This window comes from Metallibacterium scheffleri, assembly GCF_002077135.1.
GTDB lineage: Bacteria > Pseudomonadota > Gammaproteobacteria > Xanthomonadales > Rhodanobacteraceae > Metallibacterium > Metallibacterium scheffleri.
The window spans coordinates 902,541-959,657 of sequence record NZ_LDOS01000001.1 but is presented as its reverse complement, the minus strand read 5'-3'; the positions used below and the strand labels follow the sequence as shown (position 1 = coordinate 959,657).

Sequence of the window (57,117 nt, the reverse complement as noted above, 5' to 3'; positions counted from 1 at the left end):
GGAGCAGAACCTCGCCGAGCATCTCGCCGGGCACACGCCGTTCTACGAATCCGAGCACCGCCTGCGCGGCGCCGACGGTCAATGGATATGGATTCGCGCGCGCGGCAAGATCAGTGAATCCGATGCCGAAGGCCACCCGCTGCGTGTCATCGGCACCTCGCGCGACATCAGCAGTGAGCTGGCGCGCGCGCGCGAACTCTCGATCTCGGATCTGGTGGTGCGTTCGATGGGTGAGGCGGTCGCGGTCACCGACGCAACGATGCACTTCGTTGCGGTCAACCCGGCGTTCACGCGCATGACCGGATACACCGCGCAGGATATCCTCGGGCGACCATCCAGCCTGCTCGACAGCCCGGACCAACCCGAGGCATTTCTGCAGGTACGCGCCAAACTCGAAAGCAGCGGCCACTTTCACGGCGAACTCTGGCAGCGCAAACGCGATGGCGAGCCCATCCTGTGCCGCATCGAGATCAACGAGATCCGCGATGGTCATGGTCAGCGCACGCACTTTGTCGCCGTGCTCACCGATGTCACCGCGCGCCGCCGCGCCGAGCAGGAATTGCACTATCTCGCCAACTACGATCCGTTGACCGGCCTGCCCAATCGCACCCTGCTCACCGAACGTCTCGGCGATGCCATTCTGCGCGCACGTCAGATGGGGCGCCTGGTGGCAGTGCTGTTCGTCGATCTGGACCGCTTCAAGCACGTCAATGACGCCCACGGTCACAACGTCGGCGACCGCGCGCTGCAGGCGGCCGGGCGCCGCCTGCGCGCGGGAGTGCGCGACGATGACACCGTGGCGCGTCTCGGCGGCGACGAGTTCACCGTGGTGCTGGAGCGCGTGGCGCAAACCAGCGATGCCGAGGATATCGCGCAAAAACTGCTGGAGATGTTCACCGAACCGATGGACCTCGGCGACGGGCGCGAAGCGCAGATTTCGCTGTCGATCGGCATCGCGCTTTATCCGACGCACGGCCAGGCGCCCACCGATCTGCTCAAGTACGCCGATATCGCCATGTACCGCGCCAAGGAACGCGGCCGCAATACGTTCGCTGTCTACACCGAGGCGCTGGACACCGAGGTGCGCCAGCGCGCCGATCTGATCGCGGCGCTGCAACGCGCGCTCAAACGCGAGGAACTGCACCTGGTCTATCAGCCCAAGCTGAGCCTGGCCGAAGATCGCATCACCGGCGTCGAGGCACTGCTGCGCTGGCACAGCGAGGAGTTCGGCAGCATCCCGCCGTCGCTGTTCATTCCGCTGGCCGAGGAAATCGGCCTGATCAGCACCATCGGCGAGTTCGTGATCGAACGCGCCTGCGCCGAACTGGCCACATGGTGCGCAACTGGACTCAAGGACGTGACCATGGCGGTCAATCTGTCCGCGGCACAGCTCGCGCGCGGTGACATCAGCAATTACCTGTTCGAGACACTGGCGCGCCACGCCATCGCCCCGGAACTACTGGAACTGGAGTTGACCGAGAGCATGCTGATGCAGGATCCGGAACGCGCGCGCGCGATTCTGGAGGCCATCAACAATGTCGGCGTCACCCTGGCCATCGACGACTTCGGTACCGGCTATTCATCACTGGCCTACCTGCAGCGCCTGCCGCTGGATACCCTCAAGATCGATCAGACCTTCGTCTCCAAACTCACCCTCAGTGTTGATGACGAAACCATCCTCAGCACCATCGTGCTGATGGCGCATGCGCTGGGACTGAACGTGGTGGCCGAGGGCGTGGAAACAACCGAGCAGCTCGAATACTTGCGCGAGAAGGATTGCGACGAAGTGCAGGGTTATCTGCTCGCGCAACCGATGCCCGGGCCGGCGTGCCTGGCGTTCATCCAGCAGCATCGCGCCCAGCGCGCGCTCGCGCACGATTGAGCGTCCCATCCGCCCGCGGTCAACCTGCTAAAGTCGCGCCATGCCACCCGCCGATCCGATCCGCGCCGAACTGGAATCCCTGCACGCGCTGGTTGAGCGCGCGTTGCGGCAACAACAGCGTCTGGCCGAGGAAAATCGCAGCCTGCGCCACAGCCAGGAACAACTCGCCAGCGACCGCGCCAATCTGGTCGCGCGCAACGATACGGCGCGCACGCGCATCGAAGCCATGATCCAGCGCCTGCGCGCGCTGGAACAGCCGCCGCAGGCCTGAAGCATGAGGACCGTTCGATGAGCATTGTCCCGGTCACCGTCCGCCTGCTCGACCGCGAGTTTCTGGTCAGCTGCACTGAGGAAGAACGCACCGGCCTTGCCGCCGCGGCCAATTTGCTCGATCTGAAAATGCGCGAACTGCGTGGTGCGACGCGCACCGTCGGTTTTGATCGCATCGCGGTGCTCGCGGCATTGAGCCTGACGCACGAGTTGGTTCAGTTGCGCGAGCGCCACGCCGAGCGCGAGCGCGAGCTGACCCACAGCCTCGGATTGCTGCGGCGCAAACTCGAAGCAGCATTGCCGGATAGCTGAATACGACGCGGCAAAACACCCAATTCCTGCCGGCACGGCCAGCAGCCTGCCGGACTTTGTTTGGCCGGACTGCTAGAATGCCGACCGCGTTCCCTGCGGTGTCCGACAGCACGCTATTAGCATTTGCCTTGCTCCTGTTGAACGACCCCGGGTCGGCAAAATGGCTTCCCTATGTGCATGTCCGCCACGCGCGGAAAGCCTGAACGGTCGCCTGAGCCCTCCCACCTGATCCCTGGGATCAAGGTCGCCTGGCGGGCACCGGCACCGCGGAGAACGCACCCTTGCCTTCCATCCCCACCGAAAATCCCGACGCGCGCCAGGCCCTGCGCAATCTCATGCGCGCACGCCGCGCCGCGCTACCCGCGCGCCAACGCCTGGATGCCGGCAACGCGCTCGCGCAGCAGCTCGCGTTGCTGCCGATCCTGGAATCCACGCAAACGCTGGCCGGCTATTTTGCCTGTACCGGCGAGCTGCCTTTGCACGAAGTGCCGGGGCTGTGCCGCGCGCGCGGTATCGACTATCTGCTGCCGGTGCTGGGACGTGGCCGCAGCCTGCGCTTCGCGCGTTGGCAGACCGGCGCCAGCCTGCTCGGCAATCGCTACGGAATCCCCGAACCCGATGTCGCCGAGAGCGAATTGTTGTCGCCCGCACACCTCGACCTCGTGCTGGTACCACTGCTGGCCTTCGCGCGCAGCGGCATGCGCCTCGGCAGCGGTGGTGGCTTTTACGATGCCAGTTTTGCCATGCTGCAGCGTGTGCGGCGCCCGGCACGTCCGTGGTTGTGCGGCGTGGCCTATGCTTTCCAGGAAGTCGACCATGCTCATCCGGCCCTGCAGGCGCAGCCCTGGGACGTGCGCCTCGATGCCGTGCTGACCGATCGCGAAACCATCCTCTGTGCGCAGGATCCGGCATGCACTACTGGCTGATGAAATCCGAACCCGGGACGTTTTCGATCGACGCTCTCGCGCGCAAAGGCAGCGAGCCTTGGGACGGCGTGCGCAATTATCAGGCGCGCAACTTCATGCGCGACGGCATGCGCGTCGGTGACGGCGTGCTGTTCTACCACTCCAACTGCGCCGTACCCGGCGTGGCCGGGCTGGCCGAGGTCGCCAGCGCCGCCTATCCCGATCCCAGCCAGTTCCAGCCGCGCAATCCACACTACGACCCCGACAGCCCGCGCGATGCGCCGCGTTGGTGGCTGGTGGACGTACGCTTCGTGCGCAAGCTTGACCAGATCATCGCGCTGGACACCTTGAAGGCCGACGCACGTCTGGGCGATTTCGCCCTCACCCGCCGCGGCAACCGCCTGTCGGTGCTGCCGGTCAGCGCCGCGCAATGGCGCATCATCCTCAGCCACGAGAAGGACTCCGCATGACGACTGCCGCCACCGATCCCAACGCAGGCAAGCGCGCCGCCGCCGAGGCCGCGCTCAAGGAAGTGCAGGACGACAGCGTCGTCGGCGTCGGCACCGGCTCGACGGTGCGCTTTTTCATCGAGGGTCTGGCGCGCATGCGCGCGCGCATCGAGGGCGCGGTATCCAGCTCCGAACAGTCCAGCGCGCTGCTGCGCGCGGCCGGCATCCCGGTGCTGGACCTGAACGCGGTCGGTCCGATTCCGCTGTACGTGGATGGCGCCGACGAGTGCGACCCCTGGCGACGCCTGATCAAGGGCGGCGGCGCAGCGCTGACGCGCGAGAAGATCGTCGCCGAGGCCGCGCAGCGTTTCGTGTGCATCATCGATCCGAGCAAGCGCGTCGAGGTGCTGGGCCGCTTCCCATTGCCGGTCGAGGTGATCCCGATGGCGCGCAGTCTGGTGGCGCGCGCGCTGGTGCAACTGGGCGGTCAGCCGGTGTGGCGCGATGGCACCACCACCGACAACGGCAACTGGATTCTGGATGTGCACGGGCTGCGCATCACCGATCCCGTGGGGCTGGAGCGCGAGATCAACCAGATCCCCGGCGTGGTCAGCGTCGGCCTGTTCGCGCGGCGTCCGGCCGACGTGGTGCTGATCGGTGCCACGCCGATGGCCGATCCGCCGCGCTGAGCGGCGGCGGGCGGCACGATCAAGTCAGCGCGGCGGCGGCGCCTCGGCCAGCAAAGGCGGGACATGCCCGCCGGGCGGTAGCGCGGTGGCCGCCAGCTTGGCGTTGCCTTGCAGCAGATTGATTTCGTCACCGAGGATGTGCGCGGCTTCGATCAGCATGGTGTCGGGTATGTCGCGCTTGCGCTCGCGCGCCAGATCGACGTGCAGCGGACGCTCGTTGGGCTGCAAGCCATCATCGCGGGTGCTGGCCGCGTGCGCAGGCTCGGCAACCGCAGCCGATGCCGCATGCACCGGTGCACTGACCGTGCCCGCATGCGCCGGCCCCTTGGTGGCAGCTTCGATGGCCTTATCGCGCGCGCGGAACTGATCCTGCAGCGCATCCTGCGCCTTGCGTTCGCGCTCGCGCACGGCGTAGTTCAGCGAGATGGTCTTTTCCGCCTGAAGCTTGCGCACCGCGGCCAGCTCCTCAAGCATCAACTGCCACGCGGGAGACTTGGCCACGCGCGCGTCGTGTTCCGTGAGCAAGGTCGGAATCAGCGGCTGCAAATCGGCGACCGGCTTGTAGTCGGCCGGCTTGATCTGGCTCCAAGGCAACGGGTTGGGGTTGCTGGACTCGCCGAAATCCTTGGGGTTGATGGTCTGCGGGAACACGATGTTCGGGGTCACGCCCTTGAGCTGCGTGGAACCACCGTCGACGCGAAAGAACTCGGCGATGGTCATGTGCAGATCGCCGAGCTTGGCCTTGGGCTGGTCGGCCATGCGATCGAGATTGACCAGGTTCTGCACCGTGCCCTTGCCGTAGGTATTCTCGCCGATGATCAGCGCGCGGCCATAGTCCTGCATCGCCGCGGCGAAGATTTCCGAGGCCGAGGCAGAAGCGCGGTTGACCAGCACCGCCAGCGGTCCGTTCCACAGTCGCGTTTCTTTGCTGTCCTGCTCCTCGATCTGGCCGTTGCTGTCGCGCACCTGCACGATCGGACCCTTGCCGACAAACAAACCGGACAACTCGATGGCCTCGGTCAGCGAGCCGCCGCCGTTGTTGCGCAGGTCCATGACCACGCCATCGACCTTGTCCTTTTTCAGCTCGACCAGCAACTTGGCCACATCGCGCGTGGCGCTGCGGTAGTCGGGATCGCCGCGGCGGCGCGCGGCGAAGTCCTCGTAGAACGCAGGCAGCGAGATCACGCCGATGCGATACGCGTGACCGCGATCGTGCACGGTGATGATGGATTTCTTGGCAGCCTGTTCCTTCAGGGTCACCTTCTTGCGCACCAGGCTGAGAATCTCGTGCCTGGCATCAGGGCCCGCGTCGCCTGGAATGATCTCGAGGCGCACGGTGGTGTCCTTCTTGCCGCGGATCAGCGCGACCACGTCGTCCAGGCGCCAGCCGACCACATCGACCATCGGGCACGCGCTGCCCTGCCCGACACCGACAATGCGGTCACCCACCTGCAGGGGTGAACGCGAAGCCGGACCGCCGGGCAGAACCTGACGGATGGTGGTGTAGTCGCCTCGCCGCTCCAATTCGGCGCCGATGCCATCCAGCGACAGGTTCATGGAGATGTCGAAGTTTTCGCTGGCACGCGGACCGAAATAATTGGTGTGCGGATCGTTGGCCATCGCGTAGGCGTTGAGGAACATCGAGAACACATCCTCGCTGTCCAGCTCGCGCAGGCTGTCGAGGTAGTTCTGGTAGCGCTTGTCCAGCACCGTGCGGATGTCGGCGTCGTTCTTGCCGGCCAGCTTCAGGCGCAGCCAGTCGTTCATCACGCGCTCGCGCCAGATCGTATCCAGCGCGGCGGTATCGGCGGCCCAGGGTGCGTGCTCGCGGTCGATTTCGTAGCTGGCATGGGTGTTGAAATCGAAGCCGCCTTTCTTGATCAGCGCCTCGGCGTAGGCCACACGCGCGGCGACGCTCTTCTCGTAGACATTGAACATGGTGAACGGGCCGCTGAGGTCGCCGCTCCAGATGGCAGCGTCGAGGTGGCCCTCGATCGGCTTGAAGCTGGCCAGATCCTGCGCGGTGTAGAACAGCTTGTCCGGATCGAGCGCGTCGATATAGCCCTTGAACACGCGCTGCGCCATGCTGGCATCCAGCGGCAGCGCTTCATACGAGTAGCGCGTGAGCAGGCGCGCGGTGAGCTGGGTGACCTCGCTCTGCGTCGCGTTGGGCCGCAGCGGGCGCAATGCGCCCATGCCCTGATGCGCGCGCACAGGCAACTTGCATGCCGTGGACGTGACCGCCGCCGGAATGGGTGCAGCGCTGCTGGCGGGCACGGGAACGGCCAGGGCCGGTACCGCCGCGAACAGGGTGAAACTCAGGCCCAGCAGGGTGGGCAGCAAGCGCCGGATGCTCGGCATGGGTCAGTCGGCCTCGTGATAGCCGGCGGCATGGGCCTGCGCGTCGGCGTGATAGGAAGAACGCACCAGCGGCCCGCTGGCGACATGTTTGAAGCCCAGCGCCATGCCGGCTTCGTGCAAATCGTTGAACTCGTCCGGCGTCCAGTAGCGCAGCACCGGGTGATGGTGCGGCGATGGCTGCAGGTACTGGCCAATGGTGACCATGTCCACGTCATGCAGGCGTAAATCCGCCAGCGTGCCGAGCACCTGCGCGCGGGTTTCACCCAGTCCCAGCATGATCCCGCTCTTGGTCGGGATGTCCGGATGCTGCGCCTTGAACTGCCTGAGCAGGTCCAGCGACCACGGGTAATCGGCGCCCGGACGCACCTCGCGGTACAGATCGGGCACGGTCTCGAGGTTGTGGTTGAACACGTCCGGCGGCGCCTCGGCCAATGCCGCCAGCGCGCGTTGCATGCGCCCCTTGCCACGGAAATCCGGGGTCAGGATCTCGATCTGCAGGCTCGGGCTGGCCGCGCGCGCAGCGCGGATGCAGGCGGCGAAGTGCGCGGCGCCACCATCCGGCAGGTCATCGCGATCGACCGAGGTGATCACCACGTAGCGCAGACCCATGTCGGCGATGCTGGCGGCCAGACGCGCCGGCTCCTGTGCGTCCGGCGGTTTCGGGCGGCCGTGGGCGACATCGCAGAACGAGCAGCGTCGCGTACACACCTCGCCGAGAACCATGAAGGTGGCCGTGCCCTTGTTGAAGCACTCGTGGATGTTGGGGCACGAGGCTTCCTCGCACACCGTCACCAGCGCGCTCGCGCGCAGGCGCGACTTGAGCCGCTGCACGGCGTTGCCTTGCGGCAGGCGCACGCGGATCCACGCCGGTTTGCGCAGCGTCTGCGCGGGCGCGAACGCGGCACGGTTGGCGGCGATCTTGTCCGCGCCGATCAGGGCCTGGCCTTCGACCAGGCCGGATTCGACGCGCACGGGGATGATTTTTTCGTTCATGGCTCGACAGATTCCGGCGCGATGGCCGGCTCGGGCAGGATGGGGGAGGCCGCGCACGGACGCAAGCCAAACTGGTGGCCTAGTTGCTCGATCAATACATCCTCGACTGCTTCGATCGAACCGGGACCGCCCAGATCGGCTACCTGGGTCACCGCCAGGCCGGCATAACCGCAGGGGTTGATGCGCCGGAACGGTTCCAGGTCCATGGCGACGTTGAACGCCAGGCCGTGAAACGTGCAGCCGCGGCGCACGCGCAGGCCCAGCGCGCCGATTTTGGCATCGGCCACGTACACCCCGGGCGCGCCGGCGCGGCGCGCGGCGTAGATGTTCCAGGTGTCCAGGGTATCGATGATGGCTTGCTCGATGCGCTGCACCAGCTCGCGCACGCCGATGCCGAGACGGCGCAGATCCAGCAGCGGATAAGCGACGATTTGTCCGGGGCCGTGGTAAGTCACCTGGCCGCCGCGTTCGACCGCGATCACCGGGATCTCGCCCGGTGCCAGCACATGCTCCATGCGCCCGGCCTGCCCGAGGGTGAACACCGGCTCGTGCTGCAACACCCACAGTTCGTCCGTGCTGGCGGGCCCGCGTGCATCGGTGAACGCGCGCATGGCATGCCACACCGGCGCATAGGGACGGCGTCCGAGACGGCGGACAAGAAGGTTTTGCTCACTCATGGGCTGATTCGCCCCGCTGCGGCCGCGGCGAATTCATCATTGTAATGGCTGCCGGTCATCACCGCGCGTGCAGGGCGTCATAGCGTGTAGCGGATGTCCGGATCGGCGCGCAGCACCGCGTGCGCGCGCTCGTAGTCGTCGCGCGCGGCGGCCACGAAACGCACGCGCACGGCCACATACCGCCCACCGCCAGAGACGCGCACGTCGAGCGAATCATCGATCACCCGCAGACCGGCCTCGTGGCGCAGCAGGCTGGGCACGCGCGCCTCCAGTCCCAGACCGGCGCGGCCCATGGCGGCGATCTCGAACTCGCCGGGAAAGCTGAAACCCGTGCCCGGCAGCAGCGCGCAGTCTGGCGGCAGGCTCATGGCTTGGCTGCGGATGGCGGCAACGCCGGCACGGCGGGCCTAGCCTTGTCGCCCGCCCACCACAGCCGCAAGCTGTCCCAGGTGCGGCCGAAGAAACCGGCCTCGGGCACCGCTTTCAAGGCCACCAGCGGCGCCTGCGCCAGCACCTTGCCATCCAGACTGACGCTGAGCGTGCCGATGCGCTGACCCTGCTTGAACGGCGCGATCAGCGTCGCCGGAATGTCCATGCTGGCCTTCAGGTCCGCGTAGTGCCCGCGCGGAAGGGTCACCGCGACTGCCTGCGTCACGCCCACCGGCAGCGTGCCGCTGGCACCCTTCCATACCACCGGAGTGGCCAGCGCCTGGTTGGGCTTGTACAGCGTACGCGTGGTGAAAAAGCGGAAACCGTAATTGAACAGCGCCTCGTCCTGGTTGGCCGCGTCGCTGAGGCTTTTGGTTTTCATCACCACACCGATCAGACGCTGGCCGTTGCGCTCGGCCGAGGCCACCAGACAAAACCCCGCCTCGGCGGTGCTGCCGGTCTTCAATCCGTCCACCGACGGATCGCGCCACAGCAGCATGTTGCGGTTCCACTGCTTGATGCCGTCGATGGTGACGTGTGGAATCTTGTACACGTAGTAATACTGCGGAAAATCGTGGATCAGCGCGCGCGCCAGCAAGGCCAGATCGTAAGCCGTGACGTACAGATCCGGCTTCGGGTAACCATCAGCGTCGGAGTAGTGCGTATTCTTCATGCCCAGGCGCTGCGCATAGGCATTCATCAACTGCACGAACGCGCCTTCGGTGCCGGCGACATGCTCGGCCAGGGCGATGGCGGCATCATTGCCGGACTGCACGATCATGCCCTTGTACACCTCGGACAAGGGGTAATAGTGATGCAGCTTGAGGAAGCTGGTGGAGCCGTCGGTACCGGCGCCGCCCTTGGCCCAAGCGTGATCGCTGATGTAGACCTTGTCGTTCCAGTGCACCTTGCCCGAAGCCAGCGCGGCGTCGACCACGTAGGCGGTCATCAGCTTGGTCAGCGAGGCCGGCGGCAGGCGCATGTGCATGTCGTGGTGCGCGATCAACTGCCCGGTCTGATAGTCCATCAGCACGTAGGAAATGGCATCCAGTGCCGGCGGCGGCGGAGTGGGCATCTGCGGCATGGCCACGGTGGGCCGCGGCGGCATCGGCAGCGCCGCGCCGGGCACAGGCTGCTGCGCCTGCGTGGCGGTGACCATGACCAGCAGGACAGCGGCCAGCAGGGCGGGAACGGCGCGTTTGCATTTCATCGACATGGGAACTCAGTGGGAAGGCAGCGGTTCATCGATACGCAGCACGGGCAGACCGAGCAGGATCAGACGGGGGGTCACGGCGGCGGCGGCGGCACTGTGCAGCGGGCCGACGCGCACGAACCACAGCGATTGTCCATCGAATGTGATGGTGCGTATGTTCGCATCGTTCAGTTGATTGTCGCGCAGAAGCTGAAGAACGCGTTCAGCGTCTGCTTGAACGGTGAACACGCCAACCTGCAGATAGATCACCTGCGCACTACGCGGCGCTTGCATTGCCGGCAGGGACGCCGCGGGCGCGGGACCCGGCATCGGCAGGGGCGGCGCGGGTACTGATGCAGGCGGCGTGGGGGCAGGCGCGACCGATGCCGGCGACGCAGGTGGCGGAGGCGGCGCGGTCGCGGCCCATCCCGCTGCGGGGCAGCTCAATGCGCGCACCTGCGCCGGATCGTTGGCGTCGATGGCCTGCACGCGCACCGGCGCGGTGCCGCTGCACCAGACCCCGAGCCGCAGCGCCGCGAGGTAGGACAGGTCGATGATGCGCCCGTGCACGAACGGCCCGCGATCGTTGACGCGCACGATGACGCACTTGCCATTGTCCAGATTGGTCACGCGCACGAAGGTCGGCAGCGGCAGCACCTTGCTGGCCGCGGTGTACTTGTACAAATCGTAGTGCTCCAGATTCGAGGTCAGCTTGCCCTGCGAGCGCTGGCCGTACCACGACGCGATCCCGGTCTGATCGTAGCCGCGCGCACTGGACAGCACGTGATAGGTACGCCCGAACACCTGGTAGCTGGAGCGGTTGCCGTAACGTGACGGCGGCTCGGGCACCGGCGTCGGCATCGGGATGGCAGCCAGATTCGCCGGCATCGCACCCCCCACGCAGTGCGTCGGCAGCGGCGGCGGCCGCGATGGCGCTGAAGCGCAACCGGCCAGCAGCAGCACGCCGGCCAGCAGCGCGACCGCAGCGACCACGTGGCGCCTCATTGCGTGGCCGCACCCTGCGCGATGTCATCGGCCAATTGCGTTACCGCCAGCGCATACATCGCGCTGGTGTTGTAGCGCGTGATCACCTGGAAATTGGTGAAGGTGATCCAGTATTCGGGGCCATCCCGACCCTGCAGGGTGAGCAGCGTGGCCGGCGTTCGCTGCGCGATGCCGGCGGCGCCGGTGTAGCCGCGCGCGGCCAGCCCGGCGACCGTGTGGATCGGCGCGCTGCCCTCGATCGGTGGCGCCTGCGCGGCGGCCGCGGCCCGCGCGCGCACGGCGATGGGCGCATCGCGCTGCCAGCCGTGTTGCGCCAGATAATTCGCGGTGCTGGCGAGGATGTCGGGCAGCGAGCCCCACAGGTCCACGGGGCCGCCGGCATCGACGCTGACGCCATAGCGCGCGAAGCTCGATGGCATGAACTGGCACCAGCCCATCGCACCCGCGTAAGAGCCGCGCAGTTCGGCGCGCGGACCGGGGAGCGCGCCGCGCGGCAGGCTCAGGAACACGCCCAGTTCCTTCTGGAAAAAGGCCGCGCGCGGCGGATAGTGGAAGGCCAGCGTATACAGCGCGTCGAGTACACGGTAACCGCCGGTCTGACGGCCGTAGTAGGTCTCCACGCCGAGGATCGCCACCAGGATCTGCGGCGGCACGCCGTAGCGGTCGGCGATGCGATCGACCCGCTCGCGGTGCGCCCGGTAAAACGCGATGCCGGCATCGATACGCGCCTGGCCGAGAAAAATCGGCCGGTAGTCCTTCCAGGGCTTCGCCTCGGCCGGGCGCTGCATCGCCGCGATGATCGAGGGCTGCACGCGCGCCTCGGCCAGCAGTTGCTCGATGTGCGTACGCTCCAGATCGGGGTGCTGACGCAGCAATTGCGCGACGAAATCCTGCACGTCGGGTGCGACGGCCGGAACGACACCAGCGACCGCCGCGGGCATCACGCTGGCGGCGCGCGCGGCAGCAGCAGCCGGCGCTGCTTGTGCAGGGGGCGTGGGCGCTGGCCGCGGCTGCGCCACGCAACCCGCACACAGCACGGCACAGGCCAGCAGGAAAACACGAGTCGGCATCAGCATCAGCGGCGCGTCGCAGGCGTGGCGGCAGCGGTCAGCGTAGCATGCGCGCATGGCCTGCCCGCAGGCGCGGCGCGTGCCTGCCGGCGGCGCCATGCCCGGTTATTGGTTGAGTTTGCGATGCGCATGGATCGACATCAGCACGCCGAATCCGGTCAGCAGACTCACCGCCGAAGTGCCGCCGTAGCTGACCAGCGGCAAAGGTACGCCGACCACGGGCAACAGCCCGGTGATCATGCCGCCGTTGACCATCACGTACACGAAAAAGCTCATCGCCAACGCGCCGCTCAGCAGTCGCGCATAGGTATCGCGCGCATTGACCGCGATCCACAGACTGCGGCCGATGATGAACAGGTATAGCGCCAGCAGCAGGAGCACGCCGACCAGGCCGAACTCCTCGCCCACCACGGCGTAGATGAAATCGGTGGTGTGCTCGGGCAGAAACTGCAACTGCGCCTGGGTACCGCGCATGAAACCCTTGCCGAGCACGCCACCGGAACCTACCGCGATCTCGGACTGAATGACGTGCCAGCCGGTACCCAGTGGATCGGACTCGGGATTGAACAAGGTCAGCACGCGCTCGCGCTGGTAGTCGTGCATGAAATGCCAGGCCACCGGCAGCATCAGCAGGACGACGCCCAGGATCAGGCCGATGCGACGCAGCGACAGCCCGGCCAGGAACAGCACGAAAGCACCCGCCGCCACGACCAGCAGCGCGGTACCCAGATCGGGCTGCAGGGCGATCAATCCTGCCGGCAGCGCGATCAGCAGCAGCACCACGCCCAGATCGCGCCAACTCGGCGGCAGCGGACGCTGTGCCAGATACCAGGCCGCCATCATCGGCGTGGTCAGCTTGAGCAACTCCGAGGGTTGAAAGCGGACGATGCCCAGGTTGAGCCAGCGATCGGCGCCGCGGCCCTCGCCCAGCAGCAGCACCAGCACCAGCAGGACAACGCTCAACACGTACAGCGCCGGCGACCAGTGCCGGAACTGCGTCGGCGAAATGCGCGAAACCACGTACAGCAGCATGAAGCCCAGCACGAAACGCGCCGCCTGCGCGCCGATCGTGCGCCAAGCCAGATCCGCGGCGCTGGACAGGAAGAACAAGCCCATGCCGGCCAGCAACAGCAACGCGATCAGCAGCGGCACATCCAGCCGCGGCCGCGTCAGCAGACGGCGCAGGAAAACCTCGATGCGCAGCACGCTATGGTTCATGGCGCCCCGCCCACCACGGTCGCTGCGGCGCGGTTGAGCACGCTGCCGGCGTGGGGCAGATCCGCCGCCGGTGGCACCGGCGCGCTGCTGGCCGCGCTCGCAGGCGCGCTCAACGGCGCCCACGGCGGCAGGATGTCCCCCGGCAACGGCGTATCCGGCAAATGGCGCAAGCGCGCCCAGGCATCGAACATGTCGCGCACGATGGGCGCGGCATCGCGACCGCCCCAGGCGGCGCGTTCCAGAATCGCCACCCCGGCCACGCGCGGATCACTGGCCGGAGTAAACCCGATGAACAAGGCGCGATGGCGCAACGCCAACTGGTGGTTGGTGCGCGTGGTATCCCAAACATGCGAGGTGCGCGAAAAGATCTCGGCGGTACCGGTCTTGCCGGCGATGCGATAGGGGAAACCCACGTCCAGACCGCGCGCCGTGCCGCGTGCGCCTTCGACCACCTTGACCATGCCCTCCATCACCGCTTGCCAGTCGGCGCGGCGCGCGATCACTGGCGGGCCAGGCGGCGGCAGCACGACCGGTTTGATTGGCGCGCCGCTGCCATCCTGCGTGGCCAGAAGCAAGTGCAGGCGATGGGGCTGGCCGAAATCGGCCAGCGTCGACAACGCGTTGGCCAACTGCAGCGGCGTGACTTGCCAGTAACCCTGGCCGATCCCCGAGATGACCGTATCGCCCAGATACCAGGGTCGGTGCAGCGTCTTTGCCTTCCATGCGCGCGAGGGCAGCACGCCACTGGCCTCGTGCGGCAGGTCGATGCCGCTGGGCTGGCCGAAGCCGAACTTGGCCATGAAGGCAGTCAAACGGTTGATGCCCATGTCATAGGCGAGTTTGTAAAAGTAGGTGTTGACCGACATCTCGATGGCCTGCGTCAGATCCACCACGCCGAAACCGCCGGGTACATCATCGCGATAACCACGCGTCCCGGGTGGCAACCCGGGGATGTACCACTCACCAACCGAGTCCACGGTGTACTGCGGCGTGCGCAGCCCCAGCTCCAGCCCGGCCACGGCCAGGAATGGCTTGACCGTCGAGCCCGGCAGGTAGGTGCCATCGGTGACACGGTTGAGCAGCGGATGATGCGGGTCATCCAGCAGCGCCTGGTAATTGGCTTCGCTGATGCCACCGACGAACAGGTTGGGGTCGTAGCTGGGCGAACTGGCCAGCGCCAGCACCTGGCCATTGCGCGGGTCCACCGCCACCGCCGCGCCCGCGCGCCCGCGCAACCCCGCATAGGCGGCATTTTGCAGTTGCATGTCCAGGGTCAGGTAGAGATTCTGCCCCGGCCGCGGCGGCACACGCTCGAGCACGCGCACCGGGCGCTGATCGGCGTTGACTTCGACCAGCTCGTAGCCGGGCACACCACGCAGCAGCTTCTCGTACTCGCGCTCGATGCCGGACTTGCCGATCTGGCTCATGTCGGCGTAGGGCGTGCCCTGCAGTTTTTCCGCCTCGCGCTGATCGATGCTGCCGACATAGCCCACCACCGAGGCGGTCAACGCGCCCTCGGGATAGTAGCGGCGCAGGTAAGGCGCGATCTCGACCCCGGGGAAACGCCAGCGATTGATGGCGAAGCGCGCGATCTCGTCCTCGCTGAGGCGATTGCGCAATGGCACGCTTTGAAAACTGCGCCGCTCCTTCAACGCCTGCCCGAAGCGGCGCAGATCATCGCCGGACAATGGCACCACCGTGGCCAGCGACTTGAGCAGCGCCTGCATGTCGTGCACCTGATCGGGTACGACCTCGAGTCGGAAAGCAGGCACGTTTTCGGCCAGCACCACGCCATTGCGGTCGAAGATCATGCCGCGCGGAGGCGACAGGAAACGCACGTGGATGCTGTTGTCGTTGGCGCGCGTCACGAACTCATCGTGACGCACCACCTGCAGCCAGAAAAAGCGCACGCCCAGTCCGACCAGCGCCAGCAGGATCAGGGCCATACTGAACCACGCGCGCCGGGTGAACTGGCGCTGCTCCTCGCCACTGTTGCGCAATGCTGGACGCGGCTTGCGCTTCATGACTCACGTGTGCGCGATCGCGCGCGCAGGGCATCCAGCAGCAGAAACACGAACGGCCACAGCGCGGCACCGACCAGTGGCGCGGCCCAGGTCAGCAGCGGCAGCATCGGCAAACCGGCGAACGCGCGGATCAGCCAGCGCAGCAAACTGTCGTTGAGCAGCAGCAACAGCACCGCCGCCGACTGCTGCACCACCGGGAAAAAACGCAATCGCGCGCGAAAGCGCTGCGCCAGAAACACGATGATCACCAGGCGCAGCGCCTGATCACCGAGCAGCGCCCCAGCCAGAACATCGGCCGCCAGGCCCGTGATGAATGCCGTGCCCAGTCCCACCCGATCCGGCGCCTCCAGCACCCAGTAAATCAGTACCAGCGCCGGCCACCACGGCCGCAGCGGCAGCAACGCCACGGGCAACGGCAGCAACATCAGCAACAGGCTCAACACCAGGCTGAGGTAACAGATCCAGCGCTGCCAATCGTTGCGCATCATCGCCGTGTCCCTGCATGCGCGGTCTTCCGCGGCGGTGCCGCGCCAACCTGGCCGGCAGATGCCGGCCCGATCAGGCTGGAGGGCGGCCCGGCGTCGCTGGCCGGCGCCGGCGGACCCATTGGCTCGGCGAGATCACGCAGCAGCAATACCTGATCGCTGCGATTCAGTCGCGCCGCCGGTCGCGCCTCGGCGCGCAGATAACTGCCCGAGCGATCCGCCGCGATCGACACCACGGTGGCCGCCGGAAATCCCGCCGGGAAACGTCCGCCGAGGCCCGACGTCAGCAGACTGTCGCCGACCTTGATGTCGGCATTGATCGGCAAGTCGGGCAGACTGAGCCCATCGCCCGAACCGCTGCCATACGCCACCGCGCGCACGCCACTGCGTGCATCGATCACCGGCAGTGCGCTGCTGGGATCGGTCACCAGCATCAGCACCGCAGTATTCGGCAACACCTCGATCACCTGGCCCATCACGCCATGCGCATCGACCGCGGCCTGCCCCACCCGTACTCCTTCCCGTGCACCGCGATTGAGCACCAGACGCCGTCGATAAGGATCAAGATCGATATCGATCACACGCGCCAACTGGCCTTGCATGCGCAGGGAATCGGCGGCATCCAGCAAACGCTTGAGCTGATCGTTCTGCCGCACCAGCGCCTGCATGCGCGCGATGCGCACGTTGGCCAGCAGCAACGCGTCGCGCAATTTGCGGTTTTCGCTGCGCAGGCTGGACTGCGCGGCGAGGTTCTCGCGCAGGTCGCCCAGCCAGCGCGCCGGCGCGCCGGCCAGGCGCCAGGCCGGTTCCACCGCCAGCGCCGCCGCATTGCGCACACGCGGCAGCCAGTCGTTGCGGTGATCGAGCATCATCAGCGCCACCGCCAGCAGCAGATAGCCGGCCAGACGCAGCGTGCCGCCTGGCGAAGCCGCAAACAAACTGGTCGAACCGTCGCGCGACAGCGCCATGAGCCGCGCCGCCTCCGCGCTTATTCGTAGGTGAAGAAGTCGCTGCCGTGCTGGTCGATCAACTCCAACGCGCGTCCGCCGCCACGGGCGACGCAGGTCAGCGGATCGTCGGCCACATGCACATGCAGGCCGGTTTCCTTGGCGATGAGTTTGTCCAGATCACGCAGCAGCGCACCGCCACCGGTGAGCACGATGCCGCGTTCGGCCACGTCCGAACACAACTCGGGCGGGGTTTGTTCCAGCGCCGATTTGACCGCTGCGACGATGCCCTGCAACGGCTCGTGCAATGCGTCCAGCACGTCGTTGGAGTTGAGCGTGAACATGCGCGGCACACCCTCGGCCAGGTTGCGTCCGGACACCTCGAGCTCCTTGATCTCGGACTGCGGATAGGCGCAGCCCAGCTCGAACTTGATGCGCTCGGCGGTGGCATCGCCGATCAGCGTGCCGCGCGTGCGGCGCACGAAATTGACGATGGCCTCGTCGAAGCGATCGCCGCCGATGCGCACCGACTGCGAGTAGACGATGCCATTGAGCGCGATCACCGCCACCTCGGAAGTGCCGCCGCCGACGTCCAACACCATCGAGCCGCGCGCCTCGTGTACCGGCAGGCCGGCGCCGATCGCCGCGGCCATCGGCTCCTCGATCAGGAACACATCGCGTGCACCGGCGCCCTCGGCCGATTCCTTGATCGCGCGGCGTTCGACCTGGGTCGAACCACAGGGCACGCAGACCAGCACGCGCGGGCTGGGACGCAGGAACCGGGTGCGGTGCACCTGCTTGATGAAGTGCTGCAGCATCGCCTCGGTCATGGTGAAGTCGGCGATCACGCCGTCCTTCATCGGGCGCACGGTGATGATGTTGCCAGGCGTGCGCCCGAGCATGTGCTTGGCCTCGGAACCCACCGCCGCGACCGTACGCGGGCCACCGCGTGCACGATCCTGGCGCATGGCAACGACCGAAGGCTCGTTGAGCACGATGCCCTCGCCGCGCACGTAGATCAGGGTATTGGCGGTGCCCAGGTCGATCGAGAGGTCGTTGGAAAAGAACCCGCGGAATTTCTTGAACATGCGCGCGTTTCCGGCCGATAGCGGAAAGGGAAGCCCTGCAGTTTAGGCCCACGCCCCACCTCCGGCAAGGACAAAGGCGTTAAAAAACCCTTTGCGGACGCGGTATTGCCAGCGTCCTCGTCGCATGGTCGCGCGGCCGCGTTACCATCGCCGGCTGTTATGACTTGCCGGAATCCCGATGCCTGCGCTGATCTGCGGTTCGCTTGCCTATGACACCATCATGGTGTTCCAGGACCAGTTCAAGAACCACATCCTGCCGGACAAAGTGCATATCCTGAATGTGTCATTTCTGGTGCCGCGCATGCGGCGCGAATTCGGCGGCTGCGCCGGCAACATTGCCTACAACCTCAAATTGCTTGGCGGTGAGCCGATCCCGATGGCCGCGGTCGGCCAGGATTTCGGCCCCTATCGCAAGCATTTCGAGGCCTGCGGCATCCGTCTCGACCAGGTGCGCGAGATCGATGATCTGTTCACCGCGCAGGCGTTCATCACCACTGATCTGGACGACAACCAGATCACCGCGTTTCATCCGGGCGCGATGATGCGCTCGGTCGAAGCCCACGTGCGCGACGTGCCCGGGGTGAGTTTCGGCATCGTCGCGCCGGACACGCGCGAGGCCATGCTGCAGCATGCGCGCGAATTCGCCGAGCGCGATGTGCCTTTCATCTTTGATCCCGGCCAGGCGCTGCCGCTGTTCAACGGTGCCGAGTTCCGCGCTTTCATCGAACAGGCGCAGTACGTCACCGTCAACGACTACGAGTCGCAACTGTTGCAGCAGCACACCGGCTGGAACGAGCAGCAGATCGCCACGCGCGTGCGCGCCTACATCGTGACGCACGGGCCGCGCGGCTCGCTCATCCACACGCGCAAGGGCAGTGTCGAGATTCCGCCGGCGCACGAGCGTCGCATCACCGACCCCACCGGCTGCGGCGATGCCTATCGCGCCGGGCTGATTTTCGGCCTCATGCGCGACTGCGATTGGGCCACTGCCGGACGCATGGCTTCGCTGATGGGCGCGCTGAAGATCGAATACCCGGGCACGCAAAACCAGCGTTTCGGCTACGCCGAGTTCGCCGAGCAGTTCCGGCAGCAGTTCGGCTACGCGCTGGATTGATGATGCCGCGCGGCCTGCGCGAAGGAATCCGGATGCTGACGTCAAGGCACGCCGTTGCTGCTGTGCACGTGCGTCAATACAGCACGCGGAAACGCAGGGTGTGCGGCACGGCGCGGATCGCATCCAGCAGTGACGGTGAGTAGTCGCGGTCGACGTCGGTGATTACATAGCCGACCTCGGCATCGGTCTTCAGATACTGGCCGAGGATATTGGCGCCGTGCGCGCTCAGCGCTTCGTTGATGCGCGCCAGCACGCCGGGCTGGTTGGCGTGCAGATGCACGAAGCGGTGCGCCTGTTCCTGTGGCGGCAGACGCAGCGGCGGCAGGTTGACCACGCCCTCGGTACTACCGCTGTCGATGTAGTCGATCAGGCGCTGGCCGACATAGCGGCCGATGTCGGCCTGCGCCTCCAGCGTGCTGCCGCCGATGTGCGGGGTCAGCAGCAAGCGCGGGTTCTCGCGCAGCGGATGGGCGAAGGCATCGCCGTTGCGCACGGGTTCCTCGGGGAACACATCCAGCGCCGCGCCGCGCAAGTGGCCCGAATCCAGCGCGGCCTTGAGCGCATCGAGGTCGACCACGTGCCCGCGCGCGAGGTTGAGGAACACGCTGCCCGCGCGCATGGCGGCGAACTCGGCGGCGCCGAACAGGTTGCGGTTGGATGCGCGCCCGTCCACGTGCACGCTGACCGCATCGCACTCGGCCAGCAGCGCGTGCAGGCCGGGCATGCGCTGCGCAGTGCCCAGCGCCAGACGCTCGGCCAGGTCGTGGTAGAGCACGCGCATGCCGCAGGCTTCGGCCAACACCGATAGCTGCATGCCGATGTTGCCGTAGCCGACGATGCCGAGTGTCTTGCCGCGCACTTCGCGCGCCGCGCCCACGGATTTGTCCCACACGCCCTGATCCATCTGCCGCAACTTCTCCGGCAGGCCGCGCAGCAGCAGGATGATCTCGGCGATGGCCAGCTCCACCACCGAGCGCGTGTTGCTGTAGGGCGCGTTGAACACGGCGATGCCGCGCCCGCGCGCGGCATCCAGATCGATCTGGTTGGTGCCGATGCAGAATGCGCCCACCGCGACCAGGCGCCTGGCCTGTGCCAAGGCCTTGGCGGTGAGCCGCGTCTTCGAGCGCAGGCCGAGCACGGCCACCTCGCCGATGCGCGCACACAGCGCCGCCTCATCCAGCGCGCCAGCCACGGTCTCGACGCTGTAGCCGGCGCGGGTGAACGCCTCCACCGCACTGGCGTGGATGTTTTCCAGCAACAGCACCTTGAGCCGGTTCTTGGGATAGGAATGCGCGCCACGCAGGCCAAGGTCGAACAGTACCTCGTCGAAATTCGGTGCCTCGTGTGCGGCGCGCGCCAGCACCGGTGCGCGGCGCACGTGCTCGGTATAGGCGTAGAAACGCTGCGCGAGGCCGGCCTCGGCCACTTCCAGATCGCTCCAGCCATCGCCGACCAGCACCACGGGCGCAGGCAGAGCGAGCGCGCGCACCAGCGCAACCTTGCCGCCGGCGTGCGCCAGCGGATTGCCTTCGACGCAACCCAGCAGCTGGCCTTGCGCATCGAATCGCAAACAATTGGCGTGCACATGGTCAGCGCGCAGACCGAGGCCTTCGATCACCGGCACAATGAGTTCCTCGAAGCCGCCGCTGAGCACGTGGATGCGTCCGGCGTTGGCCGCGAGAAATGCGCGATTGGCCAGGAACGAGGCGCTGAGCGCCTGCCGCAACCGTGCCACGATGGCCGGCAATTGCTCGCGGCGCAGGTCCAGCAGCCCCAGGCGCTCGCGCAGTCCAGCGCCGAAATCCATGCGCCCCTCCATCGCCGCGAGGGTGATCTCGCGGATGCGCGCGCGCTTGGCCACAGCATCCGCATCGTTGGCCAGACACTCCGCGGCCATCACCTCCAGCGACTCGGCACTGATCAGGGTACTGTCGAAGTCGAGCAGAAAAGTGTAGGACATGGCGGGGCTCCGGCAGGCAAAGCCCGCACCCTAGCGCAACCGATGTCGCGGCGCAGCATGAGATACGGAAGGCGTTTCCGCCCGCGGTTACCAAGCGTTACATCCCGCAACGCCGCGCGCCGCGCGCACCGGGCCATGGCGCCTAGAGTGAATGCCTGCCGCCGACGCCACCCCTGTGTCGCGTCCTCCCCCCTCCGGCCGCACACCGTCGGCGGCATCTTTTCCCGCTTCCTACTGGAGACACATCATGCAACTGCGCACATCGAAACTCACACTCGCATTGAGCGCGCTGCTGGCACTGGGCCTGGTCAGCGCCGGCGGTTATGCCCTCGCGGCGCCGCCAGCACCGGGCATGCAAGGTCCTGGCATGGCCGCCGCTCAAGGCCAATGGGGCCATGGCGCCTGGGCCCACGGCAAGCCCGGCCACGGCCGCGGCATGCAGGGCTGGATGCATCGGCCCGGCCCCGGCATGCAGGCGCGCTTTGCGGCCATGCGCGACATGCGCGTGCTGCAGCATTTGTATCTGGCGCAAGGACGACGTGGCGACGCCGAAGCCATGTATCACGACGTGCTGGCGCACACCCGGGACCCCGGCCTGCGCAATTTCGCCTATGGGCAACTGGCGCGTCTGCAGATGATGCCGACCGATACCGGAGCGGCCATCGCCACACTGCGCAAAGCACTCGACGAGAACCTGCAGCAGATCAAGCCGCCAGCGGCACCGGCATCCTGAGCCACATCCGCGCGACACGCGGCTGGCGCAGCAGCGTGCCGCGCGGCACCATCCACGACTTCCGCTGATTGAGTCCAGTCCGCCATGGCCGCCGCCCGCATCCTGCTCGCTGACGACGACCGCGAACTGTCAGAACTGCTGACGCGTTTTCTGGTGCGCGAGGGTTTCAGCGTCGAACCCGTGTTCGACGGCGAAGCCGCGCTGCGGCGCGCGCTCAGCGAGCCCTATGACGCGCTGGTACTGGACATCATGATGCCGGTTCGCTCCGGACTGGACGTACTGCGTGATCTGCGTGCCGCCACCACCCTGCCGGTGCTGATGCTGACCGCGCTGGGCGATGATGTGGACCGCATCCTCGGCCTGGAAATCGGTGCCGACGATTACCTCACCAAGCCCTGTAATCCGCACGAGCTGGCGGCACGCATTCGCGCCGTGCTGCGCCGCGCGCGGCGCGACGAGGGCGACAGTCCGCGCTTCGCCGACATGCATATCGGCGCGGTAGAGTTGCGCGTCGGACCGCGCACCGCGCTGCTGCATGGTCAAGCGCTCAATCTGACCACGTCCGAGTTCAACATCCTCGCGGTACTGATGCGCGAGGCCGGACGCGGCGTCAGCAAGGAGATGCTGGCCGAGGCTGCGCTGGGGCGCGCGCTGTCACCGTTCGATCGCAGCATCGACGTGCATATCTCGCGCCTGCGCCGCAAGCTGGGCAGCGCTGCGGACGGGCAATCGCGCGTCGCCACGCTGCATGGCTCGGGCTATCTGTTCCGACGCGTGAGCGAGTGACGTGGGCGGTCTTTACTGGCGCGTGTTCGGATTGTTCTGGCTGGCCCTGGTCATGGTCATGGTGGCCAGCGTCTGGATCACCTCGCGCGTGGTCGAGCGCGATCGCGAGATGCTGCCCAGCGCACACCAGCGCGCGCTGGCCGAGGATATCGCCGCGTCCGCCGCGCGCATGATCGGCAGCCACTCGATGCCCGAGGTGCAGCGCTGGCTGCGCACGCAAAGTGGTGGCCCGATCCGCGTGCGGATTCGCCCGCTGGCCGCCACGGCAACGCCGCATGCGCTGGCACTGCCGTCACCCATTCCGGGCTATGCCGCGCAGCGCACCGCCAGCGCCAGCGACGGTCGACGCTTTCTGGTAGACGTGCGCTGGGTGCGCCCGCCGCATCCACCCAGGCCGCCATTTCGCGCGTTCTGGCTCAGCTTCGTGCTGCTGGGTTTGCTGGTGAGCACCGTGGTGGCGCTGCTGCTGGCGCGGTACGTTGCGCTACCGCTCAAGCAGATCCGCGCCAGCGCGCGCCAATTCGCCGATGGCGATCTGGGCGCGCGTGTGGGCACGCTGCGCATGGGCCGCAGCCAGGAAATGGTGGCGCTGGGACGCGAGTTCGATCTGATGGCGGCGCGCATCGAACGCCTGATCCTGGACCACCGCCGCCTGATCGGCGATGTCGCCCACGAGCTGCGTTCGCCACTGGCGCGCATGGGCGTGGCGCTGGAACTGGGCCGTGGTGAAACCGAGGCCGATGAACGCGAGGCCAGCGCGGCACGCATCGCGCGCGAATTGGGGCGCATGGACCGGCTGATCGGCCAGGCACTGGATCTGTCGCGCCTGGAAAGCGGTGCGCACGGCGCGGCGGAAACCGGCGACTTCGGCGCGATCGTGACGGCACGGGTAGGCGACGCGCGCTTTGAAGCCAGCCAGCGCAAGCTGGATATCTCCCTGAACACACCGCCACCGCTGCCCGTCCACGGCGAGTTGGACCTGATCGCCAGCGCGGTGGAAAACGTGCTGCGCAATGCGCTGCGCTTCGCGCCCGAGGGCAGCACCGTCGAGGTGCAATTGACGCAAAGCGATCATGTTCACGGCCCTGCACGGGCGCTGCTGGCCATTCGCGATCGCGGCCCCGGGGTGCCCGAGTCGGACCTGGCGCATATCTTCGAGCCGTTTTATCGCAGCGCCGATACGCGCCAGCAATCCGGCTCCGGCAGCGGGCTGGGCTTGGCCATCGCGCGCAGCAGCATCTTGCGCGCCGGCGGCAGCATCAGCGCGCGCAACCGCGTCGGTGGCGGGCTGGAGCTGCTCATCGAACTGCCGTTGGCACGGACTTGAATCGACGCGGCAGTGCCCGGGCGACGGCGTGCTGTTGCGCTGGTCAAGACACCACTATCAATGGGCATTCAACAAGATGGATTTCCCAGCGAGCAGTGCTCCGATCGTTTGGCGCGTCTATCCCCGCGCACGCGGCGGGAAGCGCTTCTTATTGACAGCAAGCTGGTCATCCAGTGACTTCAGGCAGCGAAGCTGGCGCGCATTTTCTTCAGTGCACTGGCCTCGATCTGGCGGATGCGCTCGGCGGACACGCCGTATTCATCGGCCAGATCCTGCAGTGTTACCTTGCTGGCGTCATCCAGCCAGCGCCGGCGGATGATGTCCTGCGCGCGCGCATCCAGTTGCGTCATGGCGTTGCGCAAGCTGTCCAGATCACGATCTTCCTGATCGGCCTCGGCCACCGCGCGATAAGGATCGGCGGAGTGGTCTTCCAGATACGCGGCAGGGGACGGTGGTGCGTCGTCATCGGCATCGCCGGGGGCATCGAACGCCACGTCGTAATTGCTCAACCGCGCTTCCATTTCCAGCACGGTGGCCTCGGGCACACCCAGATCCTTGGCCACGGTACGCACTTCCTCGGCGTTCAACCAGCCCAGGCGTTTCTTGCTCTTGCGCAGGTTGAAGAACAGCTTGCGCTGCGCCTTGGTGGTGGCCACCTTGACGATGCGCCAGTTGCGCAGGATGTATTCGTGCATTTCGGCGCGGATCCAGTGCACGGCGAAGCTGACCAGACGCACCCCCATGTCCGGGTCGAAGCGCTTGACCGCCTTCATCAGGCCGATGTTGCCTTCCTGCACCAGATCACCCAGGGGCAGGCCGTAACCGGAATAGCCACGCGCCACGTGCACCACGAAGCGCAGATGCGCCACGACCAGTGCCTTGGCGGCATCGAGATTGCCTTGGTCGCGGAATTCGCGCGCCAATTGCTGCTCGTCCTCGACGCTGAGCATGGGAATGCGATGCACGGCGCCGATATAAGCATCAAGACTGCCCACCGGACTCGGCAAGGTCCAGGAACGCTTCGCCAGAGATTGACTCATGCGCTGATCCTCCATTTGGAAGCAATTTTAGCACTCGTTCATCGAGAGTGCTAAGGACGTAGACGGCTACCCGCAGCACGAGGTTTCCATCTGTTCAAACATGTACTGTACTGAATAGTACAGCAAATCGAGCCAAGGCGCTGTGACGGCACTTGCGGCACGCGGTCGCGGCCCACAGGAGCCGTTCAGGGGCTCAAGGCGGAGCACGCCGGCAGCGTCCAATCCAGCGGCGCAGCGCCGCGGCCGAGCTGATAGGCGTGGCACTGCGAAAAATGCGCGCAGCCAATGAACCCGCGGTGCGCCGACAGCGGCGAGGGATGCGGCGCCTTGAGCACTTTGTGGCGGCGCGCATCCACCAGCGCCCCCTTGGCCTGTGCGTAGCTGCCCCAGAGCATGAACACCAGGCCCTCGCGGCGTTCATTGAGCAGCGCCACAATGCGATCGGTGAATCCCTCCCAGCCCCTGCCCTGATGCGATCCGGCGCGTCCAGCCTCGACCGTCAGCACCGCGTTCAGCAGCAGCACGCCGCGCGCAGCCCAGGGCAGCAGGCACCCGTGATCCGGCGGGACGAAGCCCACATCGCGCTTGAGTTCGGCGTAGATGTTGACCAACGATGGCGGTATCGGCACACCAGGCCGCACCGAAAAACACAGCCCATGCGCCTGGCCGGGGCCGTGGTAAGGATCTTGACCAAGGATCACCACGCGCACGCGCTCGAATGGCGTGTGATCCAGCGCGCTGAAAATCTCCGCGCCGGGCGGATAGATCACTTTCCCGGCAGCCTTTTCGGCACGCAGGAAGGCCGCCAGGGCCAGCATCTCCGGGCGCTGAAAATAATCGCCCAGTTGCGCCTTCCAGCTCGCTTCGAGACGCGGCTCAGGCACGCTCAGGCCACCCCGGTGCGCTGGCGCAAGTGCTGCGACACACGCAACTGGAACAACAACTTGGTGATCAGCAGGCGCTCCTCGATGGGCTTTTGCACCAGATCGTTGGCGCCGGCTTTGAGCAGCGCGGCCTGGTTGCGCGCATTGTCATCGCCGGTCATCACCAGAATGGGCAAACGGCCCTTGCCGTAGCCGAACTCGCCGCGCACCCGCGCGATCAGATCCGCGCCGGACAGCGCACCCTTGAGGTTGACGTCGGTCAGCACGACATCGGCGCCGATGCGACCTTGCGCATGCGCGGTTTCCAGCAGTGCCAGCGCGTCCTCGGCGCTGATCGAGTGCAACACGGTAAGGCCGCATTTTTCCATCATGCGCCGCGTCGCCAGGGCCACCACGCGGCTGTCCTCGACGTAGAGCACCGCGCCGCTGGCCTTCTGCTCGGCGCGCACATAGCCGCGGATGAACGCGGCCAGGGCCGGAAAGCCCAGCGCCTTGTCGAAATAATCGGTGACGTCCTCGCCCAGCGCGCGCGCCTCCAGGCGTTCGGTGACATCGCCGGACACCACCACGATCGGCATGTACGCCTGCTGCACCTGCTGGCGCAGCGCGCGCGCCAGTTCCATGCCGTCCATGTCAGGCAGGCGCAAGGCCGTGGTCACGAAATCCACCGGCGCGCCAAGTACGGCCTGCAGCGCCTCGGCGCCACTGTCGCAGGACACCATGCTGACGCCAGGCAATTCCTTGAGCAGCAGTTGTTCGATCATGCGCCGCACCACGCGCGAGCCATCGACGACCATGACGCGCGGGGTGTCGCTCGGCAGGTGGCGGGCAATGCCGGTATGCATGCGGTTCTCGATCAATTGGGCGCGCCGGCGGCGAGATGACGCGCACTAGCCACCCGCGCGCCGAGCCAGCCCAGCATAGCCGCGCAGGCCAGCAGCACAACCAGCGGGGTCGCACGCAGCGCCGCGAAGCCCAGCCGCCCACCCCAAGAGGCATCGAGCTGCGCCGCCGGCGCTGCCAGCGCCAGCTCCAGCAGCAGCACCACGATCACTGCCACGGCACCGCTGAGCAGCCCCAGCCAGAACCCTGCATACAGATAGGGGCGGCGTACGAACGCCGCGCTGGCGCCGACCAGTTGCAACACGTGGATTTCATCGACACGGCTCTGGATGTCGCTGCGCACGCTGGCGCCGACGACCAGCACCGCGGCCAGCGCCAGTAGCGCACCCAGCACCTGCATCACGCGCCGGCCGAACCCGGTCAGCGCGTCCATGCGCGCACGCAGTGGGCCCTGATCCTGCACCAGCGCCACCGCGCTGTTGCCACGCAAGCGTGTCGCCAGCGCGCGCACCGCGGCGGGCGCAGCGGTAGCACGCGGACGCAGCACTAGCACCCACGGCAAGGGATTGTCCGGCAACGCCGCCAGCGCCGGACCAAAGCCCTGCAGCGCAGCCAGCTCGGACAGACCCGCGGCTGGGGATTTCAGTGTGACCGCGGCCACCGCGGGATCGGCGCGCAGCGTACGCGCCAAAGCCTCGGCCTGCGCCTGGGTTTGATCCTGCTTGAGGAACACGTTGAGTGCCTGCTGCGTGCCGAGTGCCTGACCCAGGCGATCGAGATTGATCTGCACCAGATAAAAACTCAGCGGCAGGGCCAGCGCCAGCCCCATCACCGCCACGGTCAGCGCGGTGCCCAACGGACGCTCGCGCAGGCGCAGCAGGCTTTGCCCCAGTGCCCAGCGGTGCGCGCGCCACCAGCGCGCCGGCGCGCCGCGTCGCGTCGCCGCCTGCTCGCGTGAATTCATGCGGCCACCTCGGTGGCGGGCACATCATCGACCAGGCGCCCGTGATCGAGCACCAGCACGCGCTTGCGGATGCGCTTGATCAGGACCAGATCATGCGTGGCCACCAGCACCGTGGTGCCGATCGCCTGAAACTCGGCGAACAGGCCCATGATCTCCACCGCCAGTTGCGGATCAAGATTGCCGGTGGGCTCGTCCGCCAGCAACACCGCCGGACGCGCGACGATGGCGCGCGCGATGCCGACGCGCTGCTGCTCGCCGGTGGACAAGCGCACCGGCAGGCGCTGTTCCATGCCGCCCAGTCCCACCTTCTCCAGTGCCGCGCGCGCGCGCTTTGCGCGCTCCTCGGCGGGTATGCCGGCTACCACTAGCGGCAACTCGACATTGGCTTGCACGCTGCGATCGAGCAGCAGGTGGTGATCCTGAAACACCATGCCGATCATGCGCCGGTGCTGGGCGATGCCACGCTGGCGCATTTGCGCCAGATTGCGTCCGGCCACGGTGACCGCGCCGTGGCTGGGGCGTTCCAGCAGGCCGATCAGCTTGAGCAGGGTGCTTTTGCCCGCGCCCGAATGGCCGGTGACAAAGGCCATCTCGGCTGGCGCCAGGGCAAAGCTCAGCGCTTCGAGCGCATTGGCGTTCCCCGGGTAGCGCTTGCTGACCTGTTCGAATCGGATCACGGGCTCAACGTCTCGCACGAGGCCGCAAAGCATACGGCATTGCGCGGCGGCGCCTGGCAGCTTGTCGAACTTTGCCCGGCCGCGCTGCGAATCCGTCGGCGCGGTCCCTCTCCGCCGCTTCTTGGCCCATGGAACCACCATGCGCCAGCGCAGCGTCGAAAATCCCGCGCACATCCAAATCCTCGCCGCGACCAGCTAAAGCCAGAAAGGCTGCTAGAGCTGACCGTGCGCAGACCTCGAGGAATGCTCGAGGTAAGCTCAGCGCTTGCGGAACAGCCGTGCGATGCGGCGCAGGAATCCCGGCTTGGGCGCATGCACGTGCGCCGCGCCTGGCTCACCGGAATGCGCAGCGGTGCGCGGCTCGTGGCGACGCATCGCGGGCACATGCGTACTGGCGGCACTGGGTGCGGCGGCAGCAACCGCAGCCTTGCTGGCCTCGACCTCGTGGCGGCGACCGCGACCACCACGGCGGCGGCGCTTGCGCGGCATCGCGTCACCCGCGACTGCGCCCGCTGCGGCCGCAGCCACGGGCGCCGGGGCTACGACAAGGGGCGTGGGCGCGATGGAACTTTCCGGCTTGGCGACACGCGGCGCGGCGCGCTGCTCGACGCTGCGTTCGGCGCGGCGCGGCGTGCTGCTGCGCGGCCCGCGTTGGCGCGTGCGTGGTGTACTGTTCTTGGTTGCGACGCCGACCCCGGCTGCGTCAGCCTCGCCCTCGGCATCGTCGCCGGCATGCGCGGCCATCTGCGCGGCGCTGCGGCGCGGCTTGGGCGCGATCAGCAATTCCGGCGACACCGTGGCGACAGGAATCTTCTGGCCGATGTAGGTCTCGATATCGGGCAGCGACACCGCGTACAAATCGCAGGCGAAGCTGACTGCATCGCCCGCGGCACCCAGACGCGCGGTGCGGCCGATGCGGTGCACATAATCCTCGGCGTCCTGCGGCAGGTCGTAATTGAAGACGTGGCTGACGCCCTCGATGTGCAAACCGCGCGCGGCCACATCGGTGGCAACCAGCGCCTCCAACTGGCCTTGCTGGAAACGCGCCAGCAGCTTTTCGCGCTTCTTCTGCGGCACGTCGCCGGACAGCGTGCCGGCGAGGATGCCCTGGCGCTGCAGACGCTCGGTCACGCGCTCGGCGGCGATCTTGGTGTTGACGAACACGATGCTGCGCGATGTATCGGCCTGCTGCAGCAGGTTCAGCAGCAGCGGGATTTTTTCTTCCTTGGCCGGAAAGTACACGCGCTGGCGCACGCGATCAGCGGTGATATGTTCGCTCTCCACCGCGAGTTTTTCCGGCTCGTTCATGTGCTCGTAGGCCAGTTCCAGCACGCGCTGGCTGAGCGTGGCCGAGAACAGCATGCTCTGGCGCTGCTCGCGCGGCGGCAGGCGGCGGAACAGGAAATAGATATCCTTGATGAAGCCCAGATCGAACATGCGATCGGCTTCGTCGACCACCATCGCATCGACGGCGCGCAGGGTGAATACCTGCTGCTTGAAGTAATCAATCAGACGTCCGGGCGTGGCGATGATCACGTCACAACCCGATTTCAGCAGCTCGCGCTGGCGGTCGTAATCGGTGCCGCCGTAGATCAATGCCAGACGCAGGCCGGTATGGCGGCCAATGGCGCGGGCGTCTTTTTCGATCTGGATGGCCAACTCGCGCGTCGGCGCCAGGATCAGCGCGCGCGGGTCTTCGGGCCGGCGCTCGGCCAGCGCCGGGCGCGTCAGCAGGCGGTTGAACACCGCGACCAGGAATGCCGCGGTCTTGCCAGTACCGGTTTGCGCCTGACCAGCGACATCACGTCCGGTCAACGCCACTGGCAGAGTCAGCGCCTGGATCGGCGTGCAGCGGGTGAAGCCGCAATCGGCCAGACCCTGCGCCAACGTGGGATGCAGATCGAACTGCTCGAAGAATGTATCAGTTAGGACTTGATCGGCCATGATCTGAACAATGAATGCGCGCGGGGACCGCCTTGAATCGCGCCCCGGATTGCGCTGGAATGGCGGCCTTCAGCCGCCTGCTGCTGGCCACGCAGGACGCGCGGCGCGGCGCAGTGTAGCCCAACGGCGGCATGAAAGCCGCTCAGGCATGATAATCCAGACACGCATGCTGTTCGCATGCACGCCGTGCGGGTTGAATTCCGCGCTGGCACCGCCATAGCGGTTGCAACATCTCGACACGCAATTCATCACCGCGCGCGCGCGCTTTTGTTTCATCACCCCTCCGGAGATTCCAGGTGAGCGACAACATCACCCACGTGACCGATAGCGATTTCGACGCCCAGGTCTTGCACGCCGCCACGCCCGTGCTGGTCGACTTCTGGGCGACGTGGTGCGGCCCCTGCCGCGCGATTGCCCCGACGCTCGAAGACATCGCCGCCGAGTATCAAGGCCGCATCAAGGTGGCCAAGGTCGACGTGGACAACAACCAGAAAACCGCCATCGCCTACAACATTCGCAGTATCCCGACGCTGATGCTGTTCAAGGACGGCAAGGTCGCCGGCACGCAGATGGGTGCGGTGCCCAAGTCGGCCATCGCCAAGTTCGTCGAGCAGGCGCTGTAACGCGCATTGGCAACAACGCGGCGGCGGCGGTGCGTGTACGGTATTGCCAATGCCTGGATGGACGCAGCGCGGCATGGGTGCTAGATTGGCTTCGCCTTGCGCGGCGAACCGCTGCGCCTTGCGCCTTGGGCGCACATTCTCCTTTTTCTCTTTCTCCCCGGCCCGCGAGGCCCGTTCGTGTCCGATACTGACGCCAAGACCCCCGACGAGGCCACGCGCCCGTCCGCGACTCCGGTCGCAGCCAATCCTTCCTCACCCGGCCCCGATGCCAGTGCGCCCGACAATGCGTCCGGCGCATCCGGTGCAGCGCCGCGCGAGGCGCGCGACAACAATCGTGATCGCCGCCATCGGCGCAATCGCAACGATCGTGAGCGCACCCGCAACTCGGGCGGCCGTGCACCCGGACCCGGTTTGCCGCGCGATGATTTCGACGAGGACGCCGAAGACAACACGCCGCGCGATCCGTCGCGGCTGATCAACCTCACCGAGCTGAAACGCAAACCCGCCGCCGCGCTGCTGGACTTCGCCGAAACCCTTGGCGTGCACGAGGGCGTGGCCCGCGCGCGCAAGCAGGATGTCATCTTCAACATCCTCAAGGCGCATGCGCGCAGCGGCGGCAGCATCTGGAGCGAAGGCGTGCTGGAGATCATGCAGGACGGCTACGGCTTCCTGCGCTCGGCCGACGAGTCCTACCTGGCCGGCCCCGACGATGTGTACGTGAGCCCCAGCCAGATCCGCCGCTACAACCTGCGCACCGGCGACTACATCACCGGCTTGGTGCGCCACCCGCGCGAAGGCGAGCGCTACTTCGCGCTGTCCAAGGTCGACGACATCAACGGCGAGCCGACCGAGGCGTCGAAGAACAAGTTCCTGTTCGAGAACCTCACCCCGCTGTTCCCGCGCAAGGCGTTCAAGCTCGAACGCGGCAACGGCTCCAGCGAGGACATCACCGGCCGTATCCTTGACCTGATCGCACCCGTCGGCAAGGGCCAGCGCGGCCTGATCGTGTCGCCGCCCAAGGCCGGCAAGACCATGATGCTGCAGAACGTGGCCCAGGCCATCGTGCACAACCACCCCGAGGCGCACCTGATCATCCTGCTGATCGACGAGCGTCCCGAGGAAGTCACCGAGATGCAACGCAGCGTGCGCGCCGAGGTGATCAGCTCGACCTTCGACGAGCCGGCCGTGCGCCACGTACAGGTCGCCGAGATGGTGATTGAGCGCGCCAAGCGCCTGGTCGAACACAAGAAGGACGTGGTCATCCTGCTCGACTCCATCACCCGCCTCGCGCGCGCCTACAACACCGTGGTGCCCAGCTCCGGCAAGGTGCTCACCGGCGGCGTCGATGCCAACGCGCTGCAACGGCCCAAGCGCTTCTTCGGTGCCGCGCGCAACGTCGAGGAGGGCGGCTCGCTGACCATCCTCGCCACCGCGCTGATCGACACCGGCAGCAAGATGGACGAGGTGATCTACGAGGAGTTCAAGGGTACCGGCAACGCCGAGATCCACCTCGACCGCCGCATCGGCGAGAAGCGCGTCTACCCGGCGATCAACATCAACCGCTCCGGCACGCGCCGCGAGGAACTGCTGATCGATGCCGACCTGCTGCAGAAGGTGTGGATCCTGCGCAAGCTGCTGCACCCGATGGACGAACTCGCGGCGATGGAGTTCATGCTCGAGAAGATGAAGAACACCAAGACCAACGACGAGTTCTTCGGCGCGATGAAGCGCGGCTGAGGCCGCGCATCCGCGGCTGCGCACGTCTCATCCCGCGTGCAACTCGGTTGCGACCAGTGGCTCCACTCGGCGAGCTTCTCCCTGTTCCCGCGCCAAACGCTCGGCGCGTCGGCACTCGCGCTGCAGATAATGATGCGCGATGCCGCGCCACTGGTAGGCCTGGCCGGCATTGGCGATGCCGAAGTGCTCGCGGATCGCGGCCACGGTCGGCGGCCCGCTGGGTTGACACGACCAACGGAACGGCGCGGCCTCCCTGGCCACTGCGGCTTGCGCCTGCAATGGCGCCGCACTCAGCGCGATCGCACTGAGCAACAGTGACGGCAGCAGTGTGTTTTTCATGGCGCTTCTCCACAAGCAGGACATGCACAGCGCGGCTGGAGCGCGGCCGGTGCGCCGCGTGCCCAGCCGCAACCACCAGCCAGTCCTGCGCATCAGTTACCCGACATCGCCACGACCGGTGGCGACGGATCGCGCACTGCCGCCATCGCCACCGTCTGTTGATGCGCAGTGCCCAAACGCGCCGCCAACTCGGGACTGATCCAGTCCGGCAGTCGCACGCGGCCTTCCTGCACCGCCTTGCGCAATTTGCGTTCGGACAGCGAATAGGTCATGAATTCGGGGAAGGCTGACGCATGGCCCAGCAGCATCTGCACCTGGCGCACGTGCAATCCCGACGCTTTGGCGATGGCATGCAGATCATCCTGCCCGCCGGCTTGCGCAAACGCGCCACCGCTCAGCAGCAGGGCCAGTGCGCCCGCCAGTACTTTCGCTTGAACTTGCATGATGGTGTCTCCTGTCGTGGGCGCCTGCGGGGCGCTGGCCGTGGAACTCCGCGGTTCCGAACGCCGCTGCGGTCATCTCCGGATGACATGACCTCGCTCGGCGCAGGTACGACCTTAGGCGGGTGCGGCCTGACGTTCTTGGGGATGGACACTCATTTTTGGCGCGCGCGGCACCTATTTTTCAGACGCCGAGGCGCTCGCGCCGGCCGCCTGCAGCAGCCAAGGCTCACCGTGCAGTCGCAGCAGCAACTCGGCGCGGTTGTCGACGCCGTACTTGGCGTAGACGCTGGCGATGTGGTGCTCGATGGTGCGCGGCGAGCGCGAGAGCTGCCGCGCGATCGCCTGATTGCCATGACCCGCGCAGAGCAGCTGGAGCACCTGCGCCTCGCGTCGCGTCAGCCCCAGCGGATGCGCGCGCGCGACGCTGTACGGTCCGCGCCGCGGGCGTGGCAGCGCGGATTCGACACCGCGTTCACGCGCCAGCCGGCGCAGGCAATCGATCAGCGCCTGCGCGCCGGTGGGCTGCAGCAGATGCATGGCGCGCAGCAGGGCTTCGCCCGCGCCCGCGCCGCGCACCTGCATGAGTGCGATTGCGGCCTCGCATGGCATGCCCAGTTGCAGCCAAGCCGCGGCCGCCGCCGCCATGTCACCACGCAACTCGGCGGCCCACGGCTCGGCGTGGGGGCGGTCTGCCAGCATGGCCAGTGGCATCTGCAACCGCCGGCGCCACACGGCCATCTCGCCGTATTCCCAAGGGTCGAGTCGCGCATCAATGGTCGCTTCCAGGGCCGAAAGTTGCGCGGCGCATGCTTCTGTGTCCTGCGCCAGCCATGCGGCTTCGATCAAGGCCAGGCGCGGCGGCACCGTGCGCTGCGGCTCGGCCATGGGCAGCGCTTGGTGCAGCGCCTCGTGCAGCACATCCGTTCCGCTGCCCTCACCGAGCCTTACCTGCGCCCTGCCCAGTACATACATGGCCGGCAGGCGCTCGACCACACTCAGCGTCGTCTTCGCGAGAATGCATCGCGCCATGGTCTCGGCTTCGTGCAGCCGCCCCTCTTCCAGGCGCAGTCGTGCCTGGCATCCGATCAGATAGTGGATCCAGACTTCCAGGTCATGACGGCGATCGAACGCGATGCCCTCCGCAAGCACGCGCTCGGCCTGGGCAAAATCCTTGCACTCCACCGCATGCTCGCCGAGATTGGTATACGCACGCGCGGCGTGCTCGTGATACCCGTGCATCAACGCCAACTGCAAACTGTGTTCGAGCTTTGCCTGCCCCCCAGGGTCGCTGTTGGTATCCGACAATTGGGCAATGCCAATATTGTTGAGTGCATGCACGCGCGTTTCGATGTCGCCGACCTGCTCAGCCAGGGCGAGTGCGCGCGCTCCCCATTCAATGGCCAATGCGAAGCGATTGTGCAACATGTGCAATTGCGAACGCACGCTGTAGGCCATCGCCAGTTCGGCGCTGGCGGGCAACGCTTCCAGCTCGCGCACCGCCGCGTCGGCGTACGCCTCGGCCTGCCGCCCCTCACCGCGATACCAGTGCAGGCGCGACAGCCAGCGCAGGTTGTGCCCCACCTTGTCGGCACGCCCGAGCCCACGCCACAACGCGATAGCCTGGTGCCGCGCCGCGATCACCGCGTCGTCGATGCACGCCGACAGCCCAGCTTCATAGGCCCAGTCCTGATAAAGCTGGGCGGCCAATGCCGCAGGTGCCTGCGCCACGAAACGCAGGGCCATCTGCAGTTGCTGCGCCGCCTGTCGATGCGCGCCCAGTGCCGCCGCCTCGGCGGCGGCGCGCGGCGCCAGCGCCAATACACGTTGGACATCCGCGGCCGCGCCGGCGTGATGCGCCAACTGCGCCAGGGACGCATGAACCATCGGCGCGTGCCGCTCGAGCAGGGCCAGCACATGCGCATGCAGGTGGCGCTGCTCCTCGGGCGCCAGTTGCGCCAGCACCGCCTGGCGTGCCAGCTCGTGCCGAAACGCCAGCGCGCCCGCTGCATCGCGCACCAGGATGCCGCGCGCGATGCAGCGCTCGGCCGCGGCCACATCCTCGGCGCGCAGCGCGGTCCACAGCGCACGCTCCACGGCGCCTGGAACCACGCTGATCAGATCGAGCATCCAGCGCTCCTGCGCATCCAGTCGCGCCAGCCGCGCCCACACCGCATCGCGCACGGTGACCGGCAACGCGGCTCCGGCAATGTCTGACGCCGCCAGCACTTCGGTCACGAAAAACGGATTGCCGGCGGTGACGCGATGCAACGCGTCGCCATCGCCACCAACCTGCTGCGCCAACATGGCGACCGCGGCAGCGGAAAGCGGCGCCAGATCGATGCGCGACAGCGCGGCCGCGGGGAGATCACCGGGCAGACGCGCCAAGGGGTGATCGGGTGCCACCTCGTCGCTGCGCAGGCTCAGGATCAGCAGCGCCGGCAGCGCCGGCAGGCGGCGCCCCAGGTAGCGGATCAGATCGAGCGTGGCCGCATCAGCCCAGTGCACGTCCTCGAAAATCAGCACGCTCGGCGCCGGCGCATGCTGCAGACTCTCGAGCAGCCTGGCGAAGACGCGCGGCGGCGGCGCACCCGCGTCGATCAGCGCCGCCAGCTCACCGTCCAGCAGCGTCGCCATGTCCTGCAGCGGCCCCAGCGGACGCGGCGCGGACAACGGCTCGCAGTAGCCCCACAGCACGCGCCGCGCGCGATGCTGCTGCGCGAATGCGCGCAACAGCTCGGTTTTGCCGATGCCCGCCTCGCCCATCACCATCACGGTGCCGCCCTGCCCCTCCGCGGCGCGCCGGGCGAGACGCGTCAATTCCATCAACGGGCCTTCGCGCTCCAGCAGCATGATGTCCCCATTCGCGTATTACGGAATGAATACATACTGCACGATGCGGCAGCATAGCGCCGCATCGGCGCTGCCGCGAGGCTGCGCCGGGCGCCGCGCCTGCTAGCATCGCCGCCTTGCGCGTGTATCAGGCACGCAACAGCATCCGGAGTCACCATGCGCTGGATCCAGGCCCTCACCCGCCACAAGAGCATCACGCAGTTGCAGCAGGAAGCCGGCTCGCGCGGCGATCTGCGCCGCGTGCTGGGCATCTGGCAGCTCACCGCGATCGGCATCGGCGGCATCATCGGCGTGGGCATCTTCGTACTGGCCGGACAGCAGGCGGCGGTCAACGCCGGGCCGGCGATCTTCATCTCGTTCCTGATCGCCGGCGTGGCCAGCGCGGCGGCGGCGCTGTGCTACGCCGAGTTCGCCGGGCTGATTCCGGTGACCGGCAGCGCCTACACCTACGGCTACGCGGTGCTCGGCGAGTTCGTGGCCTGGATCATCGGCTGGGATCTGCTGCTGGAGTACGCGTTGATCGTGGCGGTGGTGGCGATCGGCTGGTCGGGCTACGTGCAGGCGCTGCTGGGCGCGGCCGGCGTGCATCTGCCGGACTGGGCGCAGGGCGCGGTGAGCAACGACACCCTGGCGTATTACTGGGACCGCGCGGCGATGTGGGTGGGTTTCACCATCGACCATCCGGCGCCGGCGCCGCACGGCGGCCATGTGTTCAACCTGATCGCGGCACTGGTGTCGCTGGGCATCGCCGGATTGCTGACCATCGGCACGGAGTGGGGCGCGCGGTTCAACACGGCGGTGGTGGCGATCAAGGTCATCGGCGTGGCGCTGGTGATCGTGGCCGGCATCTATTACGTGAACCCGGCCAACTGGCATCCGTTCGTGCCGCCGCGCGTGGTGGTCGATGGCGTCGGCCACTTCGGCTGGCAGGGCGTGCTGGCCGCGGCCAGCGTGGTGTTTTTCGCGGTGTTCGGCTACGACACGCTGACCACCGCAGCCGAGGAATCACGCGATCCGCAACGCGATCTGCCGCGCGCGGTGCTGCTCAGCCTGGGCATCTCGATGGCTTTGTATCTGGCGATTTCGCTGGTGCTCACGGGCATGGTGCCTTACCCCGAGCTCAACAGCGACGCGCCGGTGGCCAGCGCGTTCGCCGCGGTGGGCGCGCACTGGGTGATGGTGGCGATTTCGATCGCCGCCGTCGCCGGCATCACCAGCGTGCTGTTCGCCTTCATGCTGGCCGCGGCGCGCATCTGGTTCGCGCTGGCGCGCGACGGCCTGCTGCCCGGATGGTTCGCCAAGCCGCATCCGCGCTGGCATACACCGTACCGGCCAACACTGATCCTGGGTGCGGGAACGGCGCTACTGGCGGGTTTCCTGCCGATCGGCGAGCTGGCCGAAATGGTCAACATCGGCACGCTCAGCGCATTCATCATCATCTGCACCGCGATCATCGTGCTGCGCGTGCGCCAACCCGATCTGCCGCGTCGTTTCCGCACGCCGTGGGTGCCCTGGGTGCCGCTGATCGGCATCGCGTTTTCCATTGCGCTGATCTGGGGGCTGCAGGCGGTGACCTACTGGCGCTTCATCATCTGGATGCTGATCGGATTCTGGATTTATTTCGGCTACGGCATACGCCACAGCGCGCTGGCGGACGCACGCTAGCCGTCGCCAGGGACGCGAAGATCGCCGGGGAAACCCGGAACGGCGCAGACGTGCGGCGCAAACGGGACTTCGGGCGGCCATGCAATCAATCCTCGCGTCTTGGCGTCCTGCGCGAACCCCGGCACTGGATGGTGCTCAGCTCACCACCTCGACGCGGTTGCGCCCGTTGCGCTTGGCCGCCGACAGCGCCTGATCGGCGCGTGCCAACAGGGGTTCGAGGCCGGTTTCGTCCTGGCGCGCGGCGGCACCCACGCTGATGCTGAGCGCGCGCCCCTGGCTGCGCTCTGCCGCCACCGCATGGCGCAGACGCTCGCCGGCGAGGCGTGCGGCGGCCAGCTCCAGTCCGGGCAGCAGTACCGCGAACTCTTCGCCACCGATGCGCCCGATCAGATCGTCGCCGCGCAGGTTCTCGCGCAGGATGCGGCCCATGCTCGCCAGCGCGGCATCGCCGGCGGCGTGGCCATGCGCGTCGTTGAGCTGCTTGAAGTGGTCGGCGTCCACGTACAGCACCGCCAGCGGCGCGCCACGATCGATGGCCGCGACCAGCAGATGTCGCGCATCTTCCAGAAAGCGCGCGCGCGTAGCCACGCCGGTCAGCTGGTCGACATCAGCGCGCAGGCGCAATTGCCGCTCGAGTTCCAGATGCTGGCGGATCAGGCGCACCTGGTAACCATTGAGCACCGCAGCCACGACCAGCGCGATCACCATGTAGTTCAGATACTGGAACAGCTCCCAGCGTCCTGCTGGTTCCAGCACCAGCAGCGGCAACGGCCCGAGCAGGGCGCAAATCACCGCGGCGGCAACGAAGTAGCGGCGCTTGAGCCAGATCGGACTCGCCGCGATCGGTACCACGACATAGGCCGGCAGGATCCACGCCAGTCCCTCGGGGCGCGCGTAACCGTTGAGGAAGATGCCGAGTTCGAGCCAGGACAACGCGGCCAAGCCCAGGGCGCCGTAATGACGCGGCGCGCGGTGCACCTGCCCGAGCACGACCAACAATACCAGTGGCAGGCCAGGCGCCAGACGCAGCCAGAACGGCACCCCGGAGTGCCCGGTGATCTGTCCGCCCAGCACAAAACTCAGATAACCACCCAGGGCGGTCCACAGCAAGGCACGCACCACCGGACCAAGGCGGCGTTCGAGCGCCTGCTCGAATGCGCTCGCTGCGAGCATCGGCGCCGGCGGATCGTTGCTGGCAGGTGGAGGGCTGGTGCGCACGTGGAGGTTCGCTTGGATTGGATTCGAGTCGGGGGTGGTCCAGCAAGTCGTGAGCCACGGCCGCAGCCTGTTGCAATCATTGACACGGCGCCCGCGCGAATGTGACGCGCATCGCATCGATCGGTCAATTGTCGTATCCGGCAATCTTCTCCGTGACACATCGTTGCCTGCACAAGGCACGGTTGGGGCCGCTGCTGATCACGTGCCTGCCGCTGGCGGTCCACGCGCAAGGACCGATCACGCCGCATGCCGAAGCGCGGACAATGGCCGCGTCACTACGTTGGCCCATGAATCCGCGGACAGAATCGAGGCGCTTGATGCCGTCGCGCCATACGGCCGGCGGCCTGCATGACCCGCACCTCGAGCGCATCAAGGGCACAACGGACACCCTCGACCGGATCCTCAGCCCGCTGCGTTGACACCGGGGCATGGCATCGCGCGCAGCGTGACGGGAGCGTGTGTCTCGACCCGCCGCGGTGCGCGCGCCATACTCGCGCGCCCCGGATGCATCGGCCACGCCGCATGACGCTCGTCACATTCATCGCCTGGCTGACCGTGATGGTGTTCGACACCGGCGGCCAGCTCGCCTTCAAGGCTGCCGCCAATCGGGGCGGCGGCGATGGCATGGCGCACTGGCGCGCGATGGCAGGCGAGCCGTGGCTGTGGCTGGGCCTGCTCTCGTTCATCGCCGAGTTCGTGGCGTGGCTGGCGTTTCTGTCGCTGGTGCCGCTGGCTGAGGGCGTGCTGCTGGCCACGCTCAACATGGTCACCATCATGCTCGGCGGACGCTGGCTGTTTGGTGAAAAGCTGACTCCGCGACGACTGCTGGGCGTGGGTCTGATCGCCGCCGGCGTGATCCTGGTAGGTGTCGGATGAAACCGCGCTGGCGTTTCTATCTGATCGGGTTTCTGGTACTGATGGGCTTCGACACGCTCTCGCAACTGTGCTTCAAACTGGCTGCCCTGCATGCCGAGCCCTTCGCCGCGGATCCCGCCTGGCTGCTGCGCGTGGCCGGCTCGCCGTGGGTGTACGGCGCCATCGCCGGTTATCTCGGCGCCTTCGTCACCTACATGAGCCTGCTCAAGCACGCGCCGGTGGGGCCGGCGTTCGCCGCGTCGCATCTGAATGTGGTCAGTGTATTGATTCTCTCGGCGTGGTTGCTGCACGAGCGCCTGAGCCTGCCGGAACTGGGCGGTGCCGTGTTGATCGTGCTGGGCATCCTGGTGCTGGCCAGCGCCGAACAGCACGACGGGCGTGCGCCGGGAGATGCGTAAGCGCTGCGCGCGAGGGCCGGATGGGTGGCGCGCGGCACCGGATGAAAGAATGCAGACAACGATGAGCCCGATCGACCCGCGCACGCATGACGAGCTGCCGCCTACCGCCGGCCTGCCGGCGCGGCTGCGCGATTTCCTGCCGCCGTGGCGTGGCGGTTTTGCCGCGCAGGCCGCGGCATGGCTCGACACCGACTGGGCGCTGCTGACCTGCTCGGGCACCGCCGCGCTGTGGATCGCTCTGGACGCATTGAAGACGCTGGCGCCCGAACGCCACAGCGTGGTGATTCCTGCCTACACCTGCCCATTGGTGGCTGAGGCCGTGCTGCGCGCCGGACTGCGGCCGCGACTGTGCGATACCGCGCCCGGGCATTTCGATCTCGACACGCAGGCACTGGCCGGCTTGTGCGACGCGGACACGCTGGCCGTGCTGCCCACGCATATGGGCGGGCGCGTGGTGGATGTCGGCGCCGCGCAGACCATCGCCGCGCGCGTGGGCGCGTTCGTGATCGAGGACGCCGCCCAGGCGTTTGGCGCACGTGCGCCCACGTCAACCGGGGCACTCGCCAGCGTCGGGTTGCGCGGCGATGTCGGCTTCTTCAGCTACTCGGTGGGCAAGGGGCTGACGCTCTACGAAGGCGGGCTGCTGATCGCGCGCGACGCGCGCGTGCGCGCGGCGCTGGAGCTCAGCGAGCGCCGTCTGGTGCATGGCGGCGCGGGCTGGAATCTGCGCCGCGCGATCGAGCTGCTGGGCTACGCCCTGCTATACCGGCCACGCACGCTTGGATTGGTCTATGGAGCGCCGCTGCGACGCGCACTGGATCGCGACGACGTGATCGCGGCGGTGGGTGACCGTCCGCGCCACGATATTCCGCTGCATCGCGTGGGTCGGCTGCGGCAAAGCGTCGGGCGACGCGAACTGGCGCGCTATCGCGCCCATCTGGCGGTGGGTCATGCCCATGCCGCCGCGCGGGCCGCGGCGCTGGCCGCGCTGCCCGGTGTGCGCGTGATGCGCGATATGCCCGGCGCGATCGGCGTATGGCCCTACCTGCTGCTGGAACTGCCCGATGTGGCCACGCGCGACGCCGCACTGCGCCTGCTGTGGCGACGCGGCCTGGGCGTGACGCGCCTGTTCGCGCATGCACTGCCGGATTACCCGCAACTGCGCGGCCGCATCGAATCAGCGGCGCTGCCCCACGCGCGTGCATTTGCCGCGCGCACCCTTACCCTGGGCAACAGCGCGTGGCTTGACGACATGCGATTCGAGATCGTGCGCACGACGCTGCAAGGCGTGCTGGCGCAAACTGGATGCGCGCAGCGCGACTGCCATGGTGCCGCCAGCGCGGGTCACGGAACCCCTGCAGCCAGCGCCAGTCCAAGCCAGGCAAGCGCAGAGTCAGGCGGCGGCGGATAAACTAAGCCTATCAAATCTTGCGGTTTCGTAATGTTGCGACCCGGCTCCAGTCAGGATCGCAATGGCACAGTAGCTACTGGATCTTCCCCACACCTTACCTTCGCGATGCCCAAACAAGTCGACTATTTGCTGCCCGGCGGACGCCACGGCGTATTGCTGATCCATGGTCTCACCGGCACCCCGGCGGAGATGCGTTTCGTGGCCAAGGGCCTCAACCGCCGCGGCTACACGGTGTACGCCATGCAATTGGCTGGACACTGCGGCAGCGTCGAGGATCTGCTCGCCACCGGCTGGCGCGACTGGGCCGCCAGCGTGCGCGAAGCCGCCGCCAAGCTGGGCGCGCAGGTGGACAAGCTGTTCCTCGGCGGCCTGTCGATGGGCGCGCTGCTGGCGCTGAACTACGCGTTGGAGCAACCCGATTCGGTGCATGGCCTGGCACTGTACGGCACCACGTTCCGCTATGACGGCTGGGCGGTGCCGGCCATTGCCAAGCTCTCGTTCCTGCTGCCCTGGGTGGTGCCGCTGGGCATCGGCCGCAAGCGCAGCTTCACCGAGGTTTTCCCCTACGGCCTGCGTGACGAGCGCATGCGCAACCGCATCGTCGGCGCCATGTTCGGCGAGGACTCCAGCGCCGCCGGCCTGCCCGGCAACCCGTGGCCCTCGCTGGCGGAGTTGTATCGTCTGGCGCGGCATGTGCGCGCGCGCCTGCCGCAGATCCACACCCCGGCGCTGGTGGTGCACGCCACCGAAGATGACGTGGCCAGCCTGCGCAACGCGCGCGTGGTGATGGATCATCTCGCCGGTCCCAGCGAGTTGCTGGAACTGCCCGAGAGTTATCACATGGTCACCCTGGACGGTGAGCGCGAACGCGTCATCGAGGGTTCGGCGGGGTTCTTCCAGCGCGTGCTGCGCGGCGAGTCCACACAGCACGCCGGGATGCCGTTGCAACACCTGCGCGCGGTCGGCGCCGACTGAAAAGCCATGCGCTCCGGTATGCTTCAGGGCAGCGCCGGCAGCCCGCCGCGCACCTGGTCAGGAGTATCCGTCTCATGAGCGACAACGTCGCCGACACCATCTTCGACATCATCGCCAAGGAAGCGAACATCGAGCGCGGCAAGATCACGCTGGAATCGACCCTCAAGGATCTCGAAATCCAGTCACTCGACGCAGTGCAGATCCTGTTCGAGATCGAGGATCACTTCAAGATCACCATGCCGGATCGCGACCCCAATTTCGATACCGAATCGGTCAAGGGCCTGGTCGATACCGTGCACAAGCTGCTCGCCGCGCAGGCCGCCACGCCACCGCCCAGCAACGGCTGAGGCGACCATGCGCAGAGTCGTCATCACCGGCCAGGGCGCGGTCACGCCTCTCGGCGCGGATGCTGCGGCCACATGGCAGGCGCTCGCCGCCGGCCGCTCCGCGATCGCGCCGCTGCAATCGGTGCCGCGCGAAGGTCTGCGCGCCGGCAATGCCGCCGAGGTACGCGATTTCGATCCGCTGCGGCACTTCGACGAAAAGCGCCTGGTCCTGCTCGATCGCGTCAGCCAGTTCGCGCTGGTGGCCGCGCGCGAGGCCGTCGCCCAGGCCGGCCTCGAATTCCGCACCAGCGGCATGGGCGCGCGCGCGGGCTGCATCATCGGCACCGGCGCCGGCGGCGAACTGACGCATGACGCAGCCTCGCAGCGCCTGTATGCCGAGGGCAACCCGCGTCTGCATCCGCTGACCATCGTGCGCGCGATGTACAACGCACCGGCCAGCCAGATCAGCATGGAATTCGGACTCACTGGGCCGGCGTTCGCGGTATCCAGCGCCTGCGCCTCCAGCAACCATGCGCTGGCCCAGGCGCTGGGTGCGATCCGCTCCGGCCAGGCCGACATCATGCTCGCCGGAGGCACCGAAGCCTGCCTGTCGCAAGGCACCCTGCGCGCATGGGAAGCCATGCGCGTGCTTTCCGACGACACCTGCCGGCCGTTCTGCAAGCAGCGCCGCGGACTGGTGCTGGGCGAAGGCGCGGCGGTGTTCGTGCTGGAGGAATACGCGCATGCGCGCGCACGCGGCGCGCCGATCCTGGCCGAATTCGCCGGCGCCGGCATGAGCAGCGATGCCGGCGACATCGTGTTCCCCAAGGTCGAAGGCGCCGCCAGCGCCATGCGCAATGCGCTGGCCGACGCCGGCCTCGCAGCGCAGGACATCGGCTACATCAACGCGCACGGCACCGGCACCCCGGCCAACGACCCCACCGAGACGCAGGCCATCCACGCCGTGTTCGGTGAACACGCGCGCACGCTCATGGTGAGCTCAACCAAGTCCATGCACGGCCACGCTCTGGGCGCGGCCGGCGCGCTGGAGCTGATCGCCGTGATCGGCGCGCTGCGCGCGGGCGTGATCCCGCCCACGGTCAACTTTCTCGACGCCGACCCGGCCTGCGATCTCGACTACGTGCCCAACCAGGCGCGTACGCAGCGTATCGGTGCCGCGCTCAGCAATTCGTTCGCCTTCGGCGGTCTCAACGCGGTGCTGGCCCTGAAGCGCGCGGACTGAGTGCATTCGAAACGGCAAGACTCTTCGGTGAACGGCCAGATTGCTGGGGCTCGTCATCCCGGCACAAGTTGCGCGTCATCCCCGCGCAAGATGGCCAGATCGCTTGGGCTCGCCATCCCCGCGAAGGAACGTCATCCCCCGAATGCTTGTGTCGGGGACGGGGATCCAGCAGCTTTCAGTGCACAACAAAGGCACTGGATGACCCGCTTCGCTGTTGAGAAACGCTTCCCGCGTGCGCGGGGATGACGACAGCTGGGTGTTGCCCGGATTTCCGACTCCAGAGCAGGAAGCGCTTCCTGCGCCTGCCTTCGCCGAGAGCAGGATTGGCGCGGGAATGACGGCCTGATCATTCTCGATACTGGATCGCGATCGCGCAGGATTTGCCCTGCGCGCAACCGCGCCGCGCTCAGTAGGCAAACTCGCGGAACACCGGGTCCACGCTGCCGCCCCAGGCGCCGTGGAACAGTTCCAGCTTGCGCTCGGCCGGGGTCTGGTTGGCCAGCGCGAATTCGATCAGCGGTTCGATGAAGTGCGCTTCGTCGGCGCCTTTGCCGTTGCGGCGCGCGCGCCGCTGCAGGCCGGCCCGCGCGATTTGCAATGCCTGCAACGCCAGTTCGCGCACGCTGGCCTTGCGGAACGCCAGTTTCAGCGCCTGCCGCGGCACGCCATCGCGCAGTGCGTGGCGCTCGGCCAGGCTGAAATCCTTGACCAGATCCCAGGCCGCATCCAGCGCCGTGCCGTCGTACAGCAGCCCCACCCAGAACGCCGGCAGCGCGCACAGGCGATTCCACGGGCCGCCGTCGGCGCCGCGCATCTCCAGATATTTCTTCAGCCGCACCTCGGGGAAGGCCGTGGTCAGGTGATCGGCGAAATCGCGCAAGGTCGGCAACGCGCCGGGCAGATCGGGCAGCTTGCCGGCGAGGAAATCACGGAAGCTCTGCCCGGCCAGATCGATGTAGCGCCCGTCGCGGTAACTGAAATACATCGGCACATCGAGCAGGTAATCGACATAGCGCTCGTAGCCGAAACCGTCGGCGAACACGAAGTCGAGCATGCCGGTGCGATCGGGGTCGGTGTCGGTCCACACCTGCGAGCGGAACGACTGGAAACCGTTGGGCTTGCCCTCGGTGAACGGCGAGTCGGCGAACAGCGCGGTGGCGATGGGTTGCAGCGCCAGTGCCACGCGGAACTTCTTCACCATGTCCGCCTCGGAGGCGAAATCCAGGTTCACCTGCACGGTGCAGGTGCGGGTCATCATGTCCAGGCCCAGGTTGCCCTTCAGCGGCATGTAGCGGCGCATGATCGCGTAGCGGCCCTTGGGCATCCACGGCATTTCGTCGCGGCGCCACTTGGGCTGGAAGCCCATGCCGAGAAAACCCATGCCCATGGGTTCGGCGATGCCGCGCACTTCCTCCAGGTGCTCGTTGACCTCGCAGCAGGTCTCGTGGATGTCGCGCAGCGGCGCGCCGGAGAGTTCGAGTTGTCCCGCAGGTTCCAGCGTGATCGACGCAGCGTCGCGCAGCAGGGCCACCGGCAGATCGCCCTCGCGCACGATGTCCCAGCGGTGGCGCGCGGCGATGCCTTCGAGCAGCGCGCGGATGCCGCGCTCGCCAGCATACGGCGGCGGCCTGAGGCCATCGATATAGAACCCGAACTTCTCGTGCTCGGTGCCGATGCGCCAGTCGTCGCCGGGCTTCTCGCCGCTGGCGATGTAGTCCACGAGCATGCGCGGATCGGTGATGGGCGTGTCGGGCGCGATGCTGGGGATGGACATGCTGCGGCCTCGAACAGTCGGGCATGGAGATATGGGGCGCCAGCGTCGCTTTGCAAGCGTTTCGCAAGCTTTCAGCGCGGCACGGCGTAGGCGCGCGCGTCGCTGCGCCAGTCGGGCGTGGCGCGGATCGCCGGCAGCACGTCTGCGGGCGTCGGCACACGCTGCCACATCGCCGCGTGCTCGGGGTTCATGAAGCGCGCATCGATGAGCCGCTCGAGATACGCGGTCAGCGGCGCGAACAGGCCATCGGTATCCAGCAGCACGATGGGTTTGAAGTACAGCCCAAGGCGCTTGAGCGTGATCGCCTCGAACAATTCCTCCAGCGTGCCGCAGCCGCCGGGCAGCGCGACCACGGCATCGGACTCGGACAACAGACGGTGCTTGCGCTCGCGCATGTCCTCGACGTACTGCATGTTGAAGGTGCCATTGCCGCCTGCCGGCGTGCCCGGACCCGCGCGCCAGCCGGCGCTGCCCTGCTCCATGCGCAGACCCTGCGCGTCCAGCGGCGCGGCGTGCGCCTTGCCCGGCCAGCCCCATTCCAGATCGGCCATGAAGCGCGGCAGCACGCCGACGACCTCGCCGCCGCGACTGAGCGCGCCCGTCGCCAGGGCACCCATCGAGCCGGACGAACCGCCGCCATACACCACCGTGCAGCCACCCTCGGCGAGCAATTCACCCAGACGCTGCGCCGCCACGCGAAAACTTGCCGAGGCCGCGTCGCTGGAAGCGCAATACACACACACCCGCATGATTGATTCCTGCGTGGACGATCCTTGAGCTTGGCGCGCGCCGCGCATGCGTTCAACCCGATCGGCGGGCAAGCTCACGCGCTGAGTAATCTGATCGAGCGTGCCAGGCGGTACCGTGGGCACGCGGCAAGCATCGACTCAAGTCCATTCGTTGGGAAAAAAGCGCCGGCTGTGCGCCGGCGCTGAAGTGACACCACCTTGGTTCGATCAGGTCGCGGCTTGGCCGCGGTTGGATCAGATTCTGATGTGCACGCCCATCTGGAAGTAACGCCCGATAATGCCTTCCTGCTGGTAGGTCGGATTGTAGTTGAGCGCGGCGTAGTCGAGAGGGTCGAAGCCTGGGCCGCGATTCATCACGTTTTCGATGCCGCCAAACAGATCAATGTTATGCGTCAGGTGGTAGCTTCCGTTGAGGTTGATGTAGGTAAATGACGGCACGGTGCAACTTGCGGGCAGGTTGGCACCCGTGAGGGTTGTGGAGTCACACGCATAGTTTCCGCCGTTCGTATCAGGTGTGGTCATGTACAGATGGCTGACGTAGTAGATCGAAGCCGTCGCCGACCAACGTCCATTGGTGAGCGTGTTGGACCACGAGGCACGCCATTTCGGAGTGCCCGCACCCGAGGACAGGTTGTAGGGACCTTGCGTGCCCACGAATTGCAGGTAGCCTTGGCCGCGATTTTCCTTCCAAGTCAGAATATCCGTCGCATTGAAATCACTGATCCAACGCAGCCCGTAAGGCAAGTTGAAATGCGCGTGCAGGTTAACATCCACGCCTTTGGTCAGCACTGCGTACGCGTTGTAATATTGGCCAGCCACCGCGATGGGTCGCAACGGCGCGTTTGGGTACAACGGGTCCGGGTTGTCATAAACAATGGAGTAACCTGGCGGTACAGGCTGGCCACTGAAGTACGCGTTTATTGGGATGCCTGCATTAGGACCGGCAATGACGTTCCGCTCTTTGATCTGGTAGTAATCGATCGTAGCACTGAGGTTGGGCAGCGGCTGCAAGATCGTACCCAGCGTCCAGCTGGTGGACGTCGTGGGTTTGATATTGGGATTGGCAATAGATTCGATAGCGAGGGAATACGGCTGCACGTATATGTCGCCGTGGTGTGCTGCGATCATGGACGCCGGCAGTGGAGGCACTGTAATATATCCGACGTTTGCATTGTTCGTGACCGACTCGGCAAAGCTGGGCGCGCGAAAGCCCTTGGAGAAGGTGCCACGGAAGGCGATTTGTTTGAATGGTTGCCATTTGAAGCCGGCTGCCGGCGAGAAATTGCTACCGTAGTCGGAGTAATCATCAAAGCGCGCCGAAACGTTGGCAGTCAGAGAATGCAGCAAAGGCATCTGGAACTCGCCGTCCACCGCCCCAACATTATGCGAACCAATCGCGATCGTGTTGCCCAAGCCCAATGCCTGATTACCTGGATTGAGGGCCGGCTCATACTGAGCGTCATGGCGCACACTTGCACCCAAGCCTATCGAGCTGCGCCCGCCCGGCATGCGCCACAGGTGCCGCGACGCCGAAATCGAGAATTCAGCCAAATCCGTGGTGGCCGTACTTGCCAGCGTTGGCGACAAAGCAGCCAGCGTTGCTGGAGAATTGGATGCCGGGTTGACAAAGTTGTAAGCGCCGGTCTGAACATCGCTTTCCAATTGCGCAATATTCAAGAAGCCATAGAAATTCTCGGTCAACGAAGTGTGGTTGAGTACGGCGGCCGTGTTCCATCGCCACGCCCCGTAATAGCCATGCAAATCACCGACCAAGCGCATATTGTGATTGACGTAGTTGAAGCTGCCGAAGCCCGGCAGATCGCCGAAGGCGTAGTTTATCAGCGCGTACTGGCCCTGCGCCGCGAACGGATCGTTGGGATTAAGCTGACCATTGGTCAGCACCGGCGGCAGTGCGATGCTGGTGGTAGTGACTGGGGATGTATTCTGGATTTGCGCTGGTGCCGACTGATCTACTGTTTGAACCTGAACCAAACTGGCATTGATGTAGCCAGTAGTGTTGTCGTTGATCTTGAAGGTGACGCGGCCGTCAACGGCGTAACGGGTAATCTTCGGTGCCGCCTCGTTATATTGGCCTTGGAAGTTCTGCGTGCAATAGCTGCCTGTACCAGCGGTCGTGGTGGCCGTGGAACCCGGACCGCAAGGCCGCAGCGGTTGGTACAGACCGCCGGGGATCAGTTGGCCGGTTAGCAAATCGCCTGGCACACCGAGTGTGGCCGGTGCTACTGCGCCATAAATCGATCCCGAGCCCGGCGCTTGGCCGCCAATGCCATTGTTACCGCCGAGCGAGGACAAATTGTTGGTGTTGAACGGGAAGCCGCGCTGGCTCAGAAAAACCGGATTAATCTTCTGATACTCGATGTCGATGTACTCGTTGTGGCCATTGCGCTCCAGGCTACCGGCGCCAGCCATGAAGTTGGCGCGGGTCATGGTGCCGCCTCCCTGCTGCGAAGTGCCCATCTCACCGCTGGCTTCCACACCATGATAGGTGTGGTACATGATGATGTTGACGACACCACCGATCGCGGACGAACCATAGATCGACGAGGCGCTATCCTTCAGCACCTCGATGCGCTCGACTGCGTTCAGCGGAATCGAGTTGAGATCGGTGAACGAGCGCCGTCCGTCGTCATCAAGCGCGTAGGGCGCGGTGCGCTGGCCGTCGATCAGCACCAGGGTCGAGTCGGCTTTGAGGCCGCGCAGGGCCACACCTGATGCGCCCGCGGCGAAGCCGAGCGTGAACGCGTTCGGGATCGTGCCGCTGTTGTCAGCGCTGATCGAGCGCACGACTTGCGACACCGAGGTGAAACCGCTGCGCCGGATCTGCTGGGCGGTGATTATCTGCACCGGCGCCGGCGTCTCCACGTCGATCTGCGGAATCAGCGAGCCGGTGACCATGATGGTCTTCAGGCGTTCGACTTTTTTCGGTGGGGCCGGGCTGGTCGTATTGCTGGTGGTTTGCGCGAGCGCCGCGCCGGACGAGAGCGCCAGCGCCAGCCCGATGAAAAGCGAAAGCTTGTTGTGTGTGAGCTGCGGTTTCATGGGGTACCCCGTAGTGTGCAGTGACAATAGAAAGCGGCACGCACCTGTGGTGACGCGCCTGCCACGCGGGGATTCGGAAACATGGGCCGCGCTGCCTGCGCTGAATCCCGCGATCACACAAGGCTAACGCGCGTTTCACGCTGGCGAACCAGGGAGCCGGCAGCTGTATTGAAACAGTATGCGGGCCGACGTTAAGTCGCAATATTCAGCGCGGGCTGCCCCGGACCCGTGTGCGAACTGCTCTTGGGCCGCTGCGCTCAAGGCGCCGTGCCGGCCTGCGGCCTGACTGGATCCCCGCATCCGCGGGGATGACGACATCGAGTCATGCGCTCAAGGCACCGATCCGGCTGGCGCCATGCGCGGCACACGATCAGGCACGCCTTGCGCGTCGCAGGCGCCGAGCCGGCACAGTTCGGCTTTGAGTCGCGGCGTCTGCTGCGCGATCAGATGGAAGATGGCGTTCTGCTCGAACTCGCCGTGGAAGGCGCGCGCGCCGGGGCCGCGCGCCCAGATGCCGACATCCTCGCCGCCGTGGGTTTCATTCTTCAGCGGCACGCTGGCTTCCTGCAGATAATCGGGATCGCGGGTTTGCGCCGCGCCAAGCTGCGGACGCCCGTGCTCGATGTCCCGCGCCGCGCCGAAGAAATGCGGGAATCGCTTGGCGCCCTCGGGCTGGCGATCGCTGGCGCCGCTGTAACCGGGGCCATTGGCGAAACCCAGTGTGGTGTAGGGCTGGCCCAGCGCATCCAGCGCCGGGCCTGGGTTCTGCGGCACGTCGTTGCTGTCGGTGGCGCCGACCACCACGCCGAGGATGTCATTGCCGCGTCTGGGGTAACCGGCGAAGGTCAGCGTGTGGCTGTGATCGGCGGTGACCACGATCAAAGTGTCGCTGCCGGCGCTCAAGCGCACGGCCTCGGCCACCGCCTCGGCGAAGGCGCGGGTTTCGTCCAGCGCGCGAAAGGCGTTGCCGGCGTGCAGGGCGTGATCGATGCGCCCGCCTTCGACCATCAGGAAGTAGCCCTTGCGCTCGCGCTGCAGAATCGCGATGGCCTTGCCGGTCATCTGCGCCAGCGTGGGTTCGTCCAGCTGCATCTGCCGGCGGTCGTGGTCGTATTCGAGATGCGAGGGATTGAACAGGCCCAGCAGCCGCCGCGTGCGGCGCGGATCAACGGCGGCCAGTTCGCTGGCATTCCATACATAGCGGCTGTGCGGCAGCGCCAGCCATTCCGCGATCAGGTTGCGGCCGTCCAGACGCTGGCCGACCATGCCCGCGCGCTGCGGGTCCGGCTGGCCGGCGGGCATGAATTCGGTACGCCCGCCACCCAGCGCCACATCGAGCAGGCCGGCGCGCGCGTTGACGATGAGTTGCGCGGCGAAATCGGTACAGCCGGCGGCGCGCGCCGCGGGCGGCAGGTCGGCATCCACTTCCCAGTTGCGCTCGGGGTTATGGCCATAGGTTGCCGCCGGCGTGGCGTGGGTGATGCGCGTGGTGGTGACCACGCCGGTGGCCATGCCGGCGCGGCCGGCGAGATGCAGCGCCGTGACCAGCGCCGCACCCTGCGCGCTGGCGCAGTCGCCGCGACGTGCACGCTGGTCGATGCCGATGAAGCCGGCCCGGGTCTTCACTCCGGTCATGATCGCGGTCATGGTGCCAGCCGAATCAGGCGTCTGCTGGTTGGTTTCGTAGGTGCGGCTGAGCGCGGTGTAAGGAAACTGCTCGAAACTCAGTCGATGGCTCTCGCCATCCACGCCCAGTTTCTGCCCGGCATAGATATGCGCGGCGGCCACGGTGGTAAAGCCCATGCCATCGCCCAGAAACACGATGACGTTGCGCGCGCGCTGCGCACCGCCGGCCTCGCGTATGGCCTGCCGCGCAGCCTGTGCGCCCGCCGCGAACCAGCCTTGCGGGGTTTCCACACGTGCGCTGCGCGCGGGCGGCGCGGCGTTTGCCACGGTCGAATACAGCAGCACACCGCCCACTGCCAGCAGGCCGAGACCGATAGCCAGAGCAAGGCGCAGACGCGTCGACAATTGCATGGGGTCATCCGTGAATTCTTACGAATCGTAAGAGTATGCCCGCCAACGGACGACCGCCATATGACAGAAGTCGCCGAGGCCGCGTTCAGCGCGCGATGAAAATGCGCGCCGGGCAGTTGCCGCGGCGCCCGGCCATGAAGCTCGCGGGTTCCGGGAATTGCGCGAGGCGGTCGCTGCGGATCGTCATCCACGCCTGCACCAGCACGTCCTCGCGTCGCGCGCCGGGCCGGCGCCCGCAACGCAGCTCCAGCGCCACACTCGAAGTGAGCTTGAAGCTGTGCTGAAACGCCTGGAGCAATGCGGCGCGGCTGACCGTGCGGCCGCGCTGCGCGCGCATCCACGCGGTGAAGGCATTGGCGTTGACGGCATCCAGCAGCTGCAACGCCCGGGTGAAGAATGGCGCCGGCTGAAAACCCAGGCATTGCGCATGCTTGAAGTATTCGTGACGATCCAGGCACGTGGCCGCGGCCGGCATCGCCACCGACAAGCGCGCATGCAGGCGCGCCGGCAGGTGCAGCGGCGCGTTGCTGCACGAGCGTTGTGGAATAGCGTGGTCCGGCCGGTACCAGTAGCAGCCGTAGCGCCACCAGGTGGGATCGGGCATGTGCCGCGCCTGCAGCTCGACCGGCGTGCTGGCCCACAGGCCGTGCAGGCTCCACTGCCGGCTGCGCACAGCGCCGGGCGCACGCGTGGCGCAATCCGGGCCGGCCAGTTCGTCATGCGCGAGACAGGCGCCCGGTTCCCACAGCAGGGCAAAGGTGTAGTGGCCAAAACGCAGGCCCGGCTTGCCGTTGGGCGCGGGATTGAACGCAGGTGCGGCGGCGGAGTCATCGGCATGCGCGGGCACCGCGCCGAACAGCGGCAGGCCCGTCAACAGCGCGGCGAGCATGAGGACGCGGAACTGGGGTGGCAGGCGCATCGAAGGCTCCGAAGACAAGGTGATCGGGCGCGCAAGGTAGCGCAAAACCGTGACGCCATCTCCGCGTCTTTGCCATCCCCGCGCCGACACATGGAGGCGACGGATTGCAGGCAAGCACCTATAAACTGCGCGCATGGCCAAATCCCGTCCCCCGCGCCGTCAGCCGGTGATCGCGCATGCCGCGCAGCGCACGCGGCGCAACGGCGGCACGTCGACGCCGCGCCCGGCCGACGCCTCGGCGCGCTCGACGCGTGTACTCGACACGCTGTTGCGCGCGCTGCCCGCGCGCTGGCGCGACCCGGCACGCGACTATCTGGTGCTGATGCGCATGGACCGCCCGATCGGCGCGCTGCTGCTGCTGTGGCCAACGTGGTGGGCGCTGTGGCTGGCGGCCAAGGGCACGCCGCCGCTGGGCATCTGGATCATCTTCACCGTCGGTGTGTTCCTGATGCGCGCGGCCGGTTGCGCGATCAACGACTACGCCGACCGCACGCTCGATCCGCAAGTGGCACGCACCGCAGGTCGCCCGATCGCCTGCGGACGCATCGCGCCCAGGCGTGCGCTGCGCCTGTTCGTCGTGCTGCTGGCGCTGGCGTTTCTGCTGATACTGCTGACCAACCGACTGACCATCGAACTCAGCTTCGCCGGTGCCGCGCTGGCCGTGCTGTATCCATTCACCAAGCGCTGGACCAGCCTGCCGCAGGTGGTGCTGGGCGCTGCTTTCGGCTGGGCGATTCCGATGGCTTTCGCCGCGGTGCAGGGCACGGTGCCGGCGCTGGGCTGGCTGCTGTTCCTGGCCAATATCCTGTGGAGCACGATCTACGACACCGAGTACGCCATGGTCGATCGCGATGACGACATCAAGGCCGGCGCGCGCTCCACCGCGATCCTGTTCGGCGACGCCGACCTGCCCATCCTCGGCGTGCTGATCGCGGGTTTCGCGCTGACCCTGGTGATGATCGGCACGCGCGCGGCGCTGGCGTGGCCGTGGTACGCCGGCATCGCGCTGGCGCTGGCGCAATTCGGCTGGCAACTGTGGATGATGCGCGCGCGCGTGCCTGCGCAATGCCTGCGCGCATTCCGCCAGAACAACTGGCTGGGCATGACCCTGTGGGCGGGGCTGGTGCTGGCACTGGCGCTGCATTGACGCGATGATGCCGCGCCATCGCACTCTCCGGGCCTGCCCGTGATCGGACGCATCCGCCGTTACTTCAACGACCTCGAGGATCGCCAGCGCATCGCCATCGCGCTGGCCAAGGGCGCGCGCATGGCCGCGCGCCGCATCGATCCGGGCGATCCCGCGAGCTGGGAGTTCGCGGCCTTCAGCCAGAACGGCGAGGACGGCGTGCTCGATGTGCTGCGCAGCCAGTTGCGCGAGTGCAACCGGACGTTCCTTGAGATCGGTGCCAGCGACGGCATCGACAACAACACGGCGTGGCTGGCGATCGCCGAAAAATACGGCGGGCTGATGATCGAGGGCGATGCGCGCAAGTCGGCGCGCGCGCGGCGCCTGTTGCCCGGCTATGCGCTGGCCATCGACTGCGTGGCGATGTTCGTCACCCGCGCCAGCGCGACGGACATCGCCGCGCGCGCGCTGCATGCCGACCCGGACGTGTGCTCGCTGGACATCGACGGCAACGATTACCACATCGCCGCCGCGCTGCTCGATGCCGGCTTGCGGCCCAAGATCTGGGTGGTCGAGTACAACGCCGCGTTCGGCCCCGAGCGCCGCGTCAGCGTCGTCTATGACGACGCCTTCGACTTCACCGCCGCGCATCCAAGCCAGCTTTACTACGGCGTGTCCATCGCCGGCTGGCGCGCGTTGTTCGCGCAGCGCGGCTACCGCTTCGTCAGCGTCGAGCGCAACGGCGTCAACGCGTTCTTCGTCGACCCGGCCTGCTTCGCGCCGGCGTTTCTTGATGGCATCCGCGGCCTCGACTACGCCGAAAACCGCTTCCAGTTGCACAAGTTTCGCGCGCCGTGGAGCGAACAATTCCAGCGTATCGCCGACCTGCCGCTGATCGAGATCTGACGCGCGTACTCAGCGTGCGACCGGCGCGCGCGCCAGCGCCCACACATCCACGCGCGCAACGCCGGCACGGCGCAGCACGCGCGCGCACTCGGCCAGCGTGGCGCCGGTGGTGAGCACGTCATCGAGCACGGCCACATGGGCGGGCGGCGCGTAACCCGTCGCCAGCGCAAAAGCGCCACGCACGTTGCGCCGCCGTGCGACGCGATCCAGCTCGGTTTGCGCGGCGGTGGCGCGCGTGCGCCGCAAGGCGCGCGCATGCACGGGAATCTGCAGCGCCCGACCCAGCGCGCGCGCCAGCTCCAGCGCCTGGTTATAGCCGCGCCGGCGCAGCCGCGAGACATGCAGCGGCACCGGAATCAGCGCGCCGGGCAGCGCGCTCGGTGGCGCCTGCGCCAGCCACTGGGCGGCCAATGCACGCCCGGCGGCGAGATCACCGCCAAACTTGAAGCGCGCCTCCAGCACATCCAGCGGCCAGGCGTAACGCAACGGCACCCACGCAACATCCCACGGCGGGGGATGTCTGAGGCAGCGTCCGCACAGCGGCGCCGGCATTGGCAAGGGTTCGGCGCAGCGCGCGCAACAGCTTGCGTTGCGCGGCAGCTCGGCGCGGCACGCCGCGCACAGGCCAGCGTCGTCCGCCGCCGCGCCGCACAGCAGACAACGCGGCGGCATCAACAGGTGTTCGGCGCGGCGCAATCCGTCAACCGCGCGCGTCAGTACTCGGTTGACAGACATGGGCTCCCCTCGCAGACTCGCCGCCACTGTATCGCGGAGCCTGGGCATGGCCGAATTGCGCCACGAGTGGACACGCGCCGAGGTATTGGCGCTGTTCGAGCTGCCATTCAACGATCTGCTGGCGCGTGCGCATGCGACGCATCGCGCGCATCACGATGCCAACGCGGTGCAGGTGTCCACGCTGCTGTCGATCAAGACCGGCGGCTGTCCCGAGGATTGCGCGTATTGCCCGCAGGCTGCGCGCTACGACACCGGCGTGCAGGCGCACAAGCTGATGTCGGTCGAAGCCGTGCTGGAACGCGCGCGCGCGGCCAAGGCCGCCGGCGCCAGCCGCTTCTGCATGGGCGCAGCGTGGCGCGCGCCCAAGGACCGCGAAGTGGCGCAGGTGGCTGCAATTGTCTCTGCGGTGAAGGCGCTGGGCTTGGAAACCTGCGCCACGCTGGGCATGCTCAGCGGCACGCAGGCGCACACGCTGAAATCGGCGGGGCTGGACTACTACAACCACAACCTCGACAGCGCGCCGGAGTTCTACGGCGAGATCATCCACACGCGCCAGTACCAGGACCGCCTCGACACGCTCGAACAGGTGCGCGCCGCCGGCATGAAGACCTGTTGCGGCGGCATCGTCGGCATGGGCGAGACGCGCGCGCAGCGCGCCGGCCTGCTGCAGGTGCTGGCCACCCTGCCCGAGCCGCCGCACTCGGTGCCGATCAACCAGCTGGTGCAGGTTCCGGGCACGCCGCTGGACGGCACCGCGGCGCTGGACCCATTCGAGTTCGTGCGCACGATCGCCGTGGCGCGCATCCTGATGCCCGCCTCGATGGTGCGGCTGTCGGCCGGTCGCGCCGGAATGAGCGACGAGCTGCAGGCATTGTGTTTTTTCGCCGGCGCCAATTCGATCTTCTACGGCGAGAAACTGCTGACTACCGGCAACCCCGACGTGACCCACGACCAGGCCTTGTTCGCGCGACTCGGCCTGCATGCGTTGCCTGGCGACACCGAAGGCCACGTTGGCGAGCACGCGCACATCGATCTCGACGCCGAACCGGTCTGCCGCGCCGGCGCATGCGGCTGCGGCGCAGCGGCCTGAAGCCGCGCGCCGCGAGCACGACGATGCGCGCCGACTTGCTGCAGCGCGCGGCCGCGCGCCAGCAGGCGCGCGCCGAGGCCGGCCTGCTGCGCCGCCTGCGCAGCGTCACTGCAACGACCGCGCCGTGGATCGTGCTCGACGGCCGCCGCCTGCTGTCGTTCGCCAGCAACGACTACCTCGGCCTGGCCGGACACGCGCAGGTGCGCGAGGCGCTGTGCAGCGCCGCTGCACGCTGGGGCGTCGGCGCCACCGCCGCACACCTGCTCGGCGGGCACCGCGCGCCGCACGCCGAACTCGAGGCCGCGCTGGCGGCGTGGACCGGGCGCGAGCGCGCACTGCTGTTCGCCAC

At 67.0% G+C, this 57,117-nt stretch carries 54 protein-coding genes, 1 other RNA gene and 1 pseudogene (2 of these 56 running past the window's edge); 25 read left to right on the top strand and 31 right to left on the bottom strand.

Annotated features, from left to right (window positions below):
* The 7 genes from Mschef_RS04270 to rpiA all read left to right on the top strand — a co-directional run.
* A protein-coding gene (locus Mschef_RS04270; RefSeq protein WP_136256332.1) for an EAL domain-containing protein crosses the window boundary here: on the top strand, positions 1–1,882 show its 3' portion. 2,702 nt of this gene lie to the left of the window's left edge; only the last 1,882 of its 4,584 coding nucleotides appear in the window; its start codon lies off the left edge, out of view; it ends in the stop codon at positions 1,880–1,882.
* Between the two features lie 40 nt (positions 1,883–1,922).
* Positions 1,923–2,153: a TIGR02449 family protein gene (locus Mschef_RS04265; protein WP_081126555.1), complete on the top strand. Its 231-nt coding sequence runs from the start codon at positions 1,923–1,925 to the stop codon at positions 2,151–2,153.
* A 17-nt stretch (positions 2,154–2,170) separates the two neighbouring features.
* On the top strand, positions 2,171–2,464 hold the full coding sequence (locus tag Mschef_RS04260; RefSeq protein ID WP_081126554.1) for a cell division protein ZapA: 294 nt from the start codon (positions 2,171–2,173) through the stop codon (positions 2,462–2,464).
* An 87-nt stretch (positions 2,465–2,551) separates the two neighbouring features.
* Positions 2,552–2,741, top strand: a non-coding RNA gene (gene ssrS / locus Mschef_RS04255) — 6S RNA.
* A 4-nt stretch (positions 2,742–2,745) separates the two neighbouring features.
* Complete coding sequence (locus Mschef_RS04250) at positions 2,746–3,390, top strand: 5-formyltetrahydrofolate cyclo-ligase (RefSeq protein ID WP_242426443.1); 645 nt, start codon at positions 2,746–2,748, stop codon at positions 3,388–3,390.
* Positions 3,375–3,839 (top strand): EVE domain-containing protein, encoded by a 465-nt coding sequence (locus Mschef_RS04245; RefSeq protein ID WP_081126553.1) that lies wholly within the window; start codon positions 3,375–3,377, stop codon positions 3,837–3,839. Before Mschef_RS04250 ends, Mschef_RS04245 begins: the two co-directional genes overlap by 16 nt.
* Positions 3,836–4,507, top strand: a complete 672-nt coding sequence (rpiA, locus tag Mschef_RS04240; protein WP_081126552.1) for a ribose-5-phosphate isomerase RpiA — start codon at positions 3,836–3,838, stop codon at positions 4,505–4,507. The genes Mschef_RS04245 and rpiA overlap by 4 nt, the downstream gene beginning before the upstream one ends.
* A gap of 24 nt (positions 4,508–4,531) precedes the next feature.
* Here rpiA and Mschef_RS04235 read toward each other — a convergent pair whose 3' ends face one another.
* The 12 genes from Mschef_RS04235 to Mschef_RS04180 all read right to left on the bottom strand — a co-directional run bounded on the left by Mschef_RS04235 (position 4,532) and on the right by Mschef_RS04180 (position 17,996).
* Positions 4,532–6,868, bottom strand: a complete 2,337-nt coding sequence (locus tag Mschef_RS04235; RefSeq protein WP_081126551.1) for a carboxy terminal-processing peptidase — start codon at positions 6,866–6,868, stop codon at positions 4,532–4,534.
* Between the two features lie 3 nt (positions 6,869–6,871).
* Entirely contained in the window at positions 6,872–7,861 is a 990-nt protein-coding gene (lipA, locus tag Mschef_RS04230) for a lipoyl synthase (RefSeq protein ID WP_081126550.1), read from the bottom strand.
* Positions 7,858–8,538, bottom strand: coding sequence for a lipoyl(octanoyl) transferase LipB (gene lipB, locus Mschef_RS04225; protein ID WP_081126549.1), 681 nt, complete (start codon positions 8,536–8,538; stop codon positions 7,858–7,860). Before lipB ends, lipA begins: the two co-directional genes overlap by 4 nt.
* A gap of 77 nt (positions 8,539–8,615) precedes the next feature.
* A complete protein-coding gene (locus tag Mschef_RS04220; protein ID WP_081126548.1) occupies positions 8,616–8,906 on the bottom strand; it encodes a DUF493 family protein in 291 nt (96 codons plus the stop codon).
* Entirely contained in the window at positions 8,903–10,177 is a 1,275-nt protein-coding gene (locus Mschef_RS04215; protein ID WP_081126838.1) for a D-alanyl-D-alanine carboxypeptidase family protein, read from the bottom strand. The genes Mschef_RS04220 and Mschef_RS04215 overlap by 4 nt, the downstream gene beginning before the upstream one ends.
* A 12-nt stretch (positions 10,178–10,189) precedes the next feature.
* Positions 10,190–11,152, bottom strand: coding sequence for an SPOR domain-containing protein (locus Mschef_RS04210; protein WP_242426442.1), 963 nt, complete (start codon positions 11,150–11,152; stop codon positions 10,190–10,192).
* 8 nt (positions 11,153–11,160) lie between these two features.
* Complete coding sequence (gene mltB / locus Mschef_RS04205) at positions 11,161–12,240, bottom strand: lytic murein transglycosylase B (RefSeq protein ID WP_206780148.1); 1,080 nt, start codon at positions 12,238–12,240, stop codon at positions 11,161–11,163.
* Positions 12,241–12,339: 99 nt separating this feature from the next.
* On the bottom strand, positions 12,340–13,452 hold the full coding sequence (gene rodA, locus Mschef_RS04200; RefSeq protein WP_081126546.1) for a rod shape-determining protein RodA: 1,113 nt from the start codon (positions 13,450–13,452) through the stop codon (positions 12,340–12,342).
* A complete protein-coding gene (gene mrdA / locus Mschef_RS04195) occupies positions 13,449–15,476 on the bottom strand; it encodes a penicillin-binding protein 2 (RefSeq protein WP_081126545.1) in 2,028 nt (675 codons plus the stop codon). The genes rodA and mrdA overlap by 4 nt, the downstream gene beginning before the upstream one ends.
* Positions 15,473–15,964 carry a rod shape-determining protein MreD gene (mreD, locus tag Mschef_RS04190; RefSeq protein ID WP_081126544.1) on the bottom strand — a complete coding sequence of 164 codons (492 nt, stop codon included), beginning with the start codon at positions 15,962–15,964 and terminating at the stop codon, positions 15,473–15,475. Before mreD ends, mrdA begins: the two co-directional genes overlap by 4 nt.
* Positions 15,961–16,929 carry a rod shape-determining protein MreC gene (gene mreC, locus Mschef_RS04185; protein ID WP_081126543.1) on the bottom strand — a complete coding sequence of 323 codons (969 nt, stop codon included), beginning with the start codon at positions 16,927–16,929 and terminating at the stop codon, positions 15,961–15,963. Before mreC ends, mreD begins: the two co-directional genes overlap by 4 nt.
* Before the next feature lie 20 nt (positions 16,930–16,949).
* A complete protein-coding gene (locus Mschef_RS04180; RefSeq protein ID WP_081126542.1) occupies positions 16,950–17,996 on the bottom strand; it encodes a rod shape-determining protein in 1,047 nt (348 codons plus the stop codon).
* Between the two features lie 178 nt (positions 17,997–18,174).
* On the opposite strand from Mschef_RS04180, the gene Mschef_RS04175 reads away from it, so the two are divergent.
* Entirely contained in the window at positions 18,175–19,110 is a 936-nt protein-coding gene (locus Mschef_RS04175; RefSeq protein WP_081126541.1) for a carbohydrate kinase family protein, read from the top strand.
* A 73-nt stretch (positions 19,111–19,183) separates the two neighbouring features.
* On the opposite strand, the gene serA is transcribed toward Mschef_RS04175, so the two are convergent.
* Complete coding sequence (gene serA / locus Mschef_RS04170) at positions 19,184–20,413, bottom strand: phosphoglycerate dehydrogenase (protein WP_425480078.1); 1,230 nt, start codon at positions 20,411–20,413, stop codon at positions 19,184–19,186.
* 126 nt (positions 20,414–20,539) lie between these two features.
* A pseudogene (locus Mschef_RS18360) lies at positions 20,540–21,070 on the bottom strand (HAD family hydrolase); the annotation flags it as partial.
* Between the two features lie 247 nt (positions 21,071–21,317).
* On the opposite strand from Mschef_RS18360, the gene Mschef_RS04165 reads away from it, so the two are divergent.
* From Mschef_RS04165 to Mschef_RS04155, 3 genes are all read left to right on the top strand, one after another.
* A complete protein-coding gene (locus Mschef_RS04165; protein ID WP_081126539.1) occupies positions 21,318–21,803 on the top strand; it encodes a YfgM family protein in 486 nt (161 codons plus the stop codon).
* A gap of 84 nt (positions 21,804–21,887) precedes the next feature.
* Complete coding sequence (locus Mschef_RS04160) at positions 21,888–22,589, top strand: response regulator transcription factor (RefSeq protein ID WP_081126538.1); 702 nt, start codon at positions 21,888–21,890, stop codon at positions 22,587–22,589.
* A gap of 1 nt (position 22,590) precedes the next feature.
* Positions 22,591–23,916: a sensor histidine kinase gene (locus Mschef_RS04155; RefSeq protein ID WP_081126537.1), complete on the top strand. Its 1,326-nt coding sequence runs from the start codon at positions 22,591–22,593 to the stop codon at positions 23,914–23,916.
* A gap of 179 nt (positions 23,917–24,095) precedes the next feature.
* Here Mschef_RS04155 and rpoH read toward each other — a convergent pair whose 3' ends face one another.
* From rpoH to Mschef_RS17080, 7 genes are all read right to left on the bottom strand, one after another.
* A complete protein-coding gene (gene rpoH / locus Mschef_RS04150; protein ID WP_136256329.1) occupies positions 24,096–24,956 on the bottom strand; it encodes an RNA polymerase sigma factor RpoH in 861 nt (286 codons plus the stop codon).
* 185 nt (positions 24,957–25,141) lie between these two features.
* Positions 25,142–25,840 (bottom strand): uracil-DNA glycosylase, encoded by a 699-nt coding sequence (gene ung / locus Mschef_RS04145; protein ID WP_242426441.1) that lies wholly within the window; start codon positions 25,838–25,840, stop codon positions 25,142–25,144.
* Positions 25,841–25,842: 2 nt separating this feature from the next.
* Positions 25,843–26,685, bottom strand: coding sequence for a response regulator (locus Mschef_RS04140; RefSeq protein ID WP_081126836.1), 843 nt, complete (start codon positions 26,683–26,685; stop codon positions 25,843–25,845).
* Between the two features lie 11 nt (positions 26,686–26,696).
* Positions 26,697–27,647 carry a cell division protein FtsX gene (locus Mschef_RS04135; RefSeq protein WP_081126534.1) on the bottom strand — a complete coding sequence of 317 codons (951 nt, stop codon included), beginning with the start codon at positions 27,645–27,647 and terminating at the stop codon, positions 26,697–26,699.
* Positions 27,644–28,357: a cell division ATP-binding protein FtsE gene (locus Mschef_RS04130; RefSeq protein ID WP_176212397.1), complete on the bottom strand. Its 714-nt coding sequence runs from the start codon at positions 28,355–28,357 to the stop codon at positions 27,644–27,646. Before Mschef_RS04130 ends, Mschef_RS04135 begins: the two co-directional genes overlap by 4 nt.
* Positions 28,358–28,582: 225 nt before the next feature.
* On the bottom strand, positions 28,583–30,268 hold the full coding sequence (locus Mschef_RS04125) for a DEAD/DEAH box helicase (RefSeq protein ID WP_081126532.1): 1,686 nt from the start codon (positions 30,266–30,268) through the stop codon (positions 28,583–28,585).
* Between the two features lie 69 nt (positions 30,269–30,337).
* Positions 30,338–30,544, bottom strand: a complete 207-nt coding sequence (locus Mschef_RS17080; protein WP_136256328.1) for a hypothetical protein — start codon at positions 30,542–30,544, stop codon at positions 30,338–30,340.
* Positions 30,545–30,564: 20 nt separating this feature from the next.
* Between Mschef_RS17080 and trxA the strand changes: the two genes are divergently transcribed.
* Positions 30,565–30,891, top strand: a complete 327-nt coding sequence (gene trxA, locus Mschef_RS04120; RefSeq protein WP_081126531.1) for a thioredoxin — start codon at positions 30,565–30,567, stop codon at positions 30,889–30,891.
* Positions 30,892–31,068: 177 nt separating this feature from the next.
* Positions 31,069–32,628: a transcription termination factor Rho gene (gene rho, locus Mschef_RS04115; RefSeq protein WP_242426440.1), complete on the top strand. Its 1,560-nt coding sequence runs from the start codon at positions 31,069–31,071 to the stop codon at positions 32,626–32,628.
* 27 nt (positions 32,629–32,655) lie between these two features.
* On the opposite strand, the gene Mschef_RS04110 is transcribed toward rho, so the two are convergent.
* The 3 genes from Mschef_RS04110 to Mschef_RS04100 form a co-directional block, all read right to left on the bottom strand.
* Positions 32,656–32,967, bottom strand: a complete 312-nt coding sequence (locus tag Mschef_RS04110; protein WP_081126530.1) for a hypothetical protein — start codon at positions 32,965–32,967, stop codon at positions 32,656–32,658.
* A 92-nt stretch (positions 32,968–33,059) separates the two neighbouring features.
* The gene (locus tag Mschef_RS04105) at positions 33,060–33,410 is read right to left on the bottom strand and encodes a hypothetical protein (protein ID WP_081126529.1); all 351 of its coding nucleotides are present in this window, start codon (positions 33,408–33,410) and stop codon (positions 33,060–33,062) included.
* Between the two features lie 174 nt (positions 33,411–33,584).
* A complete protein-coding gene (locus tag Mschef_RS04100) occupies positions 33,585–36,260 on the bottom strand; it encodes an ATP-binding protein (protein WP_081126528.1) in 2,676 nt (891 codons plus the stop codon).
* Positions 36,261–36,416: 156 nt separating this feature from the next.
* Between Mschef_RS04100 and Mschef_RS04095 the strand changes: the two genes are divergently transcribed.
* Positions 36,417–37,925: an amino acid permease gene (locus Mschef_RS04095; protein ID WP_081126527.1), complete on the top strand. Its 1,509-nt coding sequence runs from the start codon at positions 36,417–36,419 to the stop codon at positions 37,923–37,925.
* Between the two features lie 135 nt (positions 37,926–38,060).
* Here the strand turns inward: Mschef_RS04095 and Mschef_RS04090 are convergent, their stop codons facing one another.
* Positions 38,061–39,143, bottom strand: coding sequence for a GGDEF domain-containing protein (locus Mschef_RS04090; RefSeq protein WP_168708870.1), 1,083 nt, complete (start codon positions 39,141–39,143; stop codon positions 38,061–38,063).
* A gap of 101 nt (positions 39,144–39,244) precedes the next feature.
* Between Mschef_RS04090 and Mschef_RS04085 the strand changes: the two genes are divergently transcribed.
* The 7 genes from Mschef_RS04085 (at position 39,245) to Mschef_RS04055 (ending at position 44,372) form a co-directional block, all read left to right on the top strand.
* Positions 39,245–39,562 (top strand): hypothetical protein, encoded by a 318-nt coding sequence (locus Mschef_RS04085; RefSeq protein WP_081126525.1) that lies wholly within the window; start codon positions 39,245–39,247, stop codon positions 39,560–39,562.
* 103 nt (positions 39,563–39,665) lie between these two features.
* Positions 39,666–40,019 (top strand): DMT family transporter, encoded by a 354-nt coding sequence (locus Mschef_RS04080; RefSeq protein WP_081126524.1) that lies wholly within the window; start codon positions 39,666–39,668, stop codon positions 40,017–40,019.
* The gene (locus tag Mschef_RS04075) at positions 40,016–40,417 is read left to right on the top strand and encodes a DMT family transporter (protein ID WP_081126523.1); all 402 of its coding nucleotides are present in this window, start codon (positions 40,016–40,018) and stop codon (positions 40,415–40,417) included. The genes Mschef_RS04080 and Mschef_RS04075 overlap by 4 nt, the downstream gene beginning before the upstream one ends.
* A 61-nt stretch (positions 40,418–40,478) precedes the next feature.
* Complete coding sequence (locus Mschef_RS04070) at positions 40,479–41,828, top strand: DegT/DnrJ/EryC1/StrS family aminotransferase (RefSeq protein WP_081126522.1); 1,350 nt, start codon at positions 40,479–40,481, stop codon at positions 41,826–41,828.
* 105 nt (positions 41,829–41,933) lie between these two features.
* The gene (locus Mschef_RS04065; protein ID WP_081126521.1) at positions 41,934–42,803 is read left to right on the top strand and encodes an alpha/beta hydrolase; all 870 of its coding nucleotides are present in this window, start codon (positions 41,934–41,936) and stop codon (positions 42,801–42,803) included.
* Positions 42,804–42,877: 74 nt separating this feature from the next.
* Positions 42,878–43,150 carry an acyl carrier protein gene (locus Mschef_RS04060; RefSeq protein WP_081126520.1) on the top strand — a complete coding sequence of 91 codons (273 nt, stop codon included), beginning with the start codon at positions 42,878–42,880 and terminating at the stop codon, positions 43,148–43,150.
* Positions 43,151–43,157: 7 nt separating this feature from the next.
* Positions 43,158–44,372: a beta-ketoacyl-[acyl-carrier-protein] synthase family protein gene (locus Mschef_RS04055; RefSeq protein WP_081126519.1), complete on the top strand. Its 1,215-nt coding sequence runs from the start codon at positions 43,158–43,160 to the stop codon at positions 44,370–44,372.
* 406 nt (positions 44,373–44,778) lie between these two features.
* Here the strand turns inward: Mschef_RS04055 and Mschef_RS04050 are convergent, their stop codons facing one another.
* The 5 genes from Mschef_RS04050 to Mschef_RS04030 all read right to left on the bottom strand — a co-directional run bounded on the left by Mschef_RS04050 (position 44,779) and on the right by Mschef_RS04030 (position 52,911).
* Positions 44,779–46,146, bottom strand: coding sequence for a glutamate--cysteine ligase (locus Mschef_RS04050; RefSeq protein WP_081126518.1), 1,368 nt, complete (start codon positions 46,144–46,146; stop codon positions 44,779–44,781).
* A gap of 71 nt (positions 46,147–46,217) precedes the next feature.
* Positions 46,218–46,895: an LOG family protein gene (locus Mschef_RS04045; protein ID WP_081126834.1), complete on the bottom strand. Its 678-nt coding sequence runs from the start codon at positions 46,893–46,895 to the stop codon at positions 46,218–46,220.
* Positions 46,896–47,129: 234 nt separating this feature from the next.
* On the bottom strand, positions 47,130–49,955 hold the full coding sequence (locus tag Mschef_RS04040) for a TonB-dependent receptor plug domain-containing protein (RefSeq protein WP_081126517.1): 2,826 nt from the start codon (positions 49,953–49,955) through the stop codon (positions 47,130–47,132).
* Positions 49,956–50,285: 330 nt separating this feature from the next.
* Positions 50,286–51,992 carry an alkaline phosphatase gene (locus Mschef_RS04035; protein ID WP_081126516.1) on the bottom strand — a complete coding sequence of 569 codons (1,707 nt, stop codon included), beginning with the start codon at positions 51,990–51,992 and terminating at the stop codon, positions 50,286–50,288.
* 85 nt (positions 51,993–52,077) lie between these two features.
* Complete coding sequence (locus tag Mschef_RS04030; protein ID WP_197686714.1) at positions 52,078–52,911, bottom strand: ribonuclease T2 family protein; 834 nt, start codon at positions 52,909–52,911, stop codon at positions 52,078–52,080.
* 133 nt (positions 52,912–53,044) lie between these two features.
* On the opposite strand from Mschef_RS04030, the gene ubiA reads away from it, so the two are divergent.
* Entirely contained in the window at positions 53,045–54,058 is a 1,014-nt protein-coding gene (gene ubiA / locus Mschef_RS04025) for a 4-hydroxybenzoate octaprenyltransferase (RefSeq protein ID WP_081126515.1), read from the top strand.
* 39 nt (positions 54,059–54,097) lie between these two features.
* Entirely contained in the window at positions 54,098–54,943 is an 846-nt protein-coding gene (locus tag Mschef_RS04020) for a hypothetical protein (RefSeq protein ID WP_081126514.1), read from the top strand.
* A 9-nt stretch (positions 54,944–54,952) separates the two neighbouring features.
* Here the strand turns inward: Mschef_RS04020 and Mschef_RS04015 are convergent, their stop codons facing one another.
* Positions 54,953–55,678 (bottom strand): ComF family protein, encoded by a 726-nt coding sequence (locus Mschef_RS04015; RefSeq protein ID WP_081126513.1) that lies wholly within the window; start codon positions 55,676–55,678, stop codon positions 54,953–54,955.
* A gap of 46 nt (positions 55,679–55,724) precedes the next feature.
* Here Mschef_RS04015 and bioB point away from each other — a divergent pair, with 46 nt between their 5' ends.
* Positions 55,725–56,768 (top strand): biotin synthase BioB, encoded by a 1,044-nt coding sequence (bioB, locus tag Mschef_RS04010; RefSeq protein WP_081126512.1) that lies wholly within the window; start codon positions 55,725–55,727, stop codon positions 56,766–56,768.
* 23 nt (positions 56,769–56,791) lie between these two features.
* Positions 56,792–57,117 carry the 5' portion of an 8-amino-7-oxononanoate synthase gene (gene bioF / locus Mschef_RS04005; protein WP_081126832.1) on the top strand. It continues 874 nt past the right edge of the window, so 326 of the gene's 1,200 nt are visible here — the first part of the coding sequence; its start codon is at positions 56,792–56,794; the stop codon falls past the right edge of the window.

Bases quoted from the DNA above. Each gene is read 5' to 3' on its own strand.
- Mschef_RS04220 (WP_081126548.1), bottom strand. From the start codon at position 8,906: ATGAGCCTGCCGCCAGACTGCGCGCTGCTGCCGGGCACGGGTTTCAGC.
- Mschef_RS04175 (WP_081126541.1), top strand. From the start codon at position 18,175: ATGCCTGCGCTGATCTGCGGTTCGCTTGCCTATGACACCATCATGGTG.
- Mschef_RS04080 (WP_081126524.1), top strand. From the start codon at position 39,666: ATGACGCTCGTCACATTCATCGCCTGGCTGACCGTGATGGTGTTCGAC.
- bioB (WP_081126512.1), top strand. From the start codon at position 55,725: ATGGCCGAATTGCGCCACGAGTGGACACGCGCCGAGGTATTGGCGCTG.
- Mschef_RS04265 (WP_081126555.1), top strand. From the start codon at position 1,923: ATGCCACCCGCCGATCCGATCCGCGCCGAACTGGAATCCCTGCACGCG.
- ubiA (WP_081126515.1), top strand. From the start codon at position 53,045: ATGGCCAAATCCCGTCCCCCGCGCCGTCAGCCGGTGATCGCGCATGCC.
- Mschef_RS04245 (WP_081126553.1), top strand. From the start codon at position 3,375: ATGCACTACTGGCTGATGAAATCCGAACCCGGGACGTTTTCGATCGAC.
- mreC (WP_081126543.1), bottom strand. From the start codon at position 16,929: ATGGCGCTGTCGCGCGACGGTTCGACCAGTTTGTTTGCGGCTTCGCCA.
- Mschef_RS04100 (WP_081126528.1), bottom strand. From the start codon at position 36,260: ATGCTGCTGGAGCGCGAAGGCCCGTTGATGGAATTGACGCGTCTCGCC.
- Mschef_RS04095 (WP_081126527.1), top strand. From the start codon at position 36,417: ATGCGCTGGATCCAGGCCCTCACCCGCCACAAGAGCATCACGCAGTTG.
- rpiA (WP_081126552.1), top strand. From the start codon at position 3,836: ATGACGACTGCCGCCACCGATCCCAACGCAGGCAAGCGCGCCGCCGCC.
- Mschef_RS04105 (WP_081126529.1), bottom strand. From the start codon at position 33,410: ATGCAAGTTCAAGCGAAAGTACTGGCGGGCGCACTGGCCCTGCTGCTG.
- mltB (WP_206780148.1), bottom strand. From the start codon at position 12,240: ATGCTGATGCCGACTCGTGTTTTCCTGCTGGCCTGTGCCGTGCTGTGT.
- mreD (WP_081126544.1), bottom strand. From the start codon at position 15,964: ATGATGCGCAACGATTGGCAGCGCTGGATCTGTTACCTCAGCCTGGTG.
- Mschef_RS04055 (WP_081126519.1), top strand. From the start codon at position 43,158: ATGCGCAGAGTCGTCATCACCGGCCAGGGCGCGGTCACGCCTCTCGGC.
- Mschef_RS04180 (WP_081126542.1), bottom strand. From the start codon at position 17,996: ATGTTCAAGAAATTCCGCGGGTTCTTTTCCAACGACCTCTCGATCGAC.
- Mschef_RS04110 (WP_081126530.1), bottom strand. From the start codon at position 32,967: ATGAAAAACACACTGCTGCCGTCACTGTTGCTCAGTGCGATCGCGCTG.
- Mschef_RS04065 (WP_081126521.1), top strand. From the start codon at position 41,934: ATGCCCAAACAAGTCGACTATTTGCTGCCCGGCGGACGCCACGGCGTA.
- Mschef_RS04215 (WP_081126838.1), bottom strand. From the start codon at position 10,177: ATGAAATGCAAACGCGCCGTTCCCGCCCTGCTGGCCGCTGTCCTGCTG.
- lipA (WP_081126550.1), bottom strand. From the start codon at position 7,861: ATGAACGAAAAAATCATCCCCGTGCGCGTCGAATCCGGCCTGGTCGAA.
- Mschef_RS04165 (WP_081126539.1), top strand. From the start codon at position 21,318: ATGCAACTGCGCACATCGAAACTCACACTCGCATTGAGCGCGCTGCTG.
- Mschef_RS04050 (WP_081126518.1), bottom strand. From the start codon at position 46,146: ATGTCCATCCCCAGCATCGCGCCCGACACGCCCATCACCGATCCGCGC.
- Mschef_RS04235 (WP_081126551.1), bottom strand. From the start codon at position 6,868: ATGCCGAGCATCCGGCGCTTGCTGCCCACCCTGCTGGGCCTGAGTTTC.
- mrdA (WP_081126545.1), bottom strand. From the start codon at position 15,476: ATGAAGCGCAAGCCGCGTCCAGCATTGCGCAACAGTGGCGAGGAGCAG.
- Mschef_RS04125 (WP_081126532.1), bottom strand. From the start codon at position 30,268: ATGGCCGATCAAGTCCTAACTGATACATTCTTCGAGCAGTTCGATCTG.
- Mschef_RS04135 (WP_081126534.1), bottom strand. From the start codon at position 27,647: ATGAATTCACGCGAGCAGGCGGCGACGCGACGCGGCGCGCCGGCGCGC.
- Mschef_RS04130 (WP_176212397.1), bottom strand. From the start codon at position 28,357: ATGCTTTGCGGCCTCGTGCGAGACGTTGAGCCCGTGATCCGATTCGAA.
- Mschef_RS04015 (WP_081126513.1), bottom strand. From the start codon at position 55,678: ATGTCTGTCAACCGAGTACTGACGCGCGCGGTTGACGGATTGCGCCGC.
- Mschef_RS04260 (WP_081126554.1), top strand. From the start codon at position 2,171: ATGAGCATTGTCCCGGTCACCGTCCGCCTGCTCGACCGCGAGTTTCTG.
- Mschef_RS04035 (WP_081126516.1), bottom strand. From the start codon at position 51,992: ATGCAATTGTCGACGCGTCTGCGCCTTGCTCTGGCTATCGGTCTCGGC.
- Mschef_RS04045 (WP_081126834.1), bottom strand. From the start codon at position 46,895: ATGCGGGTGTGTGTGTATTGCGCTTCCAGCGACGCGGCCTCGGCAAGT.
- Mschef_RS17080 (WP_136256328.1), bottom strand. From the start codon at position 30,544: ATGAAACAAAAGCGCGCGCGCGCGGTGATGAATTGCGTGTCGAGATGT.
- rodA (WP_081126546.1), bottom strand. From the start codon at position 13,452: ATGAACCATAGCGTGCTGCGCATCGAGGTTTTCCTGCGCCGTCTGCTG.
- Mschef_RS04070 (WP_081126522.1), top strand. From the start codon at position 40,479: ATGAGCCCGATCGACCCGCGCACGCATGACGAGCTGCCGCCTACCGCC.
- Mschef_RS04160 (WP_081126538.1), top strand. From the start codon at position 21,888: ATGGCCGCCGCCCGCATCCTGCTCGCTGACGACGACCGCGAACTGTCA.
- Mschef_RS04060 (WP_081126520.1), top strand. From the start codon at position 42,878: ATGAGCGACAACGTCGCCGACACCATCTTCGACATCATCGCCAAGGAA.
- rpoH (WP_136256329.1), bottom strand. From the start codon at position 24,956: ATGAGTCAATCTCTGGCGAAGCGTTCCTGGACCTTGCCGAGTCCGGTG.
- Mschef_RS04140 (WP_081126836.1), bottom strand. From the start codon at position 26,685: ATGCATACCGGCATTGCCCGCCACCTGCCGAGCGACACCCCGCGCGTC.
- Mschef_RS04030 (WP_197686714.1), bottom strand. From the start codon at position 52,911: ATGCGCCTGCCACCCCAGTTCCGCGTCCTCATGCTCGCCGCGCTGTTG.
- lipB (WP_081126549.1), bottom strand. From the start codon at position 8,538: ATGAGTGAGCAAAACCTTCTTGTCCGCCGTCTCGGACGCCGTCCCTAT.
- Mschef_RS04040 (WP_081126517.1), bottom strand. From the start codon at position 49,955: ATGAAACCGCAGCTCACACACAACAAGCTTTCGCTTTTCATCGGGCTG.
- Mschef_RS04075 (WP_081126523.1), top strand. From the start codon at position 40,016: ATGAAACCGCGCTGGCGTTTCTATCTGATCGGGTTTCTGGTACTGATG.